We start from the raw sequence: 57,671 nt of genomic DNA, 5'->3' as shown, positions 1-57,671 counted from the left end.
GCACCTATAAATACAACAGCAGCTGTGCCAAATTGAAATGCAACCAGCGTTTTGCGGAACAGTACGCTCTCCTTCACCGAATTGAGTTTACCTTTCAGTGAGTCAACCGATTTTAGCGCTGATAATACCAGCGCCGGATAAATACCAGCCAGCACACCAACCAAAAGTGCGAATAAGAAAGGAACAGGTATAAAATACACCGGGAACGAGAAAAGGCCGGTAATTTCCGTACCAAGCACGCTGCTGAAATATGGCCGGGCTATCATGAATATGATAAGTGCCAGCACAGTTGACAACATTACCAATAAAACCGACTCCGTTAAAAACTGCCAGATGAGCTGCTTACGCAAACCACCCAATACCTTACGGATCCCCATCTCTTTCATACGACCCGACGATCGCCCGATACAAATATTTACAAAATTGATGACCGCCATCAGCAATATAAACAGGGCAATGCAACCCAGGGTATATATCATTTTTTTTACCAGGCCTCCACCGGCAATCAAATTATAATCATGAAGTGCCACTACCTGGGTAGTAAGATTTTTACTGATCTGTTCAGGCGCATTTTTTCGGGTTAGCTCCTTTATAGGTTTTTCAAGATCTTTAGGAGTTACTCCTTTTTGTAGTTCAATGTAGTTAACAATGTTTGTATTGTTCCAGCCATCCAGGTTGCGTTTAAAATATTTAGCGGCATTTGCTGTAAAAAAGAAACCTGAATTGATGCCGGCGTTAAGATTAGTTACCGAGTTGCGAGGCGTTTTTGCCAATACACCAGTAATTAAAAAATCGTGTTTTTCGCCGCTAAAACTTTCAAAGTTGAGGGTTTTGCCAATCACCTCGGTACGGCCAAAATATTTTTTAGCCATATCAGTCGTCAACACTACCGAAAAAGGGTCATTCAGCGCGGTGTTCACATCGCCCTGTAATAGCTTAAAACCATACATCCTAAACAGGGTACTGTCGCCAAGTTGCAGGCTTTCGCGAAAATGCATGTCGCCCTTTGATACATTAGTGGTAACGGCATCAAAATGATAATAATTGGCTACCAGATTAGGATAGTTATCCCTTAATGTTTTAGGAAGCTGCGCTATGCTCCCTATTTCGTTACCCATGTTAGGATCTTTCCACTTGCTTAACAGTATATACTGGTTCTCTGAATTTTTAAGCTGGTGGTTTACCTGAAACTCATCCCATATATAAGCACCTATAAGTAAGGCGAACGCGATACCCACCGAAAGACCGAAAATATTGATGAGTGAGAAAACCTTGTTTTTCCAAAGATTTCTCCAGGCAAGTTTGATGTAATTACGCAGCATAGGTTTTTATTTTTAGTACTTATTGATAGGGCCAATATAAAGTACGTTAACATTTTTGATATTCAATATGCGGCTTTACTTATATTAACAAACTTTAACATCATATATAAAAGCCGCAAACGCTAACCCGAACAAGATTTTTACAATAAGCATAGCTGCTTATTACAGTATTACCCCGATATTGATGGATAAACCAATATACCTATCCATCATGATAAAAAAGGCCCTTTATGCTTTAGTAGTGATGCTTTGCCCGTTGATGCTGATGGCACAAACCGGCAAGGTTTATGACAATCTTTCGTTATCCAGTAAAATATTAAAAAGCGACCGCAAGTTTGCCATTTACCTGCCCCCAGATTATGAAACATCGGGCCGCAGTTACCCCGTTTTATACTTACTGCATGGCTCTGGCGACGATCAAACCGGCTGGGTGCAGTTTGGCGAAGTGCTGAACATTACCGACAAGGCTATTAATGCAGGTATGGCCACCCCAATGATCATTGTAATGCCCGATGCCAATACCGGCAGGCGCGGCTATTTTAATGATGTTAAAGGCGACTGGAACTATGAGGATTTCTTTTTTAAGGAGCTGGTACCCTACGTTGAAAAAAAATACCGTGTAAAAGCCGATAAACATTACAGGGCTATCGCCGGGCTTTCTATGGGTGGCGGCGGAAGTTTTGTTTATGCCTTGCATCATCCCGAAATGTTTTCGGCAGCCTGCCCGCTCAGTGCGTCAACCGGTCCGCTTAGTTTGGAGGATGCCAAAACACAGTTAACAAGAAGCAACCCTAACCTCCCCGACTCCGTAATTACTAAGTATTACAACACACACAGTGTGCTATATATGATGAACACGATGCCCGAGGAGCAGAAAAAAGCGGTACGCTGGTTTATTGATGATGGGGATGATGATTTTTTATATGAGGGAAACTGCATGGTACATATTGCTATGCGCAAAAAGGAGATCCCGCATGAGTTCCGGATCCGTGATGGCGCCCATAACTGGACCTACTGGCGCGCATCCTTACCCAACGTACTTGAATTTGTATCGCAAAGTTTTCATCAATATTGATTTGGTTCATTGGTTCAATTGTTCATTGGTTCATTAGTGTTAAATTTAATATGATTGCTAAATCGGGCAAGTTACCAATGAACTAATGAACGAATACCAATGAGCTACTGAACTAATAATAAAAATATGGAACGTCGTAAATTTTTAATAAACACCGCGCTTACCGCAGGCTCTATTGCCTTGTTAGGTAAAAGAAGCTTCGCATCAATATTTGATGACCCTTACCAGTTCAAGCCCCTGCGCAATAACGTGGGTATATTCACCGAAAAGGGCGGCACTATTGCGTGGCTGGTGAATAAGGAAGGCATTGTAGTGGTTGATGCCGAGTTCCCTGAGCAGGCCACGCACCTTATTGGCGAGTTGAAAAAACAATCAGACAAGCCTTTTGAATGGCTCATTAACACCCATCACCACGGCGACCATACCAGCGGTAATATAGCATTTAAAGGTTTGGCGAAAAATGTGGCTGCCCATGCCAATTCGCTTACCAACCAAAAGGCATCTGCCGTTAAACAAAAAACCGAAGACAAGCAGCTATATCCTGATACTACCTATACCGACAACTGGAAAATTAAAGTGGGTGATGAACATATTACCGCGCACTACTTTGGCGCCGGCCATACCAATGGCGATAGTTTTATCCACTTTGAAAATGCCAACGTGGTACACACCGGCGATCTTGTTTTTAACCGCCGCTACCCCTTTGTTGACCGCACAGCCGGTGCATCATGCAAAAGCTGGATAACCACATTGGAACAGGCGCAAAAACACTTTGACAAAAACACGCTGTTTGTATTTGGCCACGCCTTTGATCCGCAAAAAGTAACCGGTAATATAGATGATGTAAAGGCTATGCAGCACTTTATGGAAAGCCTGGTGACCTTTGTGGACAGCAGCATAAAAGCCGGCAAATCAAAAGAAGAGATTGTGGCAGCTAAAGCCATCCCCGGTGTAACCGAATGGCAGGGCGATGGCATTGACCGCGGATTGACAGCAGCTTACGAGGAATTGAGCGCATAGTCGCCAGCCCCCCGGCCCCCTAAAGGGGGACTTTTTGATTGGCTTGGCGAGATTACTCACCCGGCCTATACTCCGCTGGAGAGGGGGAGAAAACTTATCCAGGTGTTATTGTGAGGCACGATGCAATCCCGACTTACAGAGGGGCCTGTAAGCATAAAGATTGCTTCGTACCTCGCAATGACGCTTTTTTATTTTTTTCCCTCTTTCCGCCGCAGGCGAAGAGAGGGATGGCGAGCGAAGCAAAGCCAGGGTGAGCAAGTTGCCACGCTAATCATTATGCTAATCAAAAAACTCCCCCTTTAGGGGGCTGGGGGGCCAGGGGCTAATGCAATACTTTGGGCCGTTCCTTTTTTGCAGGGTTTAAATAATTGTTATCTGTCAGCCAATCGGCCATGCGCTGGGGCCAGGTATTGATAGATTGCAGTTTAGAGCGGTTGCCCATGTTAAAGCCATGATCGCCCTTTGCATACAGATGCAGTTCCACAGGTATTTTGGCGGCACGGTACCTATCCAGTAATTTTACTACAGATGGCGAGCAGCAGGCATCATCATTAGCGGCCAGTAAAAATACCGGCGGCGCATCGGCAGGCAGCACATCAGGGATATATAGCGGGCCCGGGTAAATCTGTATTAAAAAACCGGGTCGGGCATTTAGCCGGTCAATGGGGTCGGGAGCATGCTGATCGCCTTTACCCTCACCATAGGCCACCATATCCACCACCTCGCCACCAGCCGAAAAGCCCATCATGCCTATGCGATTGGTATCCAAACCATATTCGGCGGCTTTACTGCGCACCAGGCGCATGGCACGGTAACCATCCTGCTTGGCATGTACATCAATTTTATAAGGCGAAAGCGTATCGCGACCCAGGCGGTATTTCAGCACAAAAACGGTGATGCCCAGGTTGCTTAAATATTTGGCAGGCTCTACACCTTCGGCAGTGTAAACAAGCAAGCGGTGCCCGCCGCCGGGGCATACTACCACAGCCGCGCCATTTGCCTTACCTGCAGGTGGCGTAAAAACAGTAAGTGATGGGTTATGAATGTTTTTCACCCAGTAATCTTTAGCCTGCTCGGGCTCACTACGGCGGTTCTCAAATCCGGGGGCTCCTTTTGGCCAAAGCGGTATTACCGTGGCATTATCTTGCGCCATTACACCAATTGGCACAATAAAAAGCAACAGATATAGATAAGTGGTTAGTTTTGTTTGCATAGCTAAATTTAGATATTTTTAAATAACAGGCTTATACTTCATATATACATCAGAGCAAAAAAGACATATTAGAAAATGACTGCGGAATTACCTTAAACTTTAACTTAATTGGTATGTTTAATTAATGTCGCTGGTTTCATGAACCATCAACTATAATCCATAAACTAAAAATAAAATCTATGGCAAATTTTCAGGAAATTATAGCATCAGAAACACCCGTACTGGTTGACTTTTCGGCCGAGTGGTGCGGTCCTTGTAAAATGATGCCACCCATACTTAAAGATGTAAAACACGCGCTTGGCGATAAAGTGACCATCCTTAAAATAGATATCGATAAAAACCCATCTGCTGCCAGCGCTTACCGGATACAAAGCGTCCCCACCCTGATGATTTTCCAAAAAGGACAAACCAAATGGCGGCAAAGCGGCGTGGTGCAGGCCAAACAATTACAGCAGGCAGTAGAGCAGTTTATCAGCCCCCTCTAAACGGCGCAGCCATCATGAACACAAAAAATAAATATAATAATGTGAATAATCTCCCCCTGAAAGGGGAGACTTTTGAATGTCCTGCTGCACTTTGAACAGTTTTACTCCCTCTCCTTTGGAGAGGGCTGGGGTGAAGTTATCTGTAAACTGCTAAAACATCCTTTTAAATCAGACGTTTAAATTAAACAGGTATGACATTTGGCTCAACCTATGTAAGTAACTTTAACGTGTCAAATATTAAAGCAATCCTATCATGGCAACTATCGAAAGCATCCAAAGCGCGTATATTGATTATGTATTGACCGAAGGCATACAGCCTAAATCTGTTTACATTTTTGCTAAGCAAAACGAAATGACCGAGGCCGAGTTTTACCAGTTCTTCGGTTCGTTTGAAGCAGTTGAACAAAATATCTGGGCCGATTTTGCCAGGAAAACTTTAACCGAGATCAAATCGCAGGAAGTGTGGGCCCAATATGCCGCCCGCGAAAAAGCATTGTCCTTTTTTTACGGCTTTTTTGAATTGCTTAAAGGCAGCCGAAGCTTTGCGGTGTACACTATCAATAAACAGCCACGGGGATTTTCGACACCACGTGTTTTTGAACAGTTGAAAGATATTTATGAAAACTTTGCCGATGAGATCCTGAAAGAAGGCATTGAATCTGCAGAACTCAGCGATCGCAAATTTTTCAGCAAGCGTTATAAAGATGCGTTGTGGATCCAATTTGTTTTTGTGCTTCACTTCTGGGTAAATGATAACTCTACCGGATTCGAAAAAACAGACGAAGCCATTGAAAAAGGTGTTAACGTAACATTCGACCTGTTTCAGCGTTCGCCTATTGATAATTTGTTTGAGTATGGCAAGTTCCTGGTTAAAAACGGTGGCATTAAAGATAAGATGGGATTTTAAGATTCATGATGGCAGAAAAGAAAAAAGTCTCTCCACAAACCAGTGGAGAAGATTTAGAGGGGGCTCCCGAACAAAATAGCATACCAACCACAAAAGTTCAACGCTCGGCCAAATTCATTACAACAGGTGTAAAAATTGGCGGCAATTATATTAAACATTATTCAAAAAAACTGTTCAACCCGACTATGGACCGGTCGGAGCTGAATGAGGATAATGCCACGGATATTTACCAGTCATTAAGCGAGCTAAAAGGCAGTGCCCTTAAAGTAGCGCAAATGCTCAGCATGGATAAAAACCTGTTGCCGCAGGCTTACGTTGATAAATTCACTCAATCTCAATATAACGCGCCACCGCTTTCGGGGCCGCTTATTGTGCAAACATTTAAAAAATATTTCGGCAAAAATCCCGATCAGATCTTCGATAAGTTCAATATCCGCTCCACCAATGCCGCATCTATAGGTCAGGTTCATGAGGCTGAGTTAAACGGTAAAAAACTGGCAGTAAAGATCCAGTACCCCGGTGTGGCCGATTCCATATCATCAGATCTTAAACTGATCAAACCATTTGCTTTCAGGATGTTGGGCATGAGTGAAAAGGAACTGGATATTTATATGCGCGAGGTAGAGGAACGCCTGCTGGAAGAAACCGATTACGAACTGGAAGTTCGCCGCTCCATCGAATTCTCAACCGCATGTGCCGATCTGAACCATGTTGTTTTCCCTAAATATTACCCAGAACTATCCAGCAAACGCATCATCACTATGGACTGGCTCGATGGTAAACACCTGCGCGAGTTTCTGGCCACCAACCCCTCGCAGGAACTACGCAACCAGATTGGTCAAGCCTTATGGGATTTTTATAATTTTCAACAGCATGAACTGCGCGCCGTACATGCCGATCCGCATCCAGGCAATTTTATGATCACACCCGAGGGCAACCTGGGCGTAATTGATTTTGGCTGCATCAAAGAAATGCCCGAAGAGTTTTATTACCCCTTCTTCTCGCTCACCTCCACCAATCTGCTTGACAATAAGGAAGAAACCATCAAGGCTTTCCGTCAACTGGAAATGATATTACCAAATGATAGTCCGGCTCAAATTGAGTTTTTTTATAGTCAATATAAGGAAATGATAGAGCTGTTTGCCATGCCTTACATCAACAACCATTTTGATTTCAGCAAAACAACATTTTTTGACCAGCTCTACAAATTTGGCGAAAGACTATCAAAAATGCCCGAGTTTAAACACGCCCGCGGCGTAAAGCATTTTATCTATGTGAACCGCACAAACTTTGGCCTGTATAATATACTGCACGAGTTAAAGGCCGATGTTAAAACAGATACCTTTAAGCCGCATGTGGTGCTGGAGTATTAAACCTCGCGTTCATTTTGACAGGCATAGGTTTGTGGATGCTCACCCGTTTTTATAAAAGAAAAAACCCTGCATTATTTGGCGCGATAAAATCATAAAAATATGATAGCATTTTCGGTAAACATTTCTATTTTTGCCAAACATTAAATAACAGTACAATGGAGTCAATACAAAATGCTAATTCAGAGAAACATTATAAATTATTGGTTGTAGCTATCGTTATAGGCATAACAGGTGTTTTCATTCGTTTTGCCGGTGATGAAAATTCAACCTACTTTTCATGGATAGCTAACATTTTATTGGCTTTAGGCGTGGCTGTAGGCTTAAGGGCTGTTTTCAAGATCATCGATTAAGTATATATAAAGTTTTCAAGATATAAAAGCGCGCTGGTATTCCGGTGCGCTTTTTTTTGTCCCCCCAGCCCCCTAAACGGGGAACTTTTGAATTGCAATATTCAATTTGAGCCTTCGCTCGGCTCCAGCCCACAAGTGTTCAGAAGAATAAAAAGAAAGCTTGGGCTTAGTGCGATTCCTTCCTTGGGGAAGGGGGAGGTAGAGGTTTATTGAGCATTACAGGTTTAATCGCACGTAGAAACCCCTCCCTCCCACTACATAATCCACCTCACCCCTCCCAAGGGAGGGAATATATATTGCAATTTCAATCTTCCGAGCACTTCTGGACTGGAGCCGAGCGACGGCTTGAGAATTAAGCGAAAATAATGCGAAGCCCACTAATCAAAAGCTCCTCCTTTAGGGGGTTGGGGCCTCTACTTCGGCCTGTATTTCGATAAATTTAATATCTTTTGCGCATCCTTATCGGCCATCAACTGTGGCAGGGTAACTTCGGGGTGTTTGTCCATATACTCCCGCACAATTTGCCAGCCTGTCCATATCGCCAGTTTTGGTGCCGATTCATTTCTCTCGCCCAGACCGGGGGTAAACGGTGCTTCGGTGAGGAATTTCTGAATTTTGGGATAATCAGTTTCGTACAGCAGGTTTTCCTCTAAAAAATAGCCCCATATTTTTGCTTTAAAATCACCGCACCATTTTAGCTGTTCTGTGGTATAACCAATTTTGGTGGTATCGGCAACATCAGGTAGTATACGGTCCATAAAATACATGATCTTACCGTTATAAATCATTTTGGCAAGTAATGATCTGTCATTATCATCCTCAGGGAACATATCCTCGCGGGCGATACCCTCCACCACGCGGGGGGTAATATTATCAGGGGTAAAATGTCTTGATAAATAATGTGGAAACGCATTGGTTAAGGAAGGGTAAAACCTGGAATTGGCGCCCAGAAAAAGATCAAGTCCTACGGCAAAGTAACCATCGCCAATGGAGGTTTGCGCCTGGAAACCTGAAAGATAAGCATACACCTTAGGTAGTTTTTTTTGCGGATAATAATACTTAATGTATTTAAAAGCCTCGGTAAGGCTGGCATTCTGCGCATCCATGTTGGGGTAGGCGGCATCCACATCATGTTTCAGGTCAATGTATGCTTTGCCCTTGAAAACTTGGCGCAGGGTTTTAAAATAGGCCGTATCATTGGCATTGCCGGCCTGTAGTATATGATTTATAAAATCACTGTAAAAAACGCCATATTTTTTTTGCAGGTAAGCGACTTGCATGTTCATGGGTTTGCTGCGCATGTCATCAAAGTCACGGTCAAACCGCTCTATCTTAACATCTACATTAATATGACTTATATCAATTTTTTTGTTGTGTCCGCAGGCTGCTAATATCAGGCTGATAGAAAAAATTAAGTAAATTTGCTTTGCTTTATACCGGGTAGCTACCATGTTTATCCTTTGAGCAAAAATAATTTTTATTTGCATTAATACGTTACTAAACTATTCATGAAACCATCGGGAGTTAAACACGACTTACGATAGCTTCATCGCTTTAAAACAAATATAATTGATGAAAATTGCATTAGCCCAGCTTAACTATCATATAGGTAATTTCGAATCGAACACAGCCAAAATTATTGATCATATACACAAGGCAAAGCAAAACGGCGCCGACCTGGTAGTATTTGCCGAATTATGCGTTTGCGGTTACCCCGCGCGTGATTTCCTGGAGTTTGACGAGTTTATTGGCCTGTGCGAAGAATCGGCAAAAAAAATAGCTGCAGAGTGTATTGACATTGCCAGTATTATAGGTTTGCCCACCTTTAACCATAAAGATGAAGGTAAAGACCTGAGCAACTCGGCCTATTTCATTGAGAATGGCAAGGTAAAAGCTATGGTAAACAAGGCCTTGTTACCAAATTATGATGTGTTTGATGAGTACCGTTATTTTGAACCATCAACCGAGTTTAGCTGCATTGAGTTTAAGGGTAAAAAAATCGCGCTTACCATTTGCGAGGATCTATGGAACACCATTGAAAACCCACTGTACGTAACCCGTCCAATGGATAGCCTGATCCACCAGCAGCCTGATGTGATGATCAATATAGCGGCATCGCCTTTTTCTTATAATCACGATGAGGAGCGTATTGCCATTTTAAGCGATAATGCCAGTCGCTACAAACTCCCCCTGCTATACGTAAACCATGTTGGTGCGCAAACAGAACTGATATTTGACGGCGGATCACTGATTTTTGACAATACAGGCAAGTTGATAGATGAGCTGCCATATTTTGAAGAGAATATGGCTTATTACACTTTAAATGATGATGACACCATCAGCTTTGAACATACCCCTACCCTTAAAACCGAACGCCCGGGTGATATTGAACAAATACACCAGGGGATCTTATTAGGCATACGTGATTATTTTTATAAATCAGGTTTTAAGCAGGCCATATTAGGTTTATCAGGAGGTATCGATTCGGCCGTGGTATGTGCCCTGGCTGCTGAGGCGCTGGGTCCCGAAAATGTAATGGCAGTACTGCTGCCTTCGCGTTTCTCCAGCGACCACTCCTTAAAGGATGCCGAAGACCTGGTGAAAAATCTGGGTTGCAAAAGCGAAACTATAGCCATAAAAAACATTACTGATGCAATTGAAACAGCCTTGCACCCGCAGTTTCATAACCTGCCGTTTAACTTAGCCGAGGAGAATATACAATCGCGCAGCAGGGCTGTATTGCTGATGGCGATGTGTAATAAGTTTGGGTATATTTTATTAAACACCAGTAATAAAAGTGAGGCCGCTGTAGGTTACGGCACTTTATATGGCGATATGTGCGGCGGCATATCTGTAATAGGCGATGTATATAAAACCCAGGTGTTTGAACTTGCCCGGTATATAAACCGCGATCAGGAAATCATCCCGGTAAACTCTATCATTAAACCACCATCGGCTGAGTTAAGGCCCGGGCAAAAGGATACCGACTCCTTACCTGAATATGATATTTTAGATAAGATACTGGCCGAGTACATAGAGAACCGTTGCTCATCAACAAAGATCATTAAAATGGGTTATGATGAACAAACCGTTAAGCGCACAATAAGGCTTATAAACCTTGCCGAGCATAAACGCTACCAAACCCCGCCAATCCTGAGGGTATCACCCAAAGCTTTTGGCATGGGCCGCAGGATGCCTATTGTGGGTAAATACCTGTCATAGCGCAAGTATCAAATAATTAGTATCAAGTATCAGGACAGCTCCGTTTACCTTAATAAGCCTTCAAAAATCTTGCTACCAGATACTAATTACTTGATACTTGTTTTCATAAAAATGCCTATATTTCAAGGCCATGAATAAACTTTGCACAGCAATTTGTGTTTGCTTTTTATTGCTGAGTACAGCAGCCTTAACCTTTGCCCAGCAACCCCTTGTAAGCGAGGCTAAACGTGCAGCATTAGTTAATCTTTCCACCCAATCCAGAAACTCATATCAGGCCAGTCGCAAGCAGGCTTTAGCACTGGCGGCAAGCAAGGGATGGCGGATACAACGCCGTTCAAAAAATGGCAACCTGATATCGTTACAGGGCTTAAATACCATGGGTTTCCCAGTGTATCTCATCACCCATAATAATACTACGTCGGCAGCTACAACAGGCACCAATGCGGTACAACCCGGTGGATCGCTTGGACTAAGCCTATCAGGTTCCAGTACCTCTTTAAATAACAAATTAGCTATATGGGACGGCGGTTCGGTATATACGGCTCACCAGGAGTTTGCCGGCAAAAATATAACTATTAAGGATGCCGGTTCAGTACTTGACCATACTACGCATGTGGCCGGCACCATGATAGCCAAAGGCGTGTATGCACCAGCTAAAGGTATGGCCTTTAATGCAGCCACCCTGCAATCATATGATTTTGATAACGATGTATCTGAGATGAGCGCGGCGGCATCGGGCCTGCTGTTATCCAATCACTCTTATGGCGACGAGGCCGGATGGAATTTTAATGATACGGATAACCGCTGGGAGTGGTTTGGCCTGCCTGGCGACTCGGTTGATTATACCTTCGGATTTTATGACCCCCGCGCGCAATCATGGGATAAGATTGCGAACAATGCACCATATTACCTCATCGTTGAATCGGCAGGTAACAGCCGCTCCAGCAACGGCCCGGCCATAGGCACAGATTATTATGGTTACAAAAGCCGTACCGATCAAACAATGGTTAATAAAGGCCCCAGGCTGGCTGGTATCAGTGATAATAATGGTTACGATGTCATCAGCACAACGGGCAATGCCAAAAATGTACTTACAGTTGGTGCAGTAAATCCATTACCTTTTGGGCCCAGCAAGGGCCAGAGTATAAGCAGTGCCTTTTTTAGCAGTTGGGGACCTACTGATGATGGCCGTATTAAGCCGGATATTGTGGGTAATGGGGTAAATGTATTATCTGTTGGAGTTGATAACCCTACAGCATATCTTACCCTGTCGGGCACATCTATGGCTGCGCCAAATATTACGGGCTCCTTATATTTATTGCAGGAGTATTATGCGCAAAAAAACGGGGGTAACTTTATGCGTGCGGCCACATTAAAGGGACTGGTATGCCAAACCGCCTTTGATGCCGGTAATGTTGGCCCCGATTATGTTTATGGATGGGGCTTGCTGGATACTAAAAAAGCGGCACAGGCCATAACTGATAACGGAACAAAAAGCATCATCAGCGAAAACACGCTGCAACAGGGTCAAAAGCAAACCTTTAATATAATAGCATCAGGCAATAATGTACTGGCCGCAACCATTTCATGGACAGACCCTGAATCAACCCCAACTACCGATGGTGTGATCAATAGCCGTACCCCTAAATTGATCAATGACCTGGATATAAAGATCAGTGATGGTACTACCACTTATAACGCGTGGGTGCTAAACCCAGGCAGTCCGGCTTCGGCAGCAACAACCGGCGATAACATTAGGGATAATATCGAACAGGTTTATATTACTAACACTACGCCGGGTAAAGCCTATACCATCACCGTATCACATAAAGGCACTTTAAAATCAGGCTCGCAGCCATATTCGCTTATTGTTACCGGTACAGGCGGTACAGCTTATTGCGCGTCAGCTCCCGTTTCAAATGCCGATTCGCGCATAAATAACCTTAAACTGTCAAACATCAACAACACACCGGCGGCAGGCTGTAAAAGCTATTCGGACTATACTAATTTAACTGTTCAGCTGGAACAGGCAAAAACCTATCCCTTAAGCATAACATTAGGTACATGCGGCGGCAACTTTAATAAAGCCGCCAGGATATTTATTGACTGGAATGGTAACGGCGTTTTTGATAAAGATGAGTTAGCGGCTACAACCGGTGTTATTAACGCCACCGGTACTTACACCGCCAATATAAAAGTACCGGGTTCAGTAGTCCCTGATAACTATAGTTTGATGCGGGTAGTATTAACAGAAACAAGCGATACGGCAACTATACAAGCCTGCGGCACCTACAGTAAAGGCGAAACACAGGATTACCGGGTTCAGTTTTTGCAAACAAGTATTGATGCCGGTGTAGTGGCCATTGTAAGCCCTGGTTCAAGCGGTTCATGCTCGGCAAGTACGCCTGTTACTATCAGGCTTAAAAATTTTGGCAGCGCTGCCATCCGCAATATACCCGTTACGGTTACTATTACCGCGCCCGATAATACCAAAACTACCTACACTGAAACCTATACCGGAACGCTGCAACCGCTGATTGAGGATAATTTTACTTTTAGTCAAGAGTTTAACGCATTGGCCGGTGCAACTTATACCATATCGGCTACCAGTAATTTAGCCAGTGACCCGGTTAGCGCAAATAATACAGTAACAGCTACCGCAGTGATCAATACTCCGGCTGTCATTGGTGCCCTTAGTGCCTATTATTGTACCGATAGTAAACAATACCTGCTATCGGGCAGCGGCGATGGTACATTGCTATGGTATCAAAACAGTACTGATGTTATTCCCATAGCTTATGGTTCGCCTGCAATTACGGCACAGGCACCTATAAATAATACCTACTATGCTGGTATAAACGATTTTAAAGGTACTGTAGGGCCTGCCACAAAAAACGTTTTTACAGCGGGGGGCTATAATCAATTTACACCTGAGGTAAATGTGAGCACCAAAATACCGGTGATTATTCAAAGCGCGCGCTTATATATTGGTTATCCGGGTAAAATAACCTTTAATGTGAACAACAGTAATGGGCAAACCGTATCCAGCACTACTATTGACGCACAGGCCACCCGCACCAACCCTCAACCGGGTGAACAAGCTGATGATGCCAATGACAAAGGAATGGTTTATGATCTTAACCTGGAATTACCGGCAGCGGGCAACTATACTATATCAGCTGAGTTTGATGCTACAGCTACCATTTATCGTAATAATGGCGGTGTAAAAGGCTATCCATTTAAAATAGGCGATATATTCAGTATAAGCGGTAACAACGCTGCCCCTGATGACCCAACGGATACCGCCTATTACAAGAACTTTTATTATTATTTTTATGATATGAAGGTGCAAAGCTTAGGCTGCGCATCGGCTGCCAGGCAGGCGGTTAGTTTAACCAAACCAATTGTTACACAAACCGCAAACACCTTAAATTCCAGCTTTGCAACGGGTAACCAATGGTTATTAAATGGTAATGTTATAAGTGGTGCCACCGCTGCTACGTTTGATCCTTTGCAAAGCGGCAATTACCAGGTGGCGGTTACTTTAGCAAGCGGGTGCCTGGCCATGTCTGATATTTATACATACGCACGTACGGTTGAAAATGCCGGTAATGCAACTGATATTGGTTTGGCGGTGTTCCCCGTTCCGACAAGCAGCCGGCTTAATGTGGTTTTTGCAGCCAAAGCCGCCGGCGATCTGAAGCTATCGCTTGTTAATTCACTTGGGCAAAGCGTTTATCTTGACAATCAAAGTGTACCGCAAGGTAATTTCAGTAAGGTAATAGATGTTACCGGGCAAATTCCAGGCGTGTATGTGTTAAAAGTATTGCTGGGGCAAAAAGTATATGCCCGTAAAATAATCATCAGCAGGTAAAAACCTCACCCCAACCCCTCTCCAAAGGAGAAGGTCTTTAAAACAAAAAGTCTTTCCTAAAAAGGGAAGACTTTTTGTTCAAGCATATCAATACGCCATGCAAATCAAGGCTTTCAGCTTTAAGCTTTCGGCCTTTAGCTTTATTAAAACGTATATTTCAATCCAAGTCCGGGTGCAATATCAAAAAATGGCCCTCTTGCCAGTTCAAGCCGTGGGTTAAGGTCAAGGCTCATAGCTATTGGGGCTTCGGGTATTTTATATTCAAGACCCAAAGTGGCATCCGCCCCTATTAAAATATGTTTGCCGTTATAATATTCATCATCGCCGCCAATGCGTTTATAATAACCGCCGCGGCCTATTGATCCAAGGTGACCACCAAAACCGTAGTAAAAGTTCAGATTGTCGACGTTAAAGGCCTGTTGATGTATTTCATATAAGCCGGTGATCACCACGCCATGATCGCGGATACCGATGATACCTTCGAGCGCGGTGCTTTTATCCATGAAATATTTTATAGAAGGCCCAACTTCATATGCGCCAAATTTTACTCCGACAGCTGTTTTATAATCTTGTGCCTGTGAGCGTTTACCTATTAATAAGAACGAAACCGATAAAAATAAAATGTAAGCTAATTTTTTCATGTAGTGATTTTAAGTTAATGAATTTAATCATGTATTACCATGACACATAAGTTATACGCTTGCTTAACCGCGTTTTAGCCTATATGTTTCATGCAAATAAACGGCAGATTTGAAATTTTATGGCATTTTAATTAAAAAACTATCTTTAAAAATTTCCATCGTATTGATTTTCAGCTTAAAATAATGAGTGTTTCATTGTTAATTTATGCCCCTAAATAGGTTATTTTAGCAACAAACATTTAATGATAATAACAATGCATAGCCTTAATGTAAAGAAAAGCAGGTATTTAAGTTTGCTTTTATTATTCCTGTTTTTTGTACCTGTTAGCTGTGTGCAGAAACGTTTAGGCATAAACAACAACATTATATACCGTAACGGGATGGTGGTATGTGCCTACCCTGATGCTGCCCAGGTTGGGCTTGATATACTGAAAAAGGGCGGTAATGCTGTTGATGCTGCCGTGGCTGTACAGTTTGCATTGGCCGTTACCCTGCCCGAGGCCGGTAATATTGGCGGGGGTGGTTTTATGGTTTACCGTTCAAAAACCGGCGAAAGCAATACGCTCGATTTTAGAGAGAAAGGACCGGCCGAGGCAAATGTTAATATGTACCTTGATTCTGCCGGTAATGTAATACCAAATATGAGCCTTTATACCCACAAGGCATCAGGCGTACCAGGATCTGTTGATGGCATGGTACAGGCGCACAGTAAATATGGCAAACTAAAATGGGCCGACCTGGTGCAGCCTGCTATTGATCTGGCCCGTAACGGCTTTAAAATAACCAAACACCTTGCTGCCGATTTGAACCACACCAGCGGGCAATTTAAAAAATTAAACCCAGGCAAAACCTATTTAATGAAGGAGGGCGAATGGCAGGAAGGTGATATTTTGATACAGGAGGACCTGGCTAAAACATTTGAACAGATCAGGGATAAGGGCAGGGATGGGTTTTATAATGGCGTGGTTGCCGATCAATTAGTTGCCGAAATGAAGAACGGCGACGGGCTGATTTCAAAAGCCGACCTTCAAAATTATCATTCGGTTTGGCGTAAACCAATTATCGGAAATTATAAGGGATACAAGATCATCACCATGCCGCCCCCATCAAGCGGGGGGATTGCCTTGCTGCAATTGCTGCAGTCGGTTGAAAGATATCCTTTAAAAAGATGGGGTTATAACCAGGATTCGACCGTGAGACTGATAGTAGAAGCTGAACGCCGGGTATATGCCGACCGCTCCAAATACCTGGGCGACCCTGATTTTTACAAAGTGCCCGTTGATAGTTTGCTAAGACCCGCTTACATTACAGCACGCATGAGCAGCTTTAGCTGGGATGCCGCTACCCCAAGCACGAGTATCCAACCGGGTACTTTTATAGGTTATGAAAGTGACCAAACCACCCATTATTCTATTGTTGATGGTGACGGCAATGCAGTATCCATCACTACTACCTTAAATGATACTTTTGGCTCAAGGATTTTTGTACAAGGTGCTGGTTTTTTGCTGAACAATGAAATGGACGATTTTAGCTCGAAGCCCGGCATTCCTAATATGTATGGACTGGTGGGCGGCAAGGCCAATAGCATACAACCCGGTAAACGTATGTTATCATGTATGACCCCTACCATTGTTGAAAAGAATGGTAAACTTTTTATGGTAGTAGGTACACCCGGAGGATCAACCATTATAACATCGGTTTTTCAAACCATTATTGATGTGATAGAATTTGACCAAAACATGCAGCAGGCCGTCGCATCCAAACGCTTCCATTCGCAATGGCTGCCTGATGAAGTGGCTACCGAAGCCGGTGCGCTGGATAGTGCAACCGTTATAAAATTGCAAAGCAAAGGGTATAAAATAACCGGGCGTGGTGGTATTGGCCGTGTAGATGCCATATTAAAAACCAAACAGGGTTATGAAGGCGGCGCCGACCCAAGAGGAGATGATACAAAATTGGGATATTGAGTTTGCAGTTAGCAATTAGCGGTACGCAGAAGTTCAAAAAGCAAGCTCCCAACTGCAAACTAAAAATTTCCTTGCGTAATCAACAAGCATTTCTTACGTTTGGTATGCATGCAAAATAGTGTTAAACACCAGGAAACCATTGATTATTTTTTGAAAATAGTATGGCAAACCGTAGCCAACAGATATAACCAGTTGGTTACTGAGTTTGGTATTACACAGTCAATTGGTTATTTGCTTATTAATATCGACGAAAAGGAAGGTACTACGGTTTCGCAGGCAGCTGCTTTATTGGGGCTTAAATCAACCAGTTTATCGCGTATGCTTAGTCAGCTGGAAAAAACCGGGTTAATATACCGTGAATCTAACCAGGGTGATAAGCGTTCGGTTAAAATTTACCTGACTGAGTTGGGTAAAGAAAAACGACACCTGGCCCGCGCAGTGGTAAAGCAGTTTAACAATTACCTTGACGCCCACATTAGTGAAGCCGACAAGGAGTACCTGACCGAAATGCTTAAAAAGATAAATAAGCTTACCCTGAACTATAAACCATAGCTATTTGTCATTAACTATGTGTCATTGAGTCATTTGCTGCGTGTCATTTAATTCGTGGTAATATATCAATGACTTACTGATGTGAAACCAATGACTCAATGAATTTTCACCACACTTTTACTTTAAATTGAACGTTTTATTCAGAAAATTAGTCCCTAAGTATAGGGCAATGGCAGGCTTATGTTTTTATTAATTGTTAAAAAATGTTAAGCTGCCGTTTTTCTATTATAAAAGAATAAATTTGCCTTTTGAAAAAATGAACAGGACACTGTTAATTTTATTGGTTTTAATTGCTGGTTTTAGTGCTTGTAAGAAAACGGTTGATCCTATGATTCAATACAGGGCGCAAGCCGCTATTGATGATAAGATAATCAGCGACTATTTAACAAGTCATCCCGGTTTGGGTGCTAAACGCATCGATACTTCGGGAGTTTTTTATATTATTAACCCAGGCGAAGAAGGGACAGGTAACGATCTGTTCACCAATTCAACGCAGGTTACAGTAGGATATACAGCGCAGATATTAACTACAGGGGTTGTGGTTGCGCAAACCAATGATTTTCATCCCTCATTCCCGTTAGGTAGTGTAATAAGGGGTTGGCAGTTGGGAATACCCCTGATTAAAAAGAATGGCAAAATAAGGTTGCTTGTACCATCACGCTATGCTTATGGGCCTTATGCACAGGATTCCATACATTTGCCGGCAAATTCAGTGATGGATTTTCACATACAACTGTATAATGTGATTAACTAATAACCGGGTAAATAATAAAGAGATACAGGTAAAATGGTCAATTAAAATCCATTTAGCCGTTACAAAACAAATAACTTAAATGAAACAAACAATTTTTACGCTTTTATTAATTACCTCAATAGGTTTAATATCCTGCCGCAAAACCCAAAACGATCCGGACATTAAACAGTACGATAAGATCCAGATACAAAATTATATAAGTGCCAACGGGCTTACCGGCATGAAAAGCGATACTACCAATGGCGATACCAGTGGTATATATTACCAGATACTTGCGCAAGGCTCAACTGCCGGCGTAACTCCCCTGGATTACTCAGATAGTGTGGCGTTTGTATTTACTCTAAAATCATTTGATGGTAAGTATACATCTGTAGATACGATTAATAGCAACCATTTTGATGGTTTATTAGGACGTGTATCTGCTGGCGGTTTGCCTAAGGGTTTACAATCGGCCTTACATGACCTTATTAAATATAGGGGTACAAGAGCAAGGATACTTATTCCTTCGCGCCTGGCTTATGGTGTTAACGGTACCGGATCAGGTAGTTCAAGTAATGCAAACAGCCATATTGCAGGTAACCAGTGCCTTGATTATTATGTGAATATAGTTTCCAGTGTTGATGCCTATGATGATTATCTAATCAATGATTATATGAAAAGAAATAGCATGTCGGGATTTACACATGTTACGTCAGGTCGTGGCCGTGGTTTATATTATAAGGTAACTACTCCAGCTTCGGGTACCGGCGATGTTATTGGCGAAGCTTCTTCTTACCTGGTAAGTGCATATACGGGTAAATATTTAAATGATGTTGTTTTTGATGCCGGGCCGGCAGCAGGTACTCCAAGGACATTTACTACCGATAACGTTGTCCCTGGTTTCCAGGAGGCAACAAAAGGCCTTACTTCGGGTGCTGTAATTTCTATTTTTATACCATCCAGACTGGGCTATGGCAGAGCTGGTGGTACCGATCCTAATACAGGTGCTGTTACTATAGGATCAAATGTGAATTTGTATTTTTCTGGTTTAACCATAGGAACGGTTACCAACCCGTAACTATTTAGCCAACGCAGCTTTAAATGCTTTTAAACAACGCTCACGTGCAAAGGCGTGATCAATAATGGGTTTCGGATAATGGCCAAAGTCGGCATATTCCGGAACCCATTTTTTTATGTACTGCAGATTGGTGTCAAATTTTTTTGTTTGCGAATCAGGATTAAATATGCGGAAGTATGGCGCAGCATCGGTACCAGATCCTGCAGCCCATTGCCAGCCACCTACGTTACTGGCCATTTCATAATCAAGCAGTTTACGGGCAAAATAGTGCTCGCCCCAGCGCCAGTCAATCAGCAGATCCTTGCTTAAAAAACTGGCTACTATCATACGTACCCGGTTATGCATAAAGCCGGTGGCATTTAACTCACGCATACCGGCATCAACAATTGGATAGCCCGTTTGCCCATCACACCAGGCTTTAAACTGCTTTTCATCGTTTACCCATTTAATCCGGTCATACTCAGGTCTAAAGGCGTGGTTCATTGTATGCGGAAAATGATACAGGATCATCATGTAAAACTCGCGCCATATCAGCTCATTCAACCAGGTTTTTTCGTGGTGAGCGTGTGCTGTTCTGGCCAGCTCCCTGATGCTTACGGTGCCAAAGCGTAAATGCAGCCCAATATGTGATGTGCCTTTAACAGCGGGAAAATTCCGCTTTTCTTTATAATCACTGATCACATCCTGATACTGCTGACCGGGGAAATGCATATTGCTTTTTTCAAACCCCATTTCTTTTAAAGTGGGCAATGATAATGCCTTGGTTTCGGCCAGGTTCCTTAAATATTTTTCGGTAGGGTAAGCTTTCAGGTAAAAAGGTTTAAGTGTACTATACCATTTACGCTGATAAGGGGTATAAACCGTATAGGGTTTACCATCATCCTTAACAACTTCGTTCTTTTCAAATATTACCTGATCCTTAAAAGTTTTAAAGTCGATGCCGTGTTTGTTTAACTTTTCTTTTACAGCTTCATCGCGTTGGGTAGCATAGGGTTCATGATCATGATTAGTATAAACTGAGGCTACGTTATGCTCTTTGATGATGTTGTCCCAGGCGTGTGTGGCTTTATCATACAGCACCAGTAAGCTGCTGCCATGTTTTCGCAGTTCTTTACTTAGCTGTCCAATTGCCTGGTAAATAAAGGTTACGCGGGCATCGTCCTTATCTTCCAGCTTATCCAGTATCTCTTTATCAAAAATAAACAGGGGTAGTACAGGGTTTCCACTTTTTAAGGCATTGTACAACCCCGCGTTATCATTTAAGCGCAGATCCCGGCGGAACCAGAAAATTGTTAAGGGCATTTTATTATCCATAGATTTCCTTTAAGGCAGCAGGCAAGTCTGTAAATTTAAAGGTGTAGCCTGCATCCTGAATTTTTTGTGCCGATACTTTGGTACTACCCAATACGATAGTGCTCATTTCGCCCATGATAAGTTTCAATATAAATGCGGGCACATTTGGCGCCCAAAGCGCTTTGTGCAATTGTTTAGCCACCGCCTGTGTTAACTGTTTGTTGGTAACCGGATTAGGGGCAACCATATTATAAATGCCTTTAAGCGCAGTATTTTCAATACCATACAGGTACATATCTACCACATCAAGCCAATGGATCCACGGGGTCCATTGTTTGCCGCTCCCAATGGGCGAGCCTACATACAGCTTTATGGGCAGGGCCAGTTTAGGTAAAGCTCCCCCCTCTTTATCAAGCACCACACCGGTACGAAATTTCACTACGCGCAGACCAAGTTTTTCGTCTTCATCAACTGCCGCTTCCCATGCTATGCAGCATTGGGCCATAAAGTCGTTATTTGGCGCGCTGGTTTCGGTCATCAGCTCATCACCCCGATCACTATAATAGCCAATAGCCGATGCGGAAACTACCGAAGTAACCTGATGCTTCTTCTTTTTAAGCAGGTCATATATCAAACCAATTGATCTGGTGCGGCTGTCAACAAGTTCTTTTTTGCGGCTTTCGGTCCAGTGTTTTTCTGCTATGCCTGCACCGGCCAGGTGTACTATGGTATCAACTCCATCAATACAATGCTCATCAATAATGCCTTTGTTAACATCCCATACATAGGTTTTAACCTTCGGATCATTGCCTTGTGTACGACTTAAATGACTTACCGCATAACCCTTATTCAATAAGGCCCTGGTAAGCTGCCGGCCTAATAAACCCGAACCACCTGTTATTAATATGTTCATTAGTTCAATTTATGTTGTTTGGTTCATTTGTAACAAGATCCTTAGTTTGGTTGAAGGTACAGGCCAGCTGCAGGGCTTCCTCGTAAGTTAAACACTGGCGTAATACAATATCATCAATGGCATGGTCGTGCATAATAGTTTCGTTCTTCATGCTGTTCACCAGACTTTGGGCCAGGGTATAGCTAACAGAGGTAACAAAATGAAGCCAGTAGGAGGATATTTTGGGCGACAAAAACGGGATGGTGATAATGCGCCTTTTTAAATGCCGAACTTTGGCATAAGTAAGCATCATTTCCTTAAAAGTTAAAATATCGGGGCCGCCAATATCAAAGTTGTGGTTAAAGGTTTTTTCGTTTAGCATAACGCTTTCCAGGTAGCCCAGTACATCGCGTATGCCTATTGGCTGGCAACGGGTGTTTGCCCAGCGTGGAACCGTCATGATGGGCAGTTTTTCGGTAAGGTCACGAATGATCTCGAAGGATGCGCTGCCTGAGCCTATGATAATAGCTGCACGCAAAACAGTAAGGGCCGATTTGCCTTCCTTCAACACATCCTCTACATGCTTGCGCGATTCGAGGTGCCTGGATAGATTTTCGGAATTAATAATGCCGCTTAAAAAGATGCTTTGCCGGCAATTGGTTTTATCAAGCGCATGGACAAAGTTATAAGCAGATAGCGCTTCGAGGGCCGCAAAATCCTGGGCCTGTGACATGGAGTGCACCAGGTAATAAGCCGCATCAACATCAGTTGGAAAAGCCTCTATACTTGATTCCCTGAGCAAATCGCCGGTTACCAGGGTAACCCTTTCACTAAATTCGCTATGCTCATGAAAGCGCCTTTTATCGCGTACCAGGCAAATAACATCATGGCCTTTCTCCAGCAAAACCGGAATAAGACGCGTACCTATATAACCATTGGCACCAGCAAGTAACACCTTCATGTTATGAGGAACAACAGAAAAGGCAGGGTGTTTTAAAATACTCACCCTGCCTGGGAATATGTTTTATGTATTGCTGTTTATACGTTAACGCTATCAGATACCACAACCTTACTGCAAAGCGGTTTGGCATATTCTTCGGCAAAAATAACATGGGTAGGATCAATTTGGTAGGCTGCCTGTGCCTCTGGGGTACTAAACAACAGTAATAATGATACATCATATGAGCGGTCTATCACATCACGGTTGGTATCGGCAGGTACGCCAATATGGATATCACGAATATGAGCAATAGGTTTCAGGGTATTCAAACCTTCAATAAGCTTGTCTTTATCGGCCTTATTTTTAAGCCAGAAATGTACGTGATGCACAAAGGTGTTTTCGAGTAGTGGCATATATGTTTTGTTGATAACAATCGATTGATTTGAATGCTAATCTACAGGATTGACTGTAATGATGCAAGCAAATCAATTATGCAAATTCTAAACCTTTCTATTTGCTCTGTAAAGCATATAGATTATTAATGTTGTGTTTGTTTATATTACGCTAAGTGTTCGGAAGAAATAAAAGGACTGTCATTTCGAACGAGGTACGAGGAGAAATCTTATGAGATTTGCAGTTAAAGCTTTGCATTACGTAGAAGATTTCTCTTTCGCCCCCATGCTCTTGCCAACCCAGCTCTATCGAAATGACAATTTTTTTTTGAAATTTATTCTTCCAAACACCTGTGGCTCTGTACCAATGCCGACTGGATAAGAAACAAAAAAAGCCCGGCTTGCGCTGGGCTTTTAAATATTATTACAATATTAAACTCCTAATAATAACCTTGCAGGATCTTCCAGTAATTGCTTTACACGTACCAGGAAGCTAACTGACTCGCGACCATCAATAATACGGTGATCATAGGATAAAGCCAGGTACATCATTGGGCGTATTACCACTTGTCCGTTTACGGCAACCGGGCGTTCAATAATGTTGTGCATACCTAATATAGCCGATTGTGGCGAATTTAATATCGGGGTAGACATCATGGAACCAAACACACCACCATTGGTAATGGTAAAAGTACCACCTGTCATTTCAGGGATGGTCAGCTTATTTTCGCGGGCTTTACCTGCTAATACAACAATCGCTTTTTCAATTTCGGCAAGGCTCATGCTATCCGCATTGCGGATTACCGGAACAACCAGGCCTTTAGGAGCCGATACAGCGATAGAGATATCAGCAAAATTACTGTACACCACTTCTTCGCCTTCAATGCGGGCACCAACAGCAGGCCAGTCTTTTAAAGCCTCAGTAACTGCCTTGGTAAAAAACGACATAAAGCCTAAGCCAACACCATGTTTCTCTTTAAACTTATCTTTGTATTTACCGCGCAATTCCATGATGGGCTGCATATCAACCTCGTTGAAGGTGGTAAGCATGGCCGTTTCATTTTTAACTGCTACCAAACGTTTGGCAACAGTTTTACGCAGCGAAGTCATTTTTTCACGTTTCTCGCTTCTTTCGCCGGCAACTACAGGTGTAGCAGCGGGCTGTGCAGCGGCAACAGGTTGAGCAGCGGGAGCTTGTGCACCCAGGGCATCGCCTTTAGTAATACGACCATCAACGCCGGTTCCGTTTACACCTTTAGGGTCAACACCTTTTTCGGCCAGTATTTTAGCAGCGGCAGGTGATGGAGTACCGGAAGCATAAGTTACCGCACCGGCGGCTGTGGTAGGAGCTCCGCCACGTGGCGACTCATCAGCAGCACTAACAACAGCCGGGGTTACCGCGATAGGCTGCACTGCAGGTGCTGCAGCACCTGTACCTTCAATGGTACAAACTACAGCGCCAATTGGCAATACATCACCTTCTTTGGCTAAAGTTTTTAATATTCCGGCTTTTTCGGCTGTAAGTTCAAAAGTTGCCTTGTCTGATTCCAGTTCGGCAATGGCTTCGTCCATTGCAACAGCATCGCCATCCTTTTTGATCCAGCGCGATAAAGTAACTTCAGTTATTGATTCGCCTACGGTAGGGACTTTGATCTCTAATGAGCCACCACCAGTTGCAGGTGTAGGTGCTGCAGCGGCAACAGGAGCCGGGGCAGGTGCGTTAGCAACAACTTCGGGCTGTGGTTGTGCGGCAGGTGCGCTTTCCTTTGCGGGGGCAGCAGCGCCGGCGCCTTCTTCAATATTGGCAACAACAGCACCAATAGCTAAAGTATCACCTTCTTTGGCAACGGTTTGTAGGGTACCTGCTTTTTCGGCAGTAAGTTCAAAAGTGGCCTTGTCCGATTCTAACTCGGCAATAACCTCATCCATTTCTACGTGGTCGCCATCTTTTTTTATCCAGCTCGATAGGGTTACTTCTGTTATTGATTCGCCTACCGGCGGAACTTTGATCGCTAAACTCATATTTTAGTGTTGTAGATTTAATATTTTATAGTTGCGGGTTTTTAGTTGCTAGTTGCCTTTTGCGGGGGTCGTGTAAAACAATTACTGATTTAACACCCGCACCCCGAAACTCGCAACCGGCAACAGAACTTAATCCGCACCGGCATCAGCCATTTTTTTAGTTGTCTTTTTTATTACCTCTTTTACTACCTTACCTGCGGGCGCTTCAAACGCTTTTGAAACAATGTATGCCTGCTGTGCAGCGTGTTGTTTTGCAAAGCCGGTAGCGGTACTACTGCCTTCGATCCTGGAGATCACGTTCAATCTCAAAATTTTATCATTGTGGAATTTACGGCATATATAAGGCCATGCACCCATATTTTCCGGTTCTTCCTGTACCCAGACAAACTCAGTAGCTTTATCGTATTTGGCTTTAATTTTCAGTATTTGAGTAACAGGTGTAGGATATAATTGTTCTACACGAACAATAGCAACATCCTTGCGCTTATCAGCCTGTTGTTTCTCCAGCAGGTCATAATATACCTTACCGGTACAAAGTAATACGCGTTTTACCTTTTTAACATCAACATAGGTATCATCAATAAGTTCATGGAACTTACCACTGGTAAAATCTTCAATCGGTGATACACATTTAGGACTACGAAGTAAGCTTTTTGGTGTAAAAATGATCAATGGCTTACGGAAATCGCGGTGCATTTGCCTGCGTAATATATGGAAGAAGTTGGCTGGGGTTGTACAATTGGCCACCTGGATATTATCATCGGCACAAAGCTCCATAAAGCGCTCTACGCGGGCTGATGAATGCTCCGGACCCTGACCTTCATAACCATGCGGCAACAGCATTACCAATCCGTTACCACGCTGCCATTTGGTTTCGGCGCTGGCTATGTATTGGTCAACTATGATCTGGGCTCCGTTAAAGAAATCGCCAAACTGAGCTTCCCATATTGTTAAGGCATTAGGATTAGCTAAAGCATAACCATATTCAAAACCTAACACGCCATATTCAGACAGTAAGGAGTTGTATATGCTCAGTTTAGCCTCGGTATCAATAGTAGCCAGCGGCGTATATTCATCCTCCGAATCAACCAGGGTTAATACCGCGTGGCGATGAGAGAAAGTACCACGTTTAACATCCTCGCCGCTTAACCTTACCGGGTAACCATCTTTTAACAGGGTGCCATAAGCCAGCAGTTCGGCCATGGCCCAGTCAAAAATCTGGGTTTTGTTCACCATGATATTACGGTCTTCAAACAGCTTCTCTATCTTTTTAAAGAACTCTTTATTCGGTGGTAAGGTAGTTAGCTTATTACCTATTTCAAGTATTTCTTCTTTTGGTACTGATGTATCAACAGCCGAAACAAGCTCTTTATGGCTGGCTAAATGTAAACCGCTCCAGGCGCCCTCAAACATGGCAATGGTTTCGGTAAACCTATCTTCAGATTTAGATTCATCAAGCTTTTGCTGCAATTCATCGCGGAAAGTTTTTTCCATCGATTTAAGCAGGTTGGCATCAATACTACCTTCGTCTACCAATTTTTGGTTATAGATCTTTAGCGGATTAGGGTGAGCTTCAATAGCTTTGTATAATAAAGGCTGAGTGAATTTTGGCTCATCGGCCTCATTATGACCGTAGCGGCGGTAACATAAAATGTCAATAAATACATCTTCGTTAAACACCTGGCGGTATTCCATAGCCAGGTTAACCACAAAGGCCAATGCTTCCACATCATCGCCATTTACGTGAAAAACCGGCGAAAGCACTGTTTTAGCCACATCGGTACAATAAGTACTTGAACGGGCATCTTTATAATTGGTGGTAAAACCTATCTGGTTATTAATAACCAGGTGAATGGTACCACCTGTGCGGTAACCATCCAGTTTTTCCATTTGTAAAACTTCGTAAACAATTCCCTGGCCCGCAACTGATGCATCGCCATGAATTAATATAGGAGCGATCTTGGAATGATCGCCATTGTATTTAAAGTCGATCTTAGAACGGGTGATGCCTTCCACAACCGGGTCAACCGCTTCCAGGTGTGATGGGTTGGGGCAAAGGCTCAGGTGAACTTTTTTTCCGTTAGATGTAATAACATCGGTTGAAAAACCTAAGTGATATTTAACATCACCACCAAACGGCGATTCAGAATCAAAGTTTTTACCTTCAAACTCAGAGAATACCTCTTTATAGGTTTTCTCCATGATGTTGGTGAGCACGTTTAACCTGCCGCGGTGAGCCATACCAATGATGAACTCTTCGATACCCAGGTCGGCACCTGTTTTAATAACAGAGTCAAGTGATGGGATCAGCGCTTCGGCTCCCTCCAGCGAGAAACGTTTTTGGCCCAGGAATTTGGTGCCTAAAAAGTTTTCGAAAGTTACCGCTTCGTTAAGCTTGTTCAACATCAGCTTTTTCTCGTCGACGGTAAATGAAGGAGTGTTGCGGCGGCTTTCCATCCTTTCCTCAAACCACTTGATTTTTATAGGGTTGCGGATGTATCTGTACTCGGCACCAATGGCCTGGCAATAAGTATCTTCCAGCAGCTGGCGAATATCGCGCAGGGTGGCAGCACCCAGCCCTACTTCAACACCGGCGTTAAAAACGGTATCCATATCGGCCTCGCTCAGGCCAAAGGTTTCCAGTTCTTTACCGGGATAATAGTGACGGCGCTCGCGTACGGGGTTAGTCTTGGCAAAAAGGTGGCCGCGTGAACGGTAGCCATAGATCATGTTCAATACGTTGATCTCCTTTAAAAAGTGATCAGGCGTTTTGTCGCCCGCACTTGGCGCGACCGCAGCAGATGCTTGCGTATCCTTGCCAAAATCAAAGCCTTCAAAAAACTTTTGCCATCCAAAATCCACAGATTCGGGATTTTCTTTGTAGCTGTCGTATAGGGTATTAATGTAGTCTGCGTTGCCGCTATTTATATAATTGAGACGATCCATGAGAAACTGATCTTTAAAACGGTACAAAAGTAAGCATATAGGCTTATATACTTCATAATTAATTGTAAAGAAATTTACATCTGCCCAATATTTGTATCATATCGGGCAAAAGTGTTATTAAATGGAGTTTTAATTTTTAAAATGGTTTAATGAGGTGGACATAAAAATTGTAGAAAGCTTCCAGCCCACTAAAAATCATGCCCGTTACGCGGGGCTTATGCTAAGTAAGTGTTAAGGTGCAGTTTTAGTGCATTAAGTGGCGTTAAGGTGCAGTTTTCAATATATTTTACGCTTGTTTTGGGCTTATTTAACTATTTATAATTAGCAAAAAGATACGCTTTTCGGCATTTTACAATCATTATCAGCAGGTTTCTGACGGTTTTGGGGCTTAAAGTGCTTGTTTTATTTCAAAGATCTGGATCTTTTGTTTTTCCGGGAAAATTTGAAAAAAAATACCGTTCGGTTTGTTTTTTATAAGGATGAAAGGATTAGGCCTTGGGTTAGTATTATCACTGCACTATTACTAACATTGAGCTAAATAAAAGCACTTGCCATATAATGTGAACAAAGTGGTGCGGTGATAACACTATAGGTGTTCGGAAGAAATAAAAAGAAAGCTTGGGCCTAGTGCGATTCCTTCCTTGGGGAAGGGGGAGGTAGGGGTTTATTGAACATTACAGGTTTAATCGCACGTATAAACCCCTCCCTGCCATTTCACAATCCACGGCACCCCTCCCAAGGGAGGGAATATATACTGCAATTACAATCTTCCGAACACCTATGGTGATAACACCGACCACAAGCAAAATGGGCTGGATAAAATAAGTTGAGTTGTATTACAATTTATTTTATAACTATTGTTTTAAATTAATAAATAATATTTATTTTTAACATAATACAACCTTAAACCATATGAAAAAACTTAAACCCAAGCCTATTTTAAATAAATTATACGTATTACTTGTTGTTATTGCGTTATCAGCGCTTATTATTGAAAGCTGTAAAAAAGATAACCATGCAGAACAGCAAACCACTATTACCGACCCAGCGGTTATTCAAGCTAAAAGCTGGTACGAAAGCACCTTCCCTGTAAATAGTAATAAGCAAAATACCCAGGCTACAACAACCAACAGTGATTTAAGTCAGCTCATCAAGCCCGACTGGCAGCATAATGCCAGTTATATGCGTTTTAATAAGCGGGTAATTGAAATGCCAATTGATCCATCATCAAAATTCAATCCGTCTATAAAAAACAAGACCACCGGTTGGAGCAGCAACCAGGCTTATAGCCGCAGCTCATTTATATTGCTGAACAATGGTAGTGGCTATAATGCTTACGTAATGACGCTGATTGCCGATTCGGCATATCTTAAGAACGATTTAAGCAAGCTTGACCGCAATAAGTATAATAAGCGGGATGCCAACTACAGCGGCCTGGTACTTTATTTTACCCCCAAAGGCAAATATGTTGGTGGCTGGCGGTATAAGGACGGCCATATTGTTTCATCCGGAAGCCAAAGCAACGCAGGTGTTAAGGTGCAAAGCACGGGTAGCTCAAAGTTGATAATCATGAAAGAGGAGTGTTATGATTATTGGTTATCCAGTCCATCGGGTGACGTAATGATCTATCTTTTTACCGCCTGTTCAGGCGGGGACGGAGGCACTGGTGATAGTGGCGGCCCTGGAAGTAGCAGCGGAGGCGAAGGTAGTGGTGCCGGAAGTGGCGGCGGAAGTGGTAGTGCCTCTTCCCCAACGCCACCACCACCATGCAATAGTGCACCTCCAATTATTCACTCAAGCGGGAACCTGGTTGTAAACAATGTACCGCCTGATCCATATCCGGGGGATGGGTTTCCGCCGCCGCCAACTGATCCTTGTGTAACAGAAACATCAGCTGTAGCACCTAATCCAGTCAAACCATGTGCATTAAAGTTTAAAAATATCACATCAAATTATATGGCGGTAGCTGTTACCGGATACAAATTTGGCATTACGGATAATGTATTTGGAACAAAATTTATTACTTTTAATATCCAAATAGGAATGCCAAGCTATGTGAATATTCAAAAAGCTCAAAATGCCGCAGCAGCAGCTATGCAACTTGCAGAAGCAACGATAGCCCATACCCATGGCGTAGATTTTTTCTTAAGCGTTGGAGCTCAAGGCACTTATTCAAAAGAATTTGCAAACTTAGTTCAAGCGCAACTTGCATTAGTATTAAATGCACCAGTGCAAGTATCCAATGCAATTAGCGCTGGTGTACCGATTATAACTTATGCAGACAATAAATGCGATTAATTAATAGCTTAAGTGATATAAACAAATGACAACAGAAGAGTTAATAAAGCTTATTGACGATTATTATCCGCAGAACATTGCATTAAATGATCCCCAAATAAGAAATCATAACTTATATGTTAAGCTACTTAATATATGCAAAGAAGCTAATCAAGACCAAGGTCAGTGGCCGACGCTTATGGCAAATCTTAAAAGCAGGTTGAATCTTGAAATAACAGAGTTTGTCTTATTGGCAAAAGCAAATCCGTCTTTTATAGCCGTTTTTTTAACTGAAAACTATAAAAGGCCAAAACCAGAAGGTTATGAACCTTGTCAATTAATCCTTAAAGTAAGTGTAATAGCACCTGTCTTTAGTATTTATTTCGACAATCTCGTTTCTGATTGGAATTATCGTCAAATACGAAGCAATCCTATTTCAGAAAAGGAAAGATTAGTTTATTCCCAGATTCAAGAAACGGTAACAAAGTTTTATCATAATTTTTCTCATTTTGATGTTTCAGGAATGAGTTATATGTTGCCTCATTTAGGAGATATAAGCATATTAAATAAAAGAAAACCCTTTTTGGATGAATGTATCTTTGGTTTATATTTAAGTACTCATCCTTACAATTACATTAGGGATTCATTCGATTTTGCGGAAAATAATTTAGAAAGCTAAACAAATACTCATTGATAAGCCCTAAGTTGGGCACGCGTGCCCAACTTAGGGCTTATCAATTAATGATTATATATCTTACTATGAAAGTAATTATATGGAGTTTTGTAATAGTTTTCTTCTGTTTTGTAACTTTTTCAATCCATTACAATGGAAGCTCTGTAACTCAAATGGGTTACCCACAAATATTTTATCAATCCGCCGTTTTTAAAGGCGAATATGGACAAGCGGCAACCCATGGCTTATTGGTTTATTCTTTGTTATTCGACCTTTTTGTTGCCATTGTAATTGCACTTTTATGTGGGTTAATTAATAAATTACGGTTGAGATAGGAAAGTAAATATTGCCCCTTGCCGAAGTACGCGTACACGTGTGTCCTTATCATTTACAATAAATCAATATCAACCAATGTCTTTACTATCATAATAATTCCGAGCCTAAATATTTCCAGCTTGTTAGGTGCGAAAGGATTAGGCCTTTGGTTAGTGTATCACCGCATCATTACTAACATTGAGCTAAATAAAGCACTTGCCATATAATGTGAACAAAGTGGTGCGGTGATAACACCGACCACAGGCAAATACGATATACCCATAATTAATTAAGGCGATAAAAAGACAAAGAGATGCAGAAATTATTAATTAGTTGTATTGTGCTATGTGTTTCAACAAGTATTCTTTATGCTCAGAATAAAATAATTAAAGGAAGGGTAGTTGATGATAATTTGGAAACCTTGCCATACGTATCAATTGTCATTAATGACACAATTAAAGTTGGTAGAACAGATTTAAATGGTTTCTTCCAAATAGATATTCCTGTTTCCGTGAAAAAAATATCATTTGAGTCTGTCGGATTAGATCCAGCCACTGTAAGGCTTGTAGATAAATGTGATGAAGTAGAGGTTGTAATGATGTTAAGCGGTACTTATGATTTTATAACTCTGAAGAGAGTAGATAAACTTCGAATGAAAACATTCAGGAAACTACCAAAATTACATAAGGAAGCATTTGAGAAGGGTATATTTAAAACGGATAAAGCTTGTTATACACAAGAGTTTATTTCTTATTACAAGAAAATACAAAAGTGATATTAAGACAAAATCCCCAGCTACCGCAAGGCTCCACCCACTGCTGGCGCACGCGTGTCGCGTGTGTTCTTATCATTTACAGTAAATCAATATTAACCCATTTTTTTATCATCAGAAAAATTCAGGAACTTAAATAGTTCCATCTTGTTAGGTGCACACGCGACACGCTTGCGCCAGCTTAGGTATCAACCTTTTTTTTTACTATCAAAATAATTCCGAGGCTTAAATATTTCCAGCTTGTTAGGTGCACACGCGACATGGTGCAGTGGAAGGTTAAGGTCATCCTGAACTTGTTTCAGGATCTCTCAGGATAGTTGCCAGCAGACTGTCCATCTTGAATATTATCGACCGTGCTTGTGGGATCCCGAAATAAATTCGGGATGACTATCGATTTCAATCGTTACCAAAAATGGATATTTCGCAGGAGCTAATAATTAATTACTCACACATGCATCAGGTCACCGGCCTCATCTATGGGCGAAGGCTGCCAGGTGGTCACAAAGTCGCTCACCATGTCTTTGGGTTGCATGGCGGCTATGGCATATTTACTTTCTTTGGCATCGTTTACGCCGGCTATAAAGGCCCAGTTGCCCCAGTTGCTGGCCGGTGAGTAATCAATCAGCTTTTCTTCAAAGTAAGCGGCACCGCGGGTCCAGTCGGCTTTAAGGTCATGTACCAGGTAGGTGGCCACTATTTGCCTGCATTGGTTGCATATATACCCGGTAGCATTAAGTTCATGCATACAGGCATCAATAAACGGAACGCCGGTTTCGCCATGTGCCCATTTATTAAAATCAAGCTCATTTACAGCCAGCACAGGTGCTTCATCTTCGGCTGTTTTGGCTTTGATGAATTTTTGGCCGTGCTTTTTAAACATGAACCTGAAATAATCGCGCCACAGCAGTTCCAGTTTTAGCAAACTGGCATTTTGGTTATTGCCATCCTGGTTATGTTTAAATATTTCCCAATACACCTGCCTGGGCGATATACAGCCCACCGCTAACCAGGGCGATAATTTTGATGAATTATTGCTACCGCTGTTGCGGGAGCTTTTTGATTTAACGGCCACATCGTCTTGTGAAAAATATTTGTGCAGCTGTACCAAAGCAGCGGTTTCGCCACCCTGAAAATAGTTGGTAGCCCGAGGGTCATCAACAATCTCATCCAAACCTAATTGCGATAAAGTAGGCAACTCACCCGCATCAGTAATTTCGGGGGTAACAATATGCTCGGGAGTAGGTACACAAGGGCGTACATTGCTGTCGCGCTCCACCTTCTTTTTAAATACGGCAAAACTATCCGGGATATCTTTGATCGGGAAGGGAAGATCTTCTTTATGATACAGCGTATGACCAATAAAATGTTTGAGGTTAAGCCTCAGTTTCCATAAAGCGGTTTCTACCTGTTCAGATATCTCTGTTTCTTCATAAGCCACCTCGCGGTGATGGTATACTTCGTTTACCTGGTATTGTTCTGCAAGCTGCGGTAGTATCTCGGCAGGGTTCCCGGTCCTGATGATCAGTTCGGCACCGTAGCCCTGCAGGTTCTTACGCAGATCGGCTACTGCCTCTAAAAGAAACCGCGCCCTGAAGCTCCCCGTTTTTGAAATACCGGATGCAGTGCGCTGAAAATAATAAGGATCAAAACAATATACCGGCAATACTTTATCAGCCTTGCGAACAGCCTCTAACAAAATTTCGTTATCGTGTATCCGCAAGTCATTTCTAAACCAAACCAATATTGTCTTTTCGCTCATAGTTAAACAGGGGGTTAACTGAATTTATGCAGACCACAAATTTGCAATTTATTTATGTCTTACACGCATTTTGCTGCAATATTTGACATCGTCTCAACATTTTTACTGTTTTTTAGACAGTTTAAAAGGTCAATTGAATGGTCAAACCCGTAGTTACAAGCTCAAATTTCAATAGATAAATATAAGCTATCTTTATAAAAATCCAATAACCTGCTATTTATCAGCTTTTATTTTCGCCCGGATAACAGAGTCTTTTTGTGCCGCGTTAAGCTTGTAATTAAACTGGAACAAAGCGCCTTCAAAATCGCCGTATGACGGATTGGGTATTACAATATACCTGCTTCCAAATTCCTTTTGCAACTTTTGTGTTGTTGCTATACGGTTTTCTTCGGATGGATGATTGTCATACAACACGTCAAAGTCGGGCAGGTTATCGCCACAAAGCAACAGGATATCATGCGTTTTTAATACATCTTGTCTGCGACCTTCCTTGCTTGATGTGCCTTGTTTAAGAAACAAGTGCTCCTCATCGGAATTGGGTAAGTTATATCGCTGCAGGTTATAAAGCGTTGCCGTGCGCTCATTTTCATTACGGTTGGTAATATAAAAAATGGTTACCCCTTTTGATGCCGCGTATTTAAAAAACGCGATAGCCCCGGGTACCGTATCGGCTGCGGCCTTATCGGTCCACTGTTTCCAGGTTTCATCACTGTAATCTAAATTCTGCAATCCACGTTTAGCATCGTACGGACTATTATCAAGCAGTGTTTCGTCAATATCGGTAACAATGGCCAATGGCTTGGTGCTTGTGCGTTTTACACCTTCGTCAACCCGCTGCCTGGCAATATTATAAGCCTGAAAACATAAAGCCTTATACTCCGCGGCCCTTTGCTGCCATAGTGAGGCCCATACCTTACCATCGTTAGTAATAGAAGTATTTCCGGTTGAATTTACCGGGGTGTTTGTATTAACAGCAGCGGTTGTTGTTATTTTTTTTGCCGGTGCACAGGCGTTTAAAAACAGGATAACAGATAAAAAGAACGGGCAGATTTTTTTCATGTACAGATATGTATTTGCCTGGCAGTTTCCAGACAAGCGTAATTACAGCAGTTCCGGCTTAATTTTATCCGCAAACTCCTTGGCAAATTTATTCAGTTTTGGCTGGATAACAAATGCGCAGTACGACTTATTAGGGTTATCATTAAAATAATTCTGGTGATATTGCTCGGCTTTATAAAACGTGCTGGCGGGGGTAACTTCGGTAACTATGGGGCTGTCAAAAACATTTTCATTGGTCAACCTTTTGATCATAGCTATTGATGCCTGTTTTTGTTCGTCGGTAGTATAAAATATAGCCGAACGATATTGCGTACCTACATCATTACCCTGGCGGTTTAATGTAGTGGGGTTATGCGTTCTGAAAAACACCAGCAGCAATTCATCAAACGACAGTACATCAGCATCGTACTCCAGGTCAATTACCTCGGCATAGCCGGTAGCGCCGGTACATACCTGCTCATAGGTTGGGTTTGCTACTTTACCACCCATATAGCCCGATGTTACTGATATTACACCTTTAAGTGACTGAAATATGGCTTCGGTACACCAAAAACACCCATTACCAAAAGTTATTTTTTGTATGTTAGGGGATACTTTTTTATTTTCTTCCATTTTGTTAAATTTTTACAGCGGATTGTTTTACAACATTTTCGCTGATATTTTTTTTACAAATTTACTAAACGCCAACTATCCATTGGTCACACAATTTCACCTTAATGTAATGATTGGTTTTGAAAATAAATTTAAGGATATTATAACTCCTTACCAGTATAGGAAATTATGTACAACTAATAATTTTTTACAAATTCTACCTGTAAATATTCCAATAACTCATTCAGATACTCCATTTGCTCAGAAACATCAAAATTGTCAGATGTAAATAGTTTATAAACGTTACTATCCAATCCTTCAATAAACTCTTTCAAGCTGCTCGCTGTAAAAACATATTCATTTTTAGCATAGGGTATGGTTACCAGCGACACATCACCCGTTTTCTCCAACAGATTTATAAACAGATCATTATAAGCTCCCGACGGAATATTAATTATGAACGCTTTTTCTGCCATTTTTAGTGTATTTAATTCAGGACGTTAACAATACTTTACTGACCATTTGTAACTGATTGAGAACCTGCTCATCTCCTGATAAATAATAATCATCATTAGTATAGGAATAATGAACATGATACCCATTTTCCTGTATCAGGGATTTAAGCACCTTTTCAAAGAGGGCTTTATTTACTTTAAGTAGTTTTTCAAATCCCATAGCGATAATTTTTATGCTATGATATGAGTTCAAAAATTATGCCCATGTTAAAACATGATTAACTTAAATAACCTAAGGGTATAAATTAGTAATCAAATTTTCGCTAAGAGGTTATGTCGCTGGTTATGAAATAAATAGTTTTTGTACAGGAAGTGGTTTGGACATGTTAATTAAATCATTAATTTAGTATTATATAGTATTATAAACTTCCACTAAACCCTAAATTCATGAAAATTGCAGTATTAATTGCCCGCATTTTGCTGGGCCTTATTTTTATCGTATTCAGCCTTAATTTCTTTTTTCATTTTATACCGATGCCCCAGCCGGTAATGTCTGATAAAGCGCAAGCTTTTAGTGGTGGTCTTTATGGCTCCGGCTATTTTTTCCAGTATATGAAGGTTATTGAATTTTTAAGCGGCGTGGCTATATTATTTAACCGCTATACCGCATTCTTTTTGTTAATACTGTTCCCTGTTTCGGTGAACATTTTCCTGTTCCACAGCCTTTTGGCACCTGCTGGTATCCCCTTAGCTCTTGTAATAATTTTACTGCATTTGTTTTTAGGCATTGCTTACCGCAAGTATTATGCAAGCATTTTTACCGCGCAGCCGGTTTTGTAAATAATATTTATTCCTAACAAAAACGCCTCCCGATAATATCGGGAGGCGTTTTTGTTATTGGGCTTTCTTAGCATCCTGCATGGGGTTTGGCCCTGCGGTTGCACCACGCGGAAGGGTTTGCTGTTTAAACAGCTCAAACCTTGATGGCTGATACTCACGGGGCCAGCTATTGTTGGTTTCGTCAATATCGGCGGTTTCGCGGTATGGGTCAAGTTTAATGCCCTTTACCTCTTTGGTTTTGGCAAAAACCTTGCTTATTTTATACTCATTCTTGCGCCATATATAGGCTGATATCTTTTCAACCTCTTTAGTACCATCAGTATAGGTCCATTCAATAATTAAAGGGGTAACCAGGCCGCCTTTATTACTGAAAGTGATCTCATAAAAATAGTTCTTGCTGTCGTACAGTTTCTTTTCGTCAGGGGTAGCGGCGTTGTACATAGCCTGGTAGCTTTGTGTACTAATCGGCGTGGCTGCAAAGCGATCCCATTTGCTGTAAAAATCCTGCAGGGCGGTATCAGCCTCTACAGCAAAACGGGTACCCGCCTCTTTATTACGGGTTGTACTAATGTTCTCCAGGTTACGGTCAAACTGTGCACGGTCAGCACCACCTTCCGCAACCGGGTTTTTGGTATTAAGGCGATAGTATTTTACACTGTCTACAGATACGTCAACAGGATCTGTTCCGTAGAACCATCCGCGCCAGAACCAGTCGAGGTCAACAGCCGAAGCATCTTCCATGGTGCGGAAAAAATCGGCAGGTGTAGGGTGTTTAAAGGCCCAGCGGTGCGCATAGGTTTTAAACGCGTAATCAAACAGTTCGCGTCCCATTACGGTTTCGCGTAATACGTTTAACGCTGTCGCCGGTTTTGCATAAGCGTTTGGCCCAAACATCACAATGTTTTCTGAATTGGTCATGATTGGCTCCAACTGGTCTTTTGGCAGCTTCATGTAATCAACTATTTTATAAGCCGGGCCGCGTTGCGATGGGTATTTGCTATCCCACTCCTGCTCGGCCATGTATTGGCAAAAAGTATTTAAACCTTCATCCATCCAGGTCCACTGGCGCTCATCAGAGTTTACGATCATCGGAAAAAAGTTATGTCCAACTTCGTGAATAATTACACCGATCATTCCGTTCTTGGTGGCTTCGCTATAAGTTCCGTCCTTCTCGGCACGACCGTAGTTAAAGCAGATCATTGGGTACTCCATCCCATTCGAAGCCTCTACAGAAATGGCTACTGGGTATGGATAAGGGAAAGTATGTTTTGAATAAGTTTTTAGCGTGTGCGCCACTACCTTGGTTGAATACTTACGGTAAAGCGGGTAAGCCTCCGGACCGTAATATGACATGGCCATCACTTTTTTACCACCTTCAATCTGGGTGCTCATGGCGTCCCAAACAATACGACGTGAGGATACCCAGGCAAAATCACGTACATTCTCTGCATGGAAAACCCAGGTTTTACGCGCTGTAGCATGGCTTTTCATGGTTTGCTTTACCTCATCAAGCGTTACAACCTCTACAGGCTGTGTTGATGATTGTGCCGAGGTCCAGCGTTTAAGCTGGGCAGCAGTAAGGGTTTGCGCGTAGTTAGCGCATTGACCGGTGGCGCCTACCACATGATCGGCAGGCACATTCATGCTTACCTTAAAATCGCCAAAGGTTAAAGCAAATTCGCCTCTGCCGGTAAACTGCTTATTTTGCCATCCCTGGAAATCGCTGTAAACAGCCATCCGCGGATACCATTGTGCCATGGTGTACAGGTAATTGCCATCCTCAGGGAAATATTCATAACCACCGCGGCCACCTATGGTTAAACGGTCAGATATGTTATACCACCAGTTAATTTTAAAGCGGAATTTTTGTCCCGGCTGTAAAGTTACAGGCAGCTCAATACGCATCATGGTTTCATTAATAGTATATGTTAACGCTTTGCCGTTGACATCCTTAACGCTTACAATATGGTTGCCCAGATCCAGATCATGCCCCATGATGCCCTGCAGCTGGCGGATGGTCATTTTGCTTTGCATTTTGCTCTCGTCAAACTTGGCGCTCTCGGCATCTTTTTTATGCTGATTTTCGTCAAGCTGCAGCCACAGGTAGGTAAGCGGATCGGGCGAGTTGTTAGTATAGTTTATAGTTTCGGAGCCATCCAAACGTTGTTTGTCATCATTAAGGGTGGCGCTAATTTCATAATCGGCTTTTTGCTGCCAGTATTTTGGCCCTGGTGCGCCCGATGCTGAACGGTACTCATTTGGAGTTGACACCATGGTGCCCAACTGTTCAAACTTGTTACCGTGGTTTGAGCCGGGGTTGTTATCATACTGCGCCCAGGCGGCAGTTGTTAATAGTGTACAGGAAAGTAATGCGGTGTAAAATTTATTCATCTGAATTTTATTAATAAAAAGCGCTCAATGCACATGATAAAAGCAATTCCAAATATAGCCGACGAAAGGAACATTGTCCAGTCGCGCTGTGGTGTTTTGGCGAATTTGATAAGCAAATAAGAGATAAGTAACGCAGATATTACAATTAAAACCTGCCCAAACTCCAATCCGAGGTTAAAAGCGAACAGTTGAGCGGTAATATTACTGCTGCTGCCCAGTAAACTTTTAAGGTAATTGGAGAAACCCATGCCATGTATCAACCCAAAAAAAAGCGCCAGTGTATAGTTAAGGCGCATGGTGGTTGCAGTGCGTTTTTTATGGAGCACATTAACCAAACTGGTAAAAACTATGGTAACAGGTATCAAAAATTCAATAAGCGAAGTATTGATGTGAATGACATTTAATACACTAAAAGCCAGCGTAATAGAGTGCCCAATGGTGAACGCTGTAACCAGCACCAGCACCTTACGCCAGTCGGCCAGCAGGTAGGTTCCGCATAGTACGGTTACAAATAATATATGGTCATACCCGGCCCAGTCACAGATGTGTTGCCACCCTAACTGGAAGTATAAAGAAAAGTCAGTCATGTGCTAAAATTCGCATTTGCCAATAAAATTAACGTTTTTTGTTAAAAATAAAATCATTTAACGCAATTATGTTGCAATTAATAATTATAAGCTGGCTAAGCTTTTTCCACCCGTTTTTTGTGAGCGTTACCGAAATTAATCACAATGCCCGCACCCAAACGGTTGAGGTGAGCTGCCGCATATTTTATGACGATCTGGAACGTACCATCGAAAAACAATACCATACTCAAATTGATATTGTTAAGCCCGCTGATAAAAATAAAGTGAACCAATTGCTGAATGACTACATTAAAAAGCATTTGATTATTAAAGCCGATGGCAAGCCCGTTACGCTCAGCTATGTTGGCTATGAAATACAGGAAGATGCCGCCTGGACCTATTTTGAGGTAAAAGGCATGAGTAAAGTAAAGAAATTTGAAGTCCATGACGATCTGCTATACACCGAACACCCCGAACAGATCAATATGCTGCATGTAACCGTAGGCGGCCAGCGCAAAAGCACCAAATTGGGCAACCCGGAGAGTGACGCTGCTTTTGAGTTTTAGTTATTCACAGGGCGAGGAATTGACTCACCCCGGCATCGCTGCGCTTGCCTTCCCTCTCTTCGCCTTCGGCCTAAAGAGGGCACTTTACCATATTTTTGCCCACTCGTCATTGCGAGGCACGAAGCAATCCCCTACTTACAGAGTGAACAAGCAAAGTCTGCACCTTGTCCTAAAGAGATTGCTTCGTACCTCGCAATGACGCGTGGAGAGAGGGATTCCTCAGCAGATCAAATCTTATTTTTTACATACTTCTTCTCTATTTAGTTATTATTTATAATTTAGTGTCCAAAATACAATTAATCCTAAATAGCCTATTATGCCCTTCATTAAATTCCCTTTATCAAAGGCCGGTAAACTATCAGGTCTGCTGTTTATTGCCATACTGTTTGGTTTAAAAAGTTTTGCCCAGCAAACGCGCCAGGTACTTGACTTTGATAAAGGATGGCGTTTTAATTTGGGCGCGGTTGATAACGGTCAAAAACCGGGACTGAATGATGCCGGCTGGCGCGCCCTAAACCTGCCGCATGACTGGAGCATTGAAGGAAAGTTTAGTAAAGATAACCCTGCCACTCCCGAAGGGGGCGCCCTGCCGGGTGGTATAGGCTGGTACCGAAAAACATTTACCGTTCCGGCATCGTCAAAAGGCAAATTGGTTTATATAGATTTTGACGGCGTTTATCAAAAAAGCGATGTTTGGGTTAACGGGCATCATTTAGGTTTCAGGCCAAACGGTTATATATCTTTCAGGTACGCGCTTACTCCTTATTTAAATTTCGGCGGTAAAAATGTGATAGCGGCTAAGGTGGATAATTCTGTTCAGCCCAATTCGCGCTGGTATTCGGGTTCGGGTATATATAGAAACGTTTGGCTGGTTACTACTAATAAAGTTGCTATTGATCATTGGGGAACTTACGTAACTACGCCAGAGGTTAACGATGCTGCTGCAACCGTAAGTCTGAAAATCCGCGTGCGCAATAATTCAGGCACCAAAGGGGCATTTAATATAAAAACACTGATATATGATGCAGCAGGAAAAGTTGTTTCTACTGGTGGGGCTATCCCATCAAAAGCCAATTTAACAGATACTATATTTGAAACCGGCATAAACCTTACTGTTAAAACACCTCAACTATGGTCTGTAGAAAATCCATATTTATATAAGGTGGTTACCCAGGTAATTGCCGGTAAAATGGTTGTTGATGAATACACCACCCCTTTAGGTATCCGCTATTTTAATTTTGACGCAGATAAAGGTTTCTCCTTAAATGGAAAGCCTATGAAAATTTTAGGCGTGTGCAATCATCATGATCTGGGTAGTTTGGGTGCCGCCATTAATACACGTGCTTTGGAACGCCAGTTGGAAATTTTAAAAGCGATGGGCTGTAATGGTATCCGCACTTCGCACAACCCTCCTGCTCCTGAACTGCTTGACCTTTGCGATAAAATGGGTTTCATTGTGATGGACGAAGCCTTTGACTGCTGGGAATGGAAAAAAGCTAAATATGATTATCACCTGTTTTTTAAAGAATGGCATAAACGCGACCTGGAAGATCAAATACTGCGCGATCGCAACCACCCAAGCATTATGATCTGGAGCATTGGTAACGAGATACCGCAGCAAGCCGATACCAGCGCGTTAAGGCTTGCTCCCGAACTGGCACGTATAGTACGTAGCCTGGATACCACCCGGCCAATAACCACCGCTAATAACGATCCGGGAAAAAACAATAAGATCATCAGTTCTGGTGCTATAGACCTGGTAGGTTATAACTACCATGAAGGCGAATATGCTGCATTTCATGACAGATATCCCGGTAAAAAATTCATCGCCTCTGAAACCACTTCGGGCCTTGAAACACGCGGATATTACGATATGCCATCAGATAGTATCAGGATATGGCCCGAGAGCTGGGATAAGCCGTTTACCAGACCCGGTAATAACGTATCGGCTTATGATAATGTGCGACCACCATGGGGCTCAACCCATGAGGCTACCTGGAAGGTGATGAAAAAGTATGATTTTCTGTCGGGTATGTTCATCTGGACAGGCTTTGATTACCTGGGCGAACCTACACCATACAGCTGGCCGTCGCGCAGTTCGTACTTTGGTATTGTTGATCTGGCGGGTTTCCCTAAAGATGTATACTACATGTACCAAAGCGAGTGGACCAATAAACCGGTGCTCCATATTTTGCCGCATTGGACCTGGGAAGCCGGCAAAACGGTTGATGTTTGGGCCTATTATAATAATGCCGATGAAGTGGAACTTTTCCTGAACGGCAAATCATTAGGAGTTAAAAAGAAAACCGGTGATGACCTGCATATCATGTGGCGCGTAAAATATGAGCCCGGCACGTTAAAAGCGGTATCGCGCAAGGATGGCCAAGTTGTTTTAACCAAGGAGATCCATACCGCGGGCGCCCCTGCCAAAATTGAACTACTGGCCGACCGCAAGCAGATCAAAGCTGATGGAAAAGACCTGTCATTCATCACCGTAAAAATACTGGACAAAGATGGCAATATGGTTCCCGATGCTGAAAACCTGGTTAACTTTAAAATTAATGGCGAAGCATTTATAGCCAGTGTTGATAATGGAGACCCGGTTAGCCATGATTCTTTTAAAGTAAATTATCGTAAAGCATTTCACGGGTTGGCGCTGGCTATTGTACAGGCAAAAGAAAAAGCCAGCAGCATAACTTTTACGGCTACATCCAATGGTTTACCAAGTGCATCAATTATAATAAAAAGCAGATAAAATTTTTAATCCCAGTATATATTCCCTCCCTCGGGAGGGGTGCAGTAGGTTTGCGCGCAATGGCAGGGAGGGGTTTATTCGTGCGGATGAATTGTCAAAGTTCATTAACCCCTACCTCCCCTTCCCAAGGGAAGGAATCGCGCTTACCCAAGCTTTCTTTTATTAATCCGAATCCTTATGGACTACCACCTGGCGAATATCTGTTTGACCTTGTGAATTTAAAGACCAACTTAGGCATCTGCTAACTTTTCAAGAAAAAGAAACAGGATGTATTTTGCTTTGTTAAACGCATTTGGAGTAAATATGTCATTGTGGGCGTAGTGCCTCATTGTTCTTATTTATAACAATTATGAAAATGATATTCATATTTATTTTACAAAAATTCCTGTAACTTGGATGTATAATTACTGTTAACCTATGACCGTATTAGAAAACGAATATTTAAAAGTAGCGATAGATCTTCAGGGCGCACAGATCAGTTCATATTACAACAAAAAAACCAGCGTTGAGCATCTATGGCAGGCCGATCCAAACGTTTGGCCCTGGCACGCTCCCAACCTTTTCCCCGTAGTGGGCGGATTAATTGATAACCAGCTTTTGGTTGACGGACATGCTTATACTATGGGAAGGCATGGCTTTGCGAGGCAATCGGAATTTATTTTGCTGGAGGCTGATGAAGTTTCGGCCAGTTTCTCGCTACCCTACTGCGAAAAAACGCTGCAGGTTTATCCTTATAAATTTGACTACCAGCTTTTGTACACCCTGATAGATCACTCCCTGCGGGTAACGCATAAGGTGATCAACCTTGATAAAAAAACCATATATTTTTCTGTTGGCGGCCATCCGGCTTTTAATGTACCTTTTAATAAGGGCGAAAAATATGAGGATTATTACCTGGAATTTGAAACCGAGGAGCATTTAGAGGCTCAAATGCTATCGGCCGGGGGCTTTTTTACCGGCGAAACACGGCCCATAGCCACGCCCGGTAATAAATTATATTTAACCCGCCACCTGTTTGATGCCGATGCGCTTGTGTTTAAACAACTCACATCAAGAATGGTAAGCATTAAAAGCAACAGGCATGATCAATCATTATCAATTGAGTTTCCGCACTTTAATTACCTTGGTTTATGGGCTAAACCCGGCGCCGACTTTGTGTGTATTGAACCCTGGCTTGGCTGTGCCGATACAGAGGGGCATCAGGTAAATATCAATAAAAAAGAGGCCATACAGGCACTACATTCCGGCCATGTTTTTGAGGCGCCTTATTTTATAAGTCTTTAGGCATAGTTTTTGTAATTAACTATAAAATAGCAAAACATTTTAATCGCTTTTTAACTTATCATTATTAAATACTACACTTATTAAATTAATCACTATGAAAAAGAAAATCTATTTAATCGCTCTTACCATGTTACTTTCAGTGTCGGCATTTAACAGCTATGCATCTACCGTTTCAGATGGTGCTTTAACTATACTGAGTAAGGAGCAAATAGCCACCATGACCACCGAGCAGAAACAAGCCCGTGTTGAGGAAATAAAGGCAAGGGTGAAGGAAATTAAAGCGATGGACAAATCAGAGCTTACCAAACAAGATCGTAAAGAGCTGCGTACTGAACTTAAAGGCTTAAAACACGAAGCAAACGCATTAGGCGGTGGCGGCGTTTACCTTTCAGTAGGTGCTATCATCATTATTATTTTAGTATTAATCCTGATATTATAAGTAAATTATACTTTACAGTTAATTATAAAGGCACTTATTAAGTGCCTTTTTTCGTTAGTTTAGTTTTATGTCATCAGATCCTACCAAACGATTCTCAAACCGGGTAAACGATTATGTTAAATACCGCCCCGGTTATCCGTCCGAAGTTATAAGCACCCTGCAGCAGGAATGCAACTTATCCGCCAATGCCGTTGTAGCCGATATTGGCTCGGGCACAGGTATTTTTACTGCTTTGTTATTACAACAAGGTTACCAGGTTTATGCTGTTGAGCCTAATAACGATATGCAGCAGGCTGCCGTACAGCACCTTGGCCATCATGAAAATTTTAAGCCTGTTTCGGGCACAGCAGCAGCAACCACACTAAATAACAAAAGCGTTGACCTGGTAGTTTGCGCGCAAGCATTCCACTGGTTTAGCAACAATGAAACCCGTACTGAATTTAACAGGATATTGGTTAAAGATGGATATGTTGCCCTGATATGGAATAACAGGCTTACCAACGCCGATGATTTTGCAACTGAATACGATGCGCTTTTAAAAATGGATAGTATTGACTACAATAAAGTAAATCACCAGAACATCAGTGATATTGATTTTAAACTATTTTTCAGGGATGGTATTTACAAGGAGATCACATTTCCCAACCTGCAGGTATTTGATGAGGATGGTTTAATAGGCCGCGCCTTTTCATCCTCCTACGTGCCGGCAAAAGATACCGCCGAGGGTAAGGCTTTTTTAAAGTTATTGCAGCAACTTTTTGAAAAGTATAATAAAAATGGCAAGGTAAATTTCCATTATCAAACAGAAATTTACCTTGGCCGGGTTTAATTTTCTTAAAATAACCCTAACTGACCTTTATCATCAATCTCGATATCATCGGGATTGGTGATCTCAAAATCAACCTTTTTATGTTCTTTTGGTTGATCTTCGGGCTTCACTGGTTCATCTTCTGATCTTACCGACTCCACGGCAGATGATTGTACCGGCTCAGGTTTTGATTCCTCCGGTTCATCCTGAACATTCACAGGTTGGGCCTTTGGCTGGGCCGCTGGCTTTGGTTTTGGTGGTTCGGGTGATTCAGGCTCTTCTCCGGGCAGTTGATCTTCAGGTCCGTCTGTGCCGGTTTCATCGTCGGGTTCAGTTTCAGGTGTTGAGTCTGCTGGCTCTTCGCTCTCGCTTTCAGCAATCAGCTCTACCGTTTTTACCGGGAACTGCGACAGGCGGTTACCCATCGCCTTCATGCCTTTTACATCAATCAGTTCGGCCAGGTTCACTTCAATGGTTTCGGGAGTTTGCTCCTTACCTTTCAGTTGCACCACCCTTACCAGCGGCGCTTCTTTGGCCATCAATATCAGTTTTGAACCCGGCTCCTCACTAATAATACTTACCTGTTTACCCAGGGCAACATTCTCGAACATGAAGCGCTTCACCATATAATTTTTCGATTTACCATCCAAATGGATAACCGAATAAACCTTTTTAGGGTTATACTTCTCGATCAGGATCATTTTATCATCAAAATGATTGTTCAGATCAAAATTGGTGAGTTCATAAACGCCATTGCTCAGTACGTTCAATATCCGGTCGTCGCCATCAAACTCGCCCAGGTATTTTCCCCGGCTATCGGCATTCAGGCGTTTCAAAATATCGTCATACCAGATCTTGCGGCCTGCCAGTGTTGATACACCTTTGCTTTTCAGCAGGATCTTTTTAATTGGGTATTTGGTAATAATGTTACCCATAGAGCCGCGGCCTTTTATAGCTAAGGTGGCAAAATCTTCATCAAACTGCAGCTTTTTAAGTTTGGCGTGTGGTTTAAGCTGTACATTAACCACCTCGGCCTCACCGTTAGGATTGGCTGTAAAGTACAGTGTCCGGGTACCTTTGCTGCCTTTGGTCAGGTCATATTCCTTATCGCGGGTTACACCTACCACCGAGAAACGTTTGATGTAGCTGACGCCGCTCGCGCCATCCTTATAGATCATGTTATACACCGTGCGCTCGTCGTTCTTTTTAAACACGGCCACATGAATGATCTCTTTACCCACAAAAACCTTATCCTGCACCTTGGTGATGATACAACGCCCATCGGCACGGAAAACAATGATCTCGTCGATATCAGAGCAATCGCCTACAAACTCATCCTTCTTTAGGCCTGATCCCACAAAGCCATCCTCGCGGTTAACGTAAAGTTTTACGTTGGCCAGTGCAACCTGGGCAGCTTCAACCCTGTCAAAAGTGCGCAGCTCGGTTTTACGGCCGCGATCTTTACCATACTTTTCCTTGAGTTTATCAAACCAGGCAATGGTATAGTCGGTAAGGTGTTTCAGGTGATGTTTTACTTGTTTTATTTCATTTTCCAGCGCCTTCATTTGCTCATCCGCTTTTTTAACATCAAAGCGGGTGATGCTGCTCATGGGCTTGTCAATCAGTTTCTTATAATCTTCTGGCAAAATCTCCCTGTAAAACTGCGGGAAGAAAGGCGCGAACAAACGGCTCAATACCTCCAGCACGGTTTCAAAATTACCGGAGCTTTCATAGTCGGGGTGTTTGTACATCCCCTCCTGTATAAATATTTTTAATAATGAACTAAAGAAGATCTTCTCCATCAGCTCCTTCAGCCTGATCTCCAGTTCCTGTTTTAGCAGGTCCTTGGTAAAAAAAGTACTTTCGGTGAGCATGTCATTCACGCTCATGAACCGCGGCTTATCTGACTGGATAACGCAGGTGTTGGGCGATATGGATACCTCGCAATCGGTAAAGGCATACAACGCGTCGATAGTTACATCGGGCGATATGCCGGGAGCCAGGTGAATAATGATCTCCACATTCTGTGATGTGTGATCGTCAATTTTTTTGATCTTGATCTTACCCTTCTCGTTTGCAGCTATAATACTTTCAATTAAGCTTACTGTGGTTGTGGTAAATGGAACTTCAGTTATAACAAGTGTCTTCTTATCTTTTTCTTCAATTTTTGCCCGAACACGTACTTTTCCACCACGTTGACCTTCGTTATATAAGGATGCATCAGCCATACCACCAGTAGGGAAATCCGGCATCAGGTTGGGGCGTTCGCCTTTCATTACGGCGATAGACGCGTCTATCAGCTCATTAAAATTATGCGGCAATATTTTGGTAGCCAAACCTACCGCAATACCTTCGGCTCCCTGCGCCAACAACAAAGGAAATTTTACGGGCAGGGTAATAGGCTCTTTATTCCGGCCATCATAGCTGGCCTGCCAAACTGTGGTATCGGCATTAAAAACAACATCCAACGCGAATTTAGATAAACGCGCTTCAATATAACGCGGTGCCGCGGCCGAGTCGCCGGTTACCGGACGCCCCCAGTTACCTTGCGTATCTATTAATAACTCCTTCTGGCCTATCTGTACCATGGCATCGCCAATTGATGCATCCCCATGCGGGTGATATTTCATGGTATTACCAATTACGTTGGCTCCTTTATTAAAACGCCCGTCGTCCATTTCTTTAAGCGAGTGCAGTATACGGCGTTGTACAGGTTTTAACCCATCATTTATATGCGGAACAGCACGGTCAAGAATTACGTAAGAGGCATAATCAAGAAACCAGTTTTCGTATAACCCGTCGAGTGAGGTAACATTATGTAATTTTTCTTCGTTATTGGCGGGTATATCGTTTTGATTCAGATCTTCACTCATTATATGCTAAAAAACTTTTGGATGGGTAAAGATAAAAAATTATGCGTGGATGTACAGATGCAGGATTTACACATTTTTGATTTTCTTAACAACCATGTCTCCATGTCTCACCAAAGAAGCTACTGTGTGTACGCAAGTTGATATGCTCCGTTAGGAGCTACCTGTTTGTAGAAAAAATTAAAAAGCGAAATTGCTCCGTAGGTGCAACCCCTAAATTAGCAGGTAAATAGCCTGTATGTGATCAGGGTAGCCTCTACGAGGCAAAGGGTATTTTAAATATCCAAGTGCTACAAACAGGCAGCTCCTAACGGAGCATATTATCCTGTTGGCTGTTTTAGAGTTATGTCTACACAATAGCCAAAGGAGAGGGAGGCAAGAACAACACGCAAGGTAAAGTCATCTCCTTTAGAAAGGATTATTACATGAGGGCTTCGCCGTTTAGGTGAAGCTAAATCCATACTCAGGGTTTCAGATCTAAATCGTTGCAAATAAACAAGGCGTGGTTACTATCCATATTTAATACCTTGCCCTCCAGTACGCTTTGGCCCGCGTTTGCCGGGTTATTGCCCCGGCCAAAAGGCCAGCTGCCTTTAGTATCCATAATTTTTATACCTGCCGTACCGGCCAGGTTCAATCCAAAATCGGTACAGTTGTTTTTGTTCAGGTTATATCTTTTCTGGTCATACTCCTTGATCACCTCTAATATTTTTTTAAACTTTCGCTCAGATATGAACTTACCAACGGTTTCATCCCAGTTATGCCGCTCATCATCTTTAAAAACAGATTTTGTTGTAGGAAACAATGGGGTTGCTGACAAGAAATGATCTTTCCTGGGGTAAAACCCAAAGGATCTTGACACAGAGGTAGAGTCGGTATTGTACTTAATGAGTGTTATAAAGGTATGCCCTACCCTGCTTAGCTTTGTGAAAATTTTGCGCTTGCCCGATAATGGTTGCTGTATATGGATCATGAGCGCGTAAGCCGATGCCTCTTTGCCATCATCAAAAGGGTCGGTGATGTTACACACCTCTTCAGGTTTCGATTGTATTTCCTTGCCGGTATAGGTATAATTGCCGGTATCGGCGGTTAACAATTGTTCGTCCCTGCTGTTGATAGCCAATAATCCCGCAACGGAGGTATCAGCCTGTGCATTGATCAAGGCAAAAGAGGGGTCGCTATTTTGCTGACCTGATGCATTAAGGGTTACAGTATCAGATAAATGGGCGTTGCTTGTTTCGTAAACCGGCAATGTTTTAAAATAACACTTCATGGCCAGCTGATACATTTTTAGCCTGGTAAATATATTGGCCAGGTGATAATAAAATTTGTGGCTGTGCTTTTTATCTTTAGCTACAGCATCAAATTTATTTTCCTTTAACAGGTTTACAACGGGCCGGGGGTCGTGCTTTTTATCGTATTTATCAAGGCTGGCTAATTGCTGTACGTAGCTATCTTCATTAAAAACAGCAACATTTGATGTGGTAACAGTATTAGCAATTACTTTTTTGCCGGCATTAGCAGCTATAACATTCGCTGATGGTATACGATGTAACCCAGCCGAATCTGTTTGTATATAGGCATACTTAACCACCAGGGTGTCCTGGGCATAAAGTGGTAATTTTAGCGATAGCAGTATAAGTATACTATACCATATCCATCGTGGCTGAGCTTTCATTTACTATTATAGGTTTGGTTGGGCAAAAAATGGTTATTTAAGCAAAAAGCCTCTCAAAAACTGAAAGGCTCAACAAATATTGATCTGCATTATAAGTTGACACCCTTTACAATAACCAATGGCTACAACACTTAACGTTGTATATGGTATTTGTAATATGAGCAGCAACTGAAATCATAATAAATACAAACATACAAATAGTCTACAAAATCAGTAGTCATTTATTCAAAGAAATTTGTACACTTGCTTTTTTTACAATTGTATGAGTTGTTAAGACTTAACTTTATTACATGAACACTTACGCTTTAGTTACCGGCGCCAGCAAAGGTATAGGCCGTTCCATAGCTTTATTACTTGCAAAAAAGGGATATCCTGTTTTACTGGTGGCACGTTCGGCAGATGAGTTGGAAGCCCTGGCACAGGAAATCACAGCGCTTCACCATGTACAAGCATACTGGCTCGCCATTGATCTGTCTGAACCTGACGCCGCCGACCGGGTTGCCCGCTGGTGTACCGATAATTTGTATAGCGTATCTGTCCTGGTCAATAATGCGGGGTATGGCTTGTGGGGTAAATTTGAAAGTTTAGGCATTGATGAGCAGCTCAACATGATCAATCTTAATATCAATGCCCTGATAAAATTAACCCATGCTTTTATAGCTACATTAAAACAACAGCCACAAGCTTACATTTTAAATATAGGCAGCACAGCGGCCTACCAGGCGGTGCCAACAATGGCAATTTACTCGGCAACAAAAGCATTTGTATTATCGTTTAGCCGGGCATTACGTTATGAGCTTAAAGGTTCGCCCATATCGGTGAGCTGTTTTTGCCCCGGCCCCACCGATACCGATTTTACCCACCGCGCCGGCCTCGATGCCTTAGCAGATCTGGCCGCAAAATTCAATATGCAACCCGATGAAGTAGCCGCTCTGGGTTTAAAAGGTATGTTTAACAAAAAGGCCGAAATTGTACCGGGCCTTTTAAATAAAATTTCAACCGCCGCAGGCAGGCACCTGCCAAAAGCGCTTATTGAGAAAATAACCGGCGATCTGTATAAAGTAAAATAAGACGCCCAAAAATAAGTAAGGCTTATTCTGCCTTTAACCTTTTAACCGGGTTGGCAGTGGCTGCTTTAATAGCCTGGGTGCTCACGGTTACCAAAGCAATAATAATAGCCAATGAACCTGCGATTACAAAGATCCACCAATGGATAGCAATGCGGTATTCATAATTATTAAGCCAGTTGTTCATTAACCAAAATGCCAATGGCGATGCGATAATACATGCTATTAATACCAACCCAACAAACTCTTTCGATAAGAGTAACCATAAATTGGTTACACTCGCGCCCAGCACTTTGCGAATGCTTATTTCTTTTGATCTGCGTTCGGCCACGAACATGGCCAGGCCAAATAAACCCAGGCAGGATATGAAAATGGCCAGGCCCGCGAAAATACCCGCTAATTTGGCAATCTGATTTTCGGTGGTAAATTTCTTTCCAAAATCTTCATCGGCAAAATGGTATTCAAATGGTAAAGCCGGGTTATATTTTTCAACTATCGGTTGAATAGCAGCCAGGGATTTTTTCAAATCCGATTTGTCTCTAAGTCTGATCAAAATGGAGTTTACATTGTCGGTACTGAAGAGGATAATTCCCGGAGGTACCGGTTTAAATGGATCTTCCATGAGTACATTTTTAATAACACCTATTATGGTCAATGCCTGGTCGCCAAGTTTCATTGTTTTTCCTACCGGATCTTTATAGCCTATCAGGCTTACCGCGGCTTCATTCAGGATCACCGCGTTTGAATCGGTTTTAAATTCTCTTGAAAAAGGCCGGCCAGCTATAAATTTTAACCCGGCTGTTTTTTCATAATCCCAGTCGGTCATTACCGTTTTGATGAATATGTCCGCATTCGGGTCTTTGCCCTTCCAGCTGAAATGGCCAAAATCGTTAGCTACCCAGGTCATAGCGCTCGATGCTTTTGCTACCGCTTCTATATCACCAGTATTTAACAGGTCGCGCTTTAATGCGTTGTAATTTTTCACCAGGTCCTGACTTACATCCAAGGTGATCAGATTATTGGGATCATACCCAACCGGGCGATTCTTGGCATAATTGATCTGCTGAAAAACGATCACAGCGCTGATGATGAGGGCCATGGATATAACAAACTGTGAAACCACCAGTATCTTGCGAAAACTCACCGCATCTTTACCCTGTTTAATAACTCCTTTCAATACTTTAACAGGTAAAAACGACGACAGGTAAAGGGCAGGGTAACTGCCGGCTACCAAACCGGTAATGATGCAAACAACCAGCATAGAAGCCAGTAAGGTCACATTGCTGAAATCGAACCGGATATTTTCGAACCCAAGATCTTTTAAATAAGGGAGCAGAACCTGGATCAGGATCAGCGAAAGCAAAAAGGCCAGAAAAGCGGTGAACACAGATTCGGTTAAGAACTGCACAATAAGCTGCACGCGGCGCGAGCCAACTGTTTTGCGGATGCCCACCTCCCTGGCTCTTTTTTCGGACCTGGCGGTGCTTAGGTTCATGAAATTAACACAGGCAATAAGCAGCACAAAAATGCCGATAATGCCAAACAAGCGGATATATTCTATCCTTCCACCCGTTTCTACCCAGTTTTTAAAATCCCCGTATAAATGCCACCTTTCCATAGGATAAAGAAAAAGCGTCAGAACTTTCATCCCGGTATTCTTTTTAGCCGACATCGGACCTATCTTTTTTGAAAGAGCATCTATCAAAACGCCTTCTTTCACTTCAACAATAATTTGAACCAAACTATTATTCCAGCGCGCTTTTGAACTTCGTACATTATCTATGTTCTGCATCTCAAATTCAAAAGGAGCCAGGAACTGAAAATCCATCGAGGAGTTTTTTGGAGCATCCTTTACAATTGCGGTAACCTGTACATTATACTGGTTATCTATTTTGATAAACTTGCCGATAGGGTCCTGTGTGCCAAATAATGCTTTTGCCAGTGATGCTGTCAGTACAATGGAATTGGGGTCATTTAATGCTGTTTCCATATTTCCCCTTATTACAGGGAAAGTAAACATTTTCAGAAAGTCGGGATCCACATACATACCAACCTTATTAAACTTATTGTTCCCTATCATCAGGCTGTGCGCGTTTCCCCAGTCGGTCCTTGTAACCCGCTTTATTTCCGGATAGTTATTTTTAAGTTCATCGTATATGGGAAGCATCACGGCAACCGACGTACTTTTTTGGTTATTTATAAGCATGTGCTTACCTACCATAGCAATCCGGTCGCTATTTTTATTAAATGCATCAAAACTTGTTTCAAAACGGATCCACATGCCTATCAGCATAGCAAAGGCCATTCCCAGGGAAAGCCCCAAAATGTTGATCAACGACAATGTTTTATTGCGAATGAGATTACGCCAGGCGATCTTAAAATAGTTTTTCAGCATAATTAATAAATTAAATGTTGAGTCTTTATTACTTAACAACCCTCATTCCCAACTGCAAGCCACAACTTTTTTATAAACTTTACAGTTTTGGCCAATTTTAATGCCAGCTATCAATTAGCTTATTTACAATATCTTACACAGAACCAGCAAGTTCAAACGTTCGTTTTTGATACAGCACCTGTCCGCATTGAGTCAATGCCGGCTTTCGGAGTTAAATTTTAAGGCAGACCTGATTATTCGATATTTCAACCCCCAATTAAATATTTTCAAAAAAATTTGTTTTTCAAAATCATTTGCTACATTTGTAATGTATAGTATATCTATAGACATTATATAATTAAATAATTGACAACTAATTTACATATCACCAGCGCATGTTTCATGCGAATGCCTTTCCCCAAAAAGGTAATGGTTTGTTGTTGTTGATCTTTTTCCTCCACCTGCTACAAATACAATTGCCTGCTATAACATAGCCGGGTTTTCCACTGCATTATTTTACAATCTATAACTTCAAGATGAGTACCGTATATAAAAAATTTATTTTAGGCGATAAGCTTACAACAGAACAACACACCTTTTTTAACGAGCATGGTTTTATCCATTTCAAAAACTTCATTAACCCAGAGACCGTTCAATCAATTACCAAAGCATCAGAACAGGTGCAGCACCAGTGGATAAAGAATGATGTAACCAAGGTTAACGGCGTTCCTATTAAATATGGTAAGGACCTTAACGGCGAAACCATTGTACAAAGGTTTGCTTTTATAAATCAGCACCACCCTGTATTTTCGGAGTTTATACAAGATCCCCGCTTTAATACATTGCTTGATCTTATTGGCTCTGAGGCAAGGTTTGGCACCAACGAAAAGGACGGCATGGTGCTTAATCATTATGTAAACAGCGAACATAGCAGCTTTACCAAAATGGGCTGGCATACCGATGGCCTGCGAGATATTTTTCACGGGCAAAAGTTAAATCCGATGCTTAATGTGGGCATCCACCTGAGCACCCTAAAGCCAGAAAACGGAGGTTTGAGGATCTTGCCCGGTACGCATAAACAAAGCCTTTACCAAATGCTGTTTAAAAAGAAATATTTCCTGGATAATGATGCCGACCAAAACGAGCTGGCCATTATACCTGAAGCAGGCGACCTCACCATTCATGACGGCCGCTTGTGGCATCGTGTCGCGCAATCATCGGTAATTGGCGAAGCCAGCCGTCGCAGGGTAATATACATACCTATTATTGCAGGTAAGTACGCCCCTAAAGATGCCAACAGTCCTACTGTGTTTTATCAAAAATTTGCCGGCTTAGTTAAATAATTATTATGCTTATACTTTTGTTATTCGGCTATTTGGCGCGTACAGGCAAACTTGCTCCTGCACAAAAAGCACTTATTAAATTTAAATATTATTATAGGGCAAAGCGCCTTGCCGTTGTGCGCGTAATTGCAAATTAATGATTAAGGCTACCCTTTACGTATTGATCAAGCTGCATTTGCAGGTGCCTGGCCTTTGCCAATAATATTGGGGAGCTCACAAAGGTTTCAATATCATTGGCTTTACTCATTAAACTGCTTTTATAAATCTGTCTGAAATCAAAATAATTTAAGGCGAACTTCCATTTATCAGTCAAAAGGGAAAAAATGGTACAGTCTTGTTTCAGCAGTAAATTATAGCTAACAACCAGGTAGTTTTCGGGTGGTAACTTTTTAAGCGCTTTTAAAATCGCTTCATTATAGGTAATCCATATTTTTAAAAGTCTTTCGGCATGGTCAGTATAAAACTCCCTTTGCCGGCGGGACCGTCTGATATGTTTCCATATCAGTCTTGAAATGTAATCACGGGCCATATACTTTTTGTCTACTTCCACAAAGCCTCTTTTTAAAAAAGAGGTCACTACCGAATTATAATCCCGTGCTATTACCAGGTATTTTGCACCCGGTATTAATTGGGCATAAGTATTTAAAAACAAGCAGGTACGCGGATCTTTCCAGCCCCATTGGTCATAAAGCTGCTGTTTAACTTTAATTATACTTTTTAGTTTTTCCAACTGGTATAGCGAAAGCTCCATATTGGTTTCGTCTACAAACCCCGAGGTGTGGAGATTATTGTTACTTAATATCTCTTCGTGCAGCTTTAAAAACTCAACATCTTCAAATTGGCCGTCAGTATTCTCTATACCACCGGTTACAAGCCGTTCGCCTATTTGCAATCCGCACCGGCTTAGCCAGTCTGTTATTAATGATGTACCTGACCGGTGCATTCCCGTAATTATTAAAGTTTTTTGACCCATTGATTTAAAGTTCTTTAACAGGTATTGATTTTATGCTGAGCATATAATAATTGTACTCTATAAATGAAATAAGCATACCGGTGCTTTCTTCAACACTGAAATATTGCGTATTGATTTGCAGATCAGGCTTTCGGGGTATTTCAAACGGATCGTTAACCCCCGTTAAATTAAATAGCTTTTGCGGGTCTTCATCGGGCAGCATAGCTCTTTTGTATAAACCTTTGGTATCCCGTTCCATTAAAACATCAAGGGAACAATCCACATGTACAATCTTAACCTGTCCATAAGTTGCAACCAGTTCCCGGCGCACGGCATCATAAGGATTAATAGCGCTAATGATAGTAACAATGCCCTGAGCGCTAAATCTACTTGCTATAAATCCTAATCGCCTTATATTCTCAAGCCGGTTTTCCTTTGTATATTTCAGATCTGTAAATAGCTTTTGCCGGTATTCGTCGGCGTCAATGACCTCTATAGGAATTTCAGATTTGCCTAATCTGTTTTTAACATTTCCGGCCAGTGTTGTTTTCCCGGCACCTGATAAGCCACAAAGTAATATGATCATAAAACTAATTTTGTTGTTTGAGCAAATGTTTTTACGAACAGCAGATACGTTATTAACCTTAATTATAATGCTTAACGATGGGGTTCTATCTAAAATTGCCACAGGGCAGTTATGTATCGATAGAGAGCTTTTTTGTATCGATGAACCGGGCCACCATATAGACGGAGTTTGGATTCTCCACAATTTTTAACTCATGGATCCCTCCCTGCGGCGTAGTTTAACACCGGTGAATAATTATTATAATATTAATCTACTAAATACATGGATTTAATAGATATTGTATTATATTTGCATCAGATAGTTTGTAAATGGTGGTTCATTTAATGACTATAACGCAGGTGCTGGTTGGCAGCAAGCGGATGGTTCGACTCCATCCCCTGCATCTCTCTTCTCTCATATTTATGTTTTATAATTTGGTTAATTAGAGTTCCTGCCCATCAGGAGCTCTTTTTTTATGGATATGAACTTACTGTTTTAACAATTTCATAAAAATTATTTTACTTATTAAAAAAATTTAAAAAGTACTTTAAATTGAAAATTAGTTTTATTAAGTTTGTAACAATAATGTATAACGTATTATTCAACGGAATTTACTTTAGTCTCATGTCGGTGAGATCGAAAAGGTTTTGTTAATTGGTTTGATAAAATCCTCGCTTTTGCGGGGGTTTTTTGTATAGCGACTTTTTTAATTCAACATATCATATAAAACACAGGTTCTTAGAAAATTATGGCCCGATTAAATTTATTGGAAGAGACCCGGTACGAGAAGCTGCCGGTAAGCGTTTATAGCAACCAGCAGGTGGCAGCCGTTGCCGTTGCCGCAAGGATCGCCAAACTGATCCGCGGTAAGCAAAGTAAAGGCGAAAAAGCCGTGCTGGGACTGGCTACCGGTGTTACCCCCATCGGTGTGTATGCCGAACTGGTACGCCTGCACCAGGAAGAGGGTTTGTCTTT

The 57,671-nt window shown here is 42.1% G+C and carries 45 protein-coding genes and 1 pseudogene (1 of these 46 running past the window's edge); 25 read left to right on the top strand and 21 right to left on the bottom strand.

What is annotated here, in order from left to right; genetic code table 11:
- On the bottom strand, window positions 1–1,322 hold the 5' portion of the coding sequence (locus M2273_RS24235; protein ID WP_429400366.1) for an ABC transporter permease. 1,087 nt of this gene lie to the left of the window's left edge; 1,322 of the gene's 2,409 nt are visible here — the first part of the coding sequence; its start codon is at window positions 1,320–1,322; the stop codon falls past the left edge of the window.
- A gap of 184 nt (window positions 1,323–1,506) precedes the next feature.
- Between M2273_RS24235 and M2273_RS24230 the strand changes: the two genes are divergently transcribed.
- Both M2273_RS24230 and M2273_RS24225 read left to right on the top strand, forming a co-directional pair.
- Entirely contained in the window at window positions 1,507–2,397 is an 891-nt protein-coding gene (locus tag M2273_RS24230; RefSeq protein ID WP_429400365.1) for an alpha/beta hydrolase, read from the top strand.
- 126 nt (window positions 2,398–2,523) lie between these two features.
- Window positions 2,524–3,417 (top strand): MBL fold metallo-hydrolase, encoded by an 894-nt coding sequence (locus tag M2273_RS24225; protein WP_429400364.1) that lies wholly within the window; start codon window positions 2,524–2,526, stop codon window positions 3,415–3,417.
- Window positions 3,418–3,739: 322 nt separating this feature from the next.
- Here M2273_RS24225 and M2273_RS24220 read toward each other — a convergent pair whose 3' ends face one another.
- On the bottom strand, window positions 3,740–4,630 hold the full coding sequence (locus M2273_RS24220) for an alpha/beta hydrolase (protein ID WP_429400363.1): 891 nt from the start codon (window positions 4,628–4,630) through the stop codon (window positions 3,740–3,742).
- A 179-nt stretch (window positions 4,631–4,809) separates the two neighbouring features.
- Here M2273_RS24220 and trxA point away from each other — a divergent pair, with 179 nt between their 5' ends.
- From trxA to M2273_RS24200, 4 genes are all read left to right on the top strand, one after another.
- Window positions 4,810–5,115 carry a thioredoxin gene (gene trxA, locus M2273_RS24215; RefSeq protein WP_429400362.1) on the top strand — a complete coding sequence of 102 codons (306 nt, stop codon included), beginning with the start codon at window positions 4,810–4,812 and terminating at the stop codon, window positions 5,113–5,115.
- Window positions 5,116–5,368: 253 nt separating this feature from the next.
- On the top strand, window positions 5,369–6,022 hold the full coding sequence (locus tag M2273_RS24210; protein ID WP_429400361.1) for a TetR family transcriptional regulator C-terminal domain-containing protein: 654 nt from the start codon (window positions 5,369–5,371) through the stop codon (window positions 6,020–6,022).
- Between the two features lie 5 nt (window positions 6,023–6,027).
- Window positions 6,028–7,395 carry an ABC1 kinase family protein gene (locus tag M2273_RS24205; RefSeq protein WP_429400360.1) on the top strand — a complete coding sequence of 456 codons (1,368 nt, stop codon included), beginning with the start codon at window positions 6,028–6,030 and terminating at the stop codon, window positions 7,393–7,395.
- 155 nt (window positions 7,396–7,550) lie between these two features.
- Window positions 7,551–7,745, top strand: coding sequence for a hypothetical protein (locus M2273_RS24200; RefSeq protein WP_429400359.1), 195 nt, complete (start codon window positions 7,551–7,553; stop codon window positions 7,743–7,745).
- Window positions 7,746–8,158: 413 nt separating this feature from the next.
- Here the strand turns inward: M2273_RS24200 and gldB are convergent, their stop codons facing one another.
- The gene (gene gldB / locus M2273_RS24195; protein ID WP_429400358.1) at window positions 8,159–9,232 is read right to left on the bottom strand and encodes a gliding motility lipoprotein GldB; all 1,074 of its coding nucleotides are present in this window, start codon (window positions 9,230–9,232) and stop codon (window positions 8,159–8,161) included.
- A gap of 85 nt (window positions 9,233–9,317) precedes the next feature.
- Here gldB and M2273_RS24190 point away from each other — a divergent pair, with 85 nt between their 5' ends.
- Window positions 9,318–10,967 carry an NAD+ synthase gene (locus M2273_RS24190; RefSeq protein ID WP_429400357.1) on the top strand — a complete coding sequence of 550 codons (1,650 nt, stop codon included), beginning with the start codon at window positions 9,318–9,320 and terminating at the stop codon, window positions 10,965–10,967.
- 130 nt (window positions 10,968–11,097) lie between these two features.
- On the top strand, window positions 11,098–14,841 hold the full coding sequence (locus tag M2273_RS24185) for a S8 family serine peptidase (RefSeq protein WP_429400356.1): 3,744 nt from the start codon (window positions 11,098–11,100) through the stop codon (window positions 14,839–14,841).
- A gap of 143 nt (window positions 14,842–14,984) precedes the next feature.
- Here the strand turns inward: M2273_RS24185 and M2273_RS24180 are convergent, their stop codons facing one another.
- Window positions 14,985–15,482 (bottom strand): hypothetical protein, encoded by a 498-nt coding sequence (locus M2273_RS24180; RefSeq protein ID WP_429400355.1) that lies wholly within the window; start codon window positions 15,480–15,482, stop codon window positions 14,985–14,987.
- A gap of 254 nt (window positions 15,483–15,736) precedes the next feature.
- Here M2273_RS24180 and ggt point away from each other — a divergent pair, with 254 nt between their 5' ends.
- The 4 genes from ggt (at window position 15,737) to M2273_RS24160 (ending at window position 19,812) form a co-directional block, all read left to right on the top strand.
- Window positions 15,737–17,449, top strand: a complete 1,713-nt coding sequence (gene ggt / locus M2273_RS24175) for a gamma-glutamyltransferase (RefSeq protein WP_429400354.1) — start codon at window positions 15,737–15,739, stop codon at window positions 17,447–17,449.
- Window positions 17,450–17,557: 108 nt separating this feature from the next.
- Entirely contained in the window at window positions 17,558–18,001 is a 444-nt protein-coding gene (locus M2273_RS24170; protein ID WP_429400353.1) for a MarR family winged helix-turn-helix transcriptional regulator, read from the top strand.
- 256 nt (window positions 18,002–18,257) lie between these two features.
- The gene (locus M2273_RS24165) at window positions 18,258–18,755 is read left to right on the top strand and encodes an FKBP-type peptidyl-prolyl cis-trans isomerase (protein WP_429400352.1); all 498 of its coding nucleotides are present in this window, start codon (window positions 18,258–18,260) and stop codon (window positions 18,753–18,755) included.
- A 79-nt stretch (window positions 18,756–18,834) separates the two neighbouring features.
- Entirely contained in the window at window positions 18,835–19,812 is a 978-nt protein-coding gene (locus tag M2273_RS24160) for an FKBP-type peptidyl-prolyl cis-trans isomerase (protein ID WP_429400351.1), read from the top strand.
- On the opposite strand, the gene M2273_RS24155 is transcribed toward M2273_RS24160, so the two are convergent.
- The 6 genes from M2273_RS24155 to M2273_RS24130 all read right to left on the bottom strand — a co-directional run bounded on the left by M2273_RS24155 (window position 19,813) and on the right by M2273_RS24130 (window position 28,297).
- Window positions 19,813–21,126 carry a cryptochrome/photolyase family protein gene (locus tag M2273_RS24155; protein WP_429400350.1) on the bottom strand — a complete coding sequence of 438 codons (1,314 nt, stop codon included), beginning with the start codon at window positions 21,124–21,126 and terminating at the stop codon, window positions 19,813–19,815. It lies immediately after the preceding gene.
- On the bottom strand, window positions 21,119–22,018 hold the full coding sequence (locus M2273_RS24150; protein WP_429400349.1) for a TIGR01777 family oxidoreductase: 900 nt from the start codon (window positions 22,016–22,018) through the stop codon (window positions 21,119–21,121). The genes M2273_RS24155 and M2273_RS24150 overlap by 8 nt, the downstream gene beginning before the upstream one ends.
- A gap of 4 nt (window positions 22,019–22,022) precedes the next feature.
- Window positions 22,023–22,958 (bottom strand): NAD(P)H-binding protein, encoded by a 936-nt coding sequence (locus tag M2273_RS24145; protein ID WP_429400348.1) that lies wholly within the window; start codon window positions 22,956–22,958, stop codon window positions 22,023–22,025.
- Between the two features lie 77 nt (window positions 22,959–23,035).
- Window positions 23,036–23,350 carry a Dabb family protein gene (locus M2273_RS24140; protein WP_429400347.1) on the bottom strand — a complete coding sequence of 105 codons (315 nt, stop codon included), beginning with the start codon at window positions 23,348–23,350 and terminating at the stop codon, window positions 23,036–23,038.
- A gap of 411 nt (window positions 23,351–23,761) precedes the next feature.
- Complete coding sequence (gene odhB / locus M2273_RS24135) at window positions 23,762–25,351, bottom strand: 2-oxoglutarate dehydrogenase complex dihydrolipoyllysine-residue succinyltransferase (RefSeq protein WP_429400346.1); 1,590 nt, start codon at window positions 25,349–25,351, stop codon at window positions 23,762–23,764.
- Between the two features lie 129 nt (window positions 25,352–25,480).
- On the bottom strand, window positions 25,481–28,297 hold the full coding sequence (locus M2273_RS24130) for a 2-oxoglutarate dehydrogenase E1 component (protein WP_429400345.1): 2,817 nt from the start codon (window positions 28,295–28,297) through the stop codon (window positions 25,481–25,483).
- A 912-nt stretch (window positions 28,298–29,209) separates the two neighbouring features.
- Here M2273_RS24130 and M2273_RS24125 point away from each other — a divergent pair.
- The 4 genes from M2273_RS24125 to M2273_RS24110 all read left to right on the top strand — a co-directional run bounded on the left by M2273_RS24125 (window position 29,210) and on the right by M2273_RS24110 (window position 32,337).
- Window positions 29,210–30,595 carry a hypothetical protein gene (locus tag M2273_RS24125; protein WP_429400344.1) on the top strand — a complete coding sequence of 462 codons (1,386 nt, stop codon included), beginning with the start codon at window positions 29,210–29,212 and terminating at the stop codon, window positions 30,593–30,595.
- Between the two features lie 25 nt (window positions 30,596–30,620).
- Entirely contained in the window at window positions 30,621–31,253 is a 633-nt protein-coding gene (locus M2273_RS24120) for a hypothetical protein (RefSeq protein ID WP_429400343.1), read from the top strand.
- Window positions 31,254–31,333: 80 nt separating this feature from the next.
- Entirely contained in the window at window positions 31,334–31,582 is a 249-nt protein-coding gene (locus M2273_RS24115) for a hypothetical protein (protein ID WP_429400342.1), read from the top strand.
- 293 nt (window positions 31,583–31,875) lie between these two features.
- Window positions 31,876–32,337 (top strand): carboxypeptidase-like regulatory domain-containing protein, encoded by a 462-nt coding sequence (locus tag M2273_RS24110; RefSeq protein ID WP_429400341.1) that lies wholly within the window; start codon window positions 31,876–31,878, stop codon window positions 32,335–32,337.
- A gap of 442 nt (window positions 32,338–32,779) precedes the next feature.
- Here M2273_RS24110 and M2273_RS24105 read toward each other — a convergent pair whose 3' ends face one another.
- The 4 genes from M2273_RS24105 to M2273_RS24090 form a co-directional block, all read right to left on the bottom strand.
- A complete protein-coding gene (locus M2273_RS24105; RefSeq protein ID WP_429400340.1) occupies window positions 32,780–34,093 on the bottom strand; it encodes a DASH family cryptochrome in 1,314 nt (437 codons plus the stop codon).
- A 213-nt stretch (window positions 34,094–34,306) separates the two neighbouring features.
- Window positions 34,307–35,152 (bottom strand): 5'-nucleotidase, lipoprotein e(P4) family, encoded by an 846-nt coding sequence (locus tag M2273_RS24100; protein WP_429400339.1) that lies wholly within the window; start codon window positions 35,150–35,152, stop codon window positions 34,307–34,309.
- A gap of 42 nt (window positions 35,153–35,194) precedes the next feature.
- On the bottom strand, window positions 35,195–35,764 hold the full coding sequence (gene msrA / locus M2273_RS24095; RefSeq protein ID WP_429400338.1) for a peptide-methionine (S)-S-oxide reductase MsrA: 570 nt from the start codon (window positions 35,762–35,764) through the stop codon (window positions 35,195–35,197).
- Between the two features lie 176 nt (window positions 35,765–35,940).
- A complete protein-coding gene (locus tag M2273_RS24090) occupies window positions 35,941–36,219 on the bottom strand; it encodes a hypothetical protein (protein ID WP_429400337.1) in 279 nt (92 codons plus the stop codon).
- Window positions 36,220–36,645: 426 nt separating this feature from the next.
- Between M2273_RS24090 and M2273_RS24085 the strand changes: the two genes are divergently transcribed.
- Window positions 36,646–37,038 carry a DoxX family membrane protein gene (locus M2273_RS24085; protein WP_429400336.1) on the top strand — a complete coding sequence of 131 codons (393 nt, stop codon included), beginning with the start codon at window positions 36,646–36,648 and terminating at the stop codon, window positions 37,036–37,038.
- 54 nt (window positions 37,039–37,092) lie between these two features.
- Here the strand turns inward: M2273_RS24085 and M2273_RS24080 are convergent, their stop codons facing one another.
- Both M2273_RS24080 and M2273_RS24075 read right to left on the bottom strand, forming a co-directional pair.
- Window positions 37,093–39,429, bottom strand: coding sequence for a M1 family metallopeptidase (locus M2273_RS24080; protein WP_429400335.1), 2,337 nt, complete (start codon window positions 39,427–39,429; stop codon window positions 37,093–37,095).
- Window positions 39,426–40,016, bottom strand: a complete 591-nt coding sequence (locus M2273_RS24075) for a HupE/UreJ family protein (RefSeq protein WP_429400334.1) — start codon at window positions 40,014–40,016, stop codon at window positions 39,426–39,428. The genes M2273_RS24080 and M2273_RS24075 overlap by 4 nt, the downstream gene beginning before the upstream one ends.
- A gap of 68 nt (window positions 40,017–40,084) precedes the next feature.
- Between M2273_RS24075 and M2273_RS24070 the strand changes: the two genes are divergently transcribed.
- From M2273_RS24070 to M2273_RS24050, 5 genes are all read left to right on the top strand, one after another.
- On the top strand, window positions 40,085–40,561 hold the full coding sequence (locus M2273_RS24070) for a DUF6702 family protein (RefSeq protein WP_429400333.1): 477 nt from the start codon (window positions 40,085–40,087) through the stop codon (window positions 40,559–40,561).
- A gap of 316 nt (window positions 40,562–40,877) precedes the next feature.
- Complete coding sequence (gene galB / locus M2273_RS24065; RefSeq protein ID WP_429400332.1) at window positions 40,878–43,316, top strand: beta-galactosidase GalB; 2,439 nt, start codon at window positions 40,878–40,880, stop codon at window positions 43,314–43,316.
- A 417-nt stretch (window positions 43,317–43,733) separates the two neighbouring features.
- The gene (locus M2273_RS24060) at window positions 43,734–44,600 is read left to right on the top strand and encodes an aldose 1-epimerase family protein (protein WP_429400331.1); all 867 of its coding nucleotides are present in this window, start codon (window positions 43,734–43,736) and stop codon (window positions 44,598–44,600) included.
- 94 nt (window positions 44,601–44,694) lie between these two features.
- Window positions 44,695–45,039, top strand: a complete 345-nt coding sequence (locus tag M2273_RS24055; RefSeq protein WP_429400330.1) for a hypothetical protein — start codon at window positions 44,695–44,697, stop codon at window positions 45,037–45,039.
- A 67-nt stretch (window positions 45,040–45,106) separates the two neighbouring features.
- Window positions 45,107–45,868, top strand: coding sequence for a class I SAM-dependent methyltransferase (locus tag M2273_RS24050; RefSeq protein ID WP_429400329.1), 762 nt, complete (start codon window positions 45,107–45,109; stop codon window positions 45,866–45,868).
- Window positions 45,869–45,873: 5 nt separating this feature from the next.
- On the opposite strand, the gene M2273_RS24045 is transcribed toward M2273_RS24050, so the two are convergent.
- Both M2273_RS24045 and M2273_RS24040 read right to left on the bottom strand, forming a co-directional pair.
- A complete protein-coding gene (locus M2273_RS24045; protein ID WP_429400328.1) occupies window positions 45,874–48,720 on the bottom strand; it encodes a DNA gyrase/topoisomerase IV subunit A in 2,847 nt (948 codons plus the stop codon).
- Between the two features lie 460 nt (window positions 48,721–49,180).
- A complete protein-coding gene (locus M2273_RS24040) occupies window positions 49,181–50,395 on the bottom strand; it encodes a hypothetical protein (protein ID WP_429400327.1) in 1,215 nt (404 codons plus the stop codon).
- A gap of 290 nt (window positions 50,396–50,685) precedes the next feature.
- On the opposite strand from M2273_RS24040, the gene M2273_RS24035 reads away from it, so the two are divergent.
- The gene (locus tag M2273_RS24035; RefSeq protein WP_429400326.1) at window positions 50,686–51,465 is read left to right on the top strand and encodes an SDR family NAD(P)-dependent oxidoreductase; all 780 of its coding nucleotides are present in this window, start codon (window positions 50,686–50,688) and stop codon (window positions 51,463–51,465) included.
- Window positions 51,466–51,487: 22 nt separating this feature from the next.
- On the opposite strand, the gene M2273_RS24030 is transcribed toward M2273_RS24035, so the two are convergent.
- Entirely contained in the window at window positions 51,488–53,857 is a 2,370-nt protein-coding gene (locus tag M2273_RS24030) for an ABC transporter permease (protein ID WP_429400325.1), read from the bottom strand.
- Window positions 53,858–54,372: 515 nt separating this feature from the next.
- Between M2273_RS24030 and M2273_RS24025 the strand changes: the two genes are divergently transcribed.
- The gene (locus tag M2273_RS24025; RefSeq protein WP_429400324.1) at window positions 54,373–55,179 is read left to right on the top strand and encodes a phytanoyl-CoA dioxygenase family protein; all 807 of its coding nucleotides are present in this window, start codon (window positions 54,373–54,375) and stop codon (window positions 55,177–55,179) included.
- Window positions 55,180–55,312: 133 nt separating this feature from the next.
- Here M2273_RS24025 and M2273_RS24020 read toward each other — a convergent pair whose 3' ends face one another.
- Both M2273_RS24020 and cysC read right to left on the bottom strand, forming a co-directional pair.
- Complete coding sequence (locus M2273_RS24020; RefSeq protein WP_429400323.1) at window positions 55,313–56,152, bottom strand: sulfotransferase; 840 nt, start codon at window positions 56,150–56,152, stop codon at window positions 55,313–55,315.
- A 4-nt stretch (window positions 56,153–56,156) separates the two neighbouring features.
- Window positions 56,157–56,819, bottom strand: coding sequence for an adenylyl-sulfate kinase (gene cysC, locus M2273_RS24015; protein WP_429400322.1), 663 nt, complete (start codon window positions 56,817–56,819; stop codon window positions 56,157–56,159).
- A gap of 625 nt (window positions 56,820–57,444) precedes the next feature.
- On the opposite strand from cysC, the pseudogene M2273_RS24010 reads away from it, so the two are divergent.
- Window positions 57,445–57,671 (top strand): annotated as a pseudogene (locus M2273_RS24010) (glucosamine-6-phosphate deaminase); the annotation flags it as partial.

The organism is Mucilaginibacter lappiensis (assembly GCF_050433765.1).
GTDB classification, from domain to species: Bacteria; Bacteroidota; Bacteroidia; order Sphingobacteriales; family Sphingobacteriaceae; genus Mucilaginibacter; species Mucilaginibacter lappiensis_A.
Note: the sequence above shows the minus strand (reverse complement) of the source record. Positions and strands in the feature narration are given on the sequence as shown.

Coding starts and splice junctions, on each gene's coding strand:
- M2273_RS24230 (WP_429400365.1), top strand. CDS start 1,507: ATGGATAAACCAATATACCTATCCATCATGATAAAAAAGGCCCTTTAT.
- M2273_RS24225 (WP_429400364.1), top strand. CDS start 2,524: ATGGAACGTCGTAAATTTTTAATAAACACCGCGCTTACCGCAGGCTCT.
- M2273_RS24220 (WP_429400363.1), bottom strand. CDS start 4,630: ATGCAAACAAAACTAACCACTTATCTATATCTGTTGCTTTTTATTGTG.
- trxA (WP_429400362.1), top strand. CDS start 4,810: ATGGCAAATTTTCAGGAAATTATAGCATCAGAAACACCCGTACTGGTT.
- M2273_RS24210 (WP_429400361.1), top strand. CDS start 5,369: ATGGCAACTATCGAAAGCATCCAAAGCGCGTATATTGATTATGTATTG.
- M2273_RS24205 (WP_429400360.1), top strand. CDS start 6,028: ATGATGGCAGAAAAGAAAAAAGTCTCTCCACAAACCAGTGGAGAAGAT.
- M2273_RS24200 (WP_429400359.1), top strand. CDS start 7,551: ATGGAGTCAATACAAAATGCTAATTCAGAGAAACATTATAAATTATTG.
- gldB (WP_429400358.1), bottom strand. CDS start 9,232: ATGCAAATAAAAATTATTTTTGCTCAAAGGATAAACATGGTAGCTACC.
- M2273_RS24190 (WP_429400357.1), top strand. CDS start 9,318: ATGAAAATTGCATTAGCCCAGCTTAACTATCATATAGGTAATTTCGAA.
- M2273_RS24185 (WP_429400356.1), top strand. CDS start 11,098: ATGAATAAACTTTGCACAGCAATTTGTGTTTGCTTTTTATTGCTGAGT.
- M2273_RS24180 (WP_429400355.1), bottom strand. CDS start 15,482: ATGAAAAAATTAGCTTACATTTTATTTTTATCGGTTTCGTTCTTATTA.
- ggt (WP_429400354.1), top strand. CDS start 15,737: ATGCATAGCCTTAATGTAAAGAAAAGCAGGTATTTAAGTTTGCTTTTA.
- M2273_RS24170 (WP_429400353.1), top strand. CDS start 17,558: ATGCAAAATAGTGTTAAACACCAGGAAACCATTGATTATTTTTTGAAA.
- M2273_RS24165 (WP_429400352.1), top strand. CDS start 18,258: ATGAACAGGACACTGTTAATTTTATTGGTTTTAATTGCTGGTTTTAGT.
- M2273_RS24160 (WP_429400351.1), top strand. CDS start 18,835: ATGAAACAAACAATTTTTACGCTTTTATTAATTACCTCAATAGGTTTA.
- M2273_RS24155 (WP_429400350.1), bottom strand. CDS start 21,126: ATGGATAATAAAATGCCCTTAACAATTTTCTGGTTCCGCCGGGATCTG.
- M2273_RS24150 (WP_429400349.1), bottom strand. CDS start 22,018: ATGAACATATTAATAACAGGTGGTTCGGGTTTATTAGGCCGGCAGCTT.
- M2273_RS24145 (WP_429400348.1), bottom strand. CDS start 22,958: ATGAAGGTGTTACTTGCTGGTGCCAATGGTTATATAGGTACGCGTCTT.
- M2273_RS24140 (WP_429400347.1), bottom strand. CDS start 23,350: ATGCCACTACTCGAAAACACCTTTGTGCATCACGTACATTTCTGGCTT.
- odhB (WP_429400346.1), bottom strand. CDS start 25,351: ATGAGTTTAGCGATCAAAGTTCCGCCGGTAGGCGAATCAATAACAGAA.
- M2273_RS24130 (WP_429400345.1), bottom strand. CDS start 28,297: ATGGATCGTCTCAATTATATAAATAGCGGCAACGCAGACTACATTAAT.
- M2273_RS24125 (WP_429400344.1), top strand. CDS start 29,210: ATGAAAAAACTTAAACCCAAGCCTATTTTAAATAAATTATACGTATTA.
- M2273_RS24120 (WP_429400343.1), top strand. CDS start 30,621: ATGACAACAGAAGAGTTAATAAAGCTTATTGACGATTATTATCCGCAG.
- M2273_RS24115 (WP_429400342.1), top strand. CDS start 31,334: ATGAAAGTAATTATATGGAGTTTTGTAATAGTTTTCTTCTGTTTTGTA.
- M2273_RS24110 (WP_429400341.1), top strand. CDS start 31,876: ATGCAGAAATTATTAATTAGTTGTATTGTGCTATGTGTTTCAACAAGT.
- M2273_RS24105 (WP_429400340.1), bottom strand. CDS start 34,093: ATGAGCGAAAAGACAATATTGGTTTGGTTTAGAAATGACTTGCGGATA.
- M2273_RS24100 (WP_429400339.1), bottom strand. CDS start 35,152: ATGAAAAAAATCTGCCCGTTCTTTTTATCTGTTATCCTGTTTTTAAAC.
- msrA (WP_429400338.1), bottom strand. CDS start 35,764: ATGGAAGAAAATAAAAAAGTATCCCCTAACATACAAAAAATAACTTTT.
- M2273_RS24090 (WP_429400337.1), bottom strand. CDS start 36,219: ATGGCAGAAAAAGCGTTCATAATTAATATTCCGTCGGGAGCTTATAAT.
- M2273_RS24085 (WP_429400336.1), top strand. CDS start 36,646: ATGAAAATTGCAGTATTAATTGCCCGCATTTTGCTGGGCCTTATTTTT.
- M2273_RS24080 (WP_429400335.1), bottom strand. CDS start 39,429: ATGAATAAATTTTACACCGCATTACTTTCCTGTACACTATTAACAACT.
- M2273_RS24075 (WP_429400334.1), bottom strand. CDS start 40,016: ATGACTGACTTTTCTTTATACTTCCAGTTAGGGTGGCAACACATCTGT.
- M2273_RS24070 (WP_429400333.1), top strand. CDS start 40,085: ATGTTGCAATTAATAATTATAAGCTGGCTAAGCTTTTTCCACCCGTTT.
- galB (WP_429400332.1), top strand. CDS start 40,878: ATGCCCTTCATTAAATTCCCTTTATCAAAGGCCGGTAAACTATCAGGT.
- M2273_RS24060 (WP_429400331.1), top strand. CDS start 43,734: ATGACCGTATTAGAAAACGAATATTTAAAAGTAGCGATAGATCTTCAG.
- M2273_RS24055 (WP_429400330.1), top strand. CDS start 44,695: ATGAAAAAGAAAATCTATTTAATCGCTCTTACCATGTTACTTTCAGTG.
- M2273_RS24050 (WP_429400329.1), top strand. CDS start 45,107: ATGTCATCAGATCCTACCAAACGATTCTCAAACCGGGTAAACGATTAT.
- M2273_RS24045 (WP_429400328.1), bottom strand. CDS start 48,720: ATGAGTGAAGATCTGAATCAAAACGATATACCCGCCAATAACGAAGAA.
- M2273_RS24040 (WP_429400327.1), bottom strand. CDS start 50,395: ATGAAAGCTCAGCCACGATGGATATGGTATAGTATACTTATACTGCTA.
- M2273_RS24035 (WP_429400326.1), top strand. CDS start 50,686: ATGAACACTTACGCTTTAGTTACCGGCGCCAGCAAAGGTATAGGCCGT.
- M2273_RS24030 (WP_429400325.1), bottom strand. CDS start 53,857: ATGCTGAAAAACTATTTTAAGATCGCCTGGCGTAATCTCATTCGCAAT.
- M2273_RS24025 (WP_429400324.1), top strand. CDS start 54,373: ATGAGTACCGTATATAAAAAATTTATTTTAGGCGATAAGCTTACAACA.
- M2273_RS24020 (WP_429400323.1), bottom strand. CDS start 56,152: ATGGGTCAAAAAACTTTAATAATTACGGGAATGCACCGGTCAGGTACA.